Here is a 56,349-nt window from a genome sequence, read left to right on the forward strand (position 1 = left end):
GCAAACCAAGGCAAAGTAAAAGGCGATGGCGCCGGGGTGTTCGGTTTTGGTCAGGTCACGGATCTGCACCTTGGCAAAGGCGGTGATCACTGCAGTGACCAATCCCAGCATAACACCAAGCAAATAGCCGTCGCCTTGGCTGCCCTCTATCGCGGGAACGGTAATCACCAGCACGCCGACAAAGCCCAAGACAACGGCCAGGATGCGGGTTCGGTTGATCTCTTCTCCCAGCATGATGCGCCCAAGGATCAGCATCACAATGGGGGTCAGATAGCCGATCACCGTGCTGTCAGCGACCGGCAGGTATCTTAGCGAGGCAAAAGACGTCGCCATGGCCGCCAACCCCAACAAGCAGCGTAGGATATGGGACCCGGGGCGCTTGGTCAGCAATCCGGTTGGGAGATCTCCGGTCAAGTGCAAATAAATCACCAGCGGCAGCAGAGCGACAGCGCTGCGCCAAAAAATGATCTGCCCCAAGGGGACGGTTTCTGTAGTCAGCTTTACAAAAACCACCATAACGGTGAAGAAAAAGCTCGCTGCTACACGTAGGGCAAGGCCAAATTGATCCTGTGACATTCCAAATCTTTAGGTGATTGAATTGGTTTGGCTGGTCCGGGTTCTCGTTACTAAGCGTGAGAAATATACAGCTCGAGATTAAAAGCGCGGCAGAAGCTAATGTCCAGACTACACGTTCATGTTTACCGCCCCGCTTGCAGAGCAAAACATTGCACCCGATTGACGGGCCGGTGACATAAAACCATTGACTCGATTTGCTCGACACCTGTTTGATCGGGGTAAGGTTTGGAACGTTTACATTTGGCTATATCGTAAAACGGTGCGCCCCCGTTGGCGATGGTTTCAAGAGAGCGAGTTATATAATGGAAATTGATAGTCCCAGTGCATCTTTTATTGGCACGATCCCGGCAAATTATGACCGCTATCTTGGCCCGTTGATATTTGAGTTCTCGGCTGCTGACATGGCAAAACGGGTGGCAAGCGGGCTAAATGGTGCCGCTCGAATTCTGGAGGTGGCATGTGGGACAGGCATTTCGACACGTCATCTGTCTGAAAAGACCCCTGGTGGAACCGAAATCACCGCAACAGACCTGAACCAGGCCATGCTGGATTTTGCCGCTGAGAAAAATGGCGCGCTTGAGGGGGTAACATACCAACAGGCCGACGCTTTGGCCTTGCCCTTTGCGGACAATGAATTCGATGCCGTGGTTTGCCAGTTTGGGGTAATGTTCTTTCCGGACAAAGCCGCAGGTCTGGCAGAGATGTCGCGGGTTCTAAAACCCGGCGGTCAGTTGACCATCACAATCTGGGATCGCTTTGAGGTCAATCCGGCTGTCGGGATTGTCGATAGTGTCATTAAAAGTGCGTTTGACACCAACCCACCGCGCTTTCTTGAGGTGCCCTTTAATCTGCTCGATGTCAGCGCAGTGGAAAGCCTGTACCATGGCGCGGGGTTCCAGGACGTTGACGTCACCCATGTCAGTGAAGCGGTAAAAGTGCTCGACCATGAAAACGTTGCACGCGGTTTCCTCACCGGAAATCCAACAGTGTTAGAGGTAAATGACCGCGGTTCTGTAGACATTGAAACCCTCATCAAGGCGGCTAGCAAAAAGCTGGAAGACACTTTTGGACCGGTGCCGGTCGCATTGCCGTTTCGGGAAATTACATTTCAATCCAGAAAATCAAAACCGTAGATGGAACGCAGATAGGAATTTTACGCACTCTGTCCTTGCGATGGTATTGGCGGTTTTTCTGCGGTTAGCGACACTGTGTAGGTTACACCAATGGCCTTTCACAGGCCCCTTGTTAATCGGTCAAATTTTTGTCCAACCCGACCGGCGAACCCAGGCTTGCGGCGGGCTACAATTGTCACCGATCCTGACCGCGACCGGATAAATTTGCTTCCCTTGGGGTCATAAATTGCATCCGATCTTCGGTTCGATGACTTCGTAGCGAAGCACTTCGAGAAGATCAATTCACCACCAGCAGTTTGAATTGCCTTCGTCAAACTTTCCTGTGTGAAAAAAATCGTATGGGGATCATGTCGGTAATTCAAAACCAGGTGACTTATTCCGCCTTGAGGCACCTCGATCAACAAGCTCCCATTTGCCTTCAAGCAGCTAAATAGAACAGTCAGCGTTTCCACAAGTCGCTCGGCGACAAGGTGCTCCATCGAGTGTGAAGATATGATCGCATCAAACGAGCCGCGAGGTAGATCATCCAGATTTTCATATCGGGTGGCACCAATATGAGACAGGTATTTTTGGCTATCTAGATCAGGTTCGAACGCAGCAAGTGTTTTTGCCTGCGAGATCGAAAGAAAATAGCCGGGTCCACTGCCGAAATCCAATATATGCTTAAGTGGGTTTCTTAGGCTTTCGAGCACTGAAAGTTGCCGATTGGCACGAGCAAAGTAACGCGAAAGGCGTGGACTTTTGCTCCGCATTTCAGGGGAGAAATATTGCTCTGGTTCAATTTGTCTATCTCCCCGATTGGACCGAGAATATTGAACGCTGTAAAAGTTATCTAGCAATACATCGGCATCTACGAAGTACCCCAGGCCACACGCGGTGCAATACTCAATCGTACTTGATGCAAATGGTTCAACTTCAGATGGGTAGCTACTCGCGTATTCAACTGAATTATCACTACAAACGGGGCAGGTTTTTGTTTCGCTCAACGATTTGAAGGGAATATTCATTTTTTGAACAGATTAATCAAAACTCCAAAGTGTTTTTGCCAGTTGCGTTTCTTATGTGAAGTATGAACCTTAGGTATTTTGGTTCAGGAACAATATCCGAGTAACATAGATATACACTGTGTCTTGATGTTAAGCCGCGCTTTGTCTCAAAAAATATGCACGGCTCAGTTTTATGTATATCCTTTACTACGCTTAGCAGCACTATGACTTAAAAAAACCAATTGCAACCGGCCCGCCTTTGTTACAGCTTCCCACAATTGTGTTCGCTTCCGCTGATTTTCCAGTTCGGCAGCTATGCCGCAACGATAATCCGGGCATCTAAGGCGTTCAGGTGATCGTCAACCAATCGCAATTCAGCAGAACCTAAGGACTGATGGCGCGGATAACGTGGCGCAGAACGGTCGTTCAGTATGGGAGCCGTCCAGCCATCCGTACTCGCAAAAAACTCTGCCACCCCGTCTTTACCAAATACCTGAGCATAGCCCTGCACCACGACATCCAAGTAACTCAACAGAATTGGGTGCTGATCTGTAACCGCTTGCTGACATGCCTGCGGCACCGCATAGACCGAAATTTCAGGGGATTGCTGCATCTCATGCTGGACTGCGTTCTGTGTCGGCAACCGATCATACGCGAATTCGCGTTGATCCAGCGCCTGCCAGTCCGCATTCGGAACCGCAGCGATCAACCCGTCGATTTCGCTCTCTGCACAGGGAACAGCGGTCAGAAAGGCGACCTCGCGCAGGGTGGTGTGTGCCCAACTGCGACGCCAGCCTCTCAACCGTGCGGGCTGTGGGTCGTGATAGTCGTGGGTCGCCAGGTTCACCAGGCTTCCATAGCCAAAGAAATAAGGGTTGGACATCAGGGTTGGACCTCACATAGCGTCAATCTGTCTTATTGATGTATGTCAAACCGCTTTTTGAACGGCTGTGCAATATTGAATTACAATTAGTGATTGGAAGAGTGAAATGCGTATAACCAAAAGAACCAACATTGCAGTACGATTGTTGATGTATTGTGCAACCAACACTGACCGGTTGGTGACCAAATCTGAAATTGCAGAATGCTGCAATATCTCTGAAAACCATCTGGCGCAGGTGATCAATCAGCTTAGCCAACTGGGCATTCTGCACACCCAACGGGGACGCAACGGCGGCATGAGCCTGCAGAAACCCGCCACCGACATCCGCATAGGCGAGGTTTTTCGCCAGGTCGAGGGCGACCTGCCAATGGTCGAGTGTTTTGCTGATAACGACAATACCTGTCCGCTTACCAATGCCTGTCGTTTGAAACTGGCCCTTACCGACGCTGCGCACGCTTTCTATGCGTCGCTGGATGATATCACCCTTGAATCTCTGGTCTGTGACAACTTCGACCTGATGAAAATCCTGCAACCCGTCAGCTGCGGTCGTTAAACCGCAGCTGCTCTCTGGCTCTATTCCCGTGACCGCAATTGCCCTGCCGGACGCGCCGCCAGAGGTTGCCAGGCGAACACCAGCCCGGCCAACAGGGTTGCCAATACACCACCGCTGACAATGGCCAGCGCACTGGGCCAGATCACTTGATAGCTGATCTCGAACACATAGGTGTTCACCGCCCAAGCCCCGGCAATACCGGCCGACAGCGCAACGACGCCAGCCCCCGCGCCTAAGATAACGGAGCGGAGCGCGAAACTGGACAGGATGCGTGCACGCGAAGCCCCCAGCGTTTTTAACAATGCAGCTTCATAGCGACGCGCTGGCTCGCCTGCGGCAGCGGTTCCCAGCAGAACCAAAAACCCAGTCAACAGCGTTGCCGCCGCGCCGTAAGCCGTGGCAGAGGCAATCTGCCGCAGAACCTCGGACACACGCTCAATTGCGTCCCGCACCCGGATGCCTGTCACATTGGGCATGTCACGTCCCAGATCCCGCAGGATCAGTGCCTCGGCCTGTTCCTCGGCATAAACTGTGGCGATAAAGCTGTGGGGGGCCGCAGCCAGTGCCTGTTCATTCAGGACCAGAACAAAGCCCATTCCGGCGTTAGAGAAATCGACATCGCGCAGGCTGGTGATTGTCGCCGTGATGTCACGGCCCATAATGTTCATCGTCAGGGTATCCCCCAGCGTCAACCCCAGCTCCTCGGCCTCTTCTGCAGCAAAGCTGATTTGGGGTGGACCGGAATAATCCTCGGGCCACCATTCGCCAGCTGTCAGTTTGGTTTCCTCGGGCTTTTGGCCCGCATAGCTGATCCCTCGGTCGCCGCGCACCACCCAGTGATCCCCTGCCACTTCGCGCGCAGGTTGGCCATTGATCTGAGTGACAACACCGCGCAACATCGGCGCGCTTTCCATTTTGGAAACCTCCGGATCACCATTGATCCGCTCTGCAAAGGCAGGCATCTGATCCCGTTGGATATCAACAAAGAAATACGATGGCGCCCGGTCCGGCAAGTTGTCCCCGATGGCGCGGCGCATATTGCCGTCAATCTGGCCAATCGCAGCCAAGACCGTCAGGCCCAGCCCCAGTGACAACACCACCGGTGTGGCCCCATCCCGTGCGGTACCAATCGCAGACAGCGCCCAGCGCAACGCCGGGCGACCCCGTGTCAACCGGGTGCTGCGCCGCGCAGCGATGCCGAGCAAGAGTGCGGCCAACAACAACACGGCCAGTGCAGCGGCCAGCCCAGCCGCCGCCCAAAGCGTCAGTTCAGGCGATCCGCTAAACCAGGCCGCAGCCCCAACCAGCAACGCCAGCGCCAGTGCAGTGGCAAACAGGTAACGCGCTGCAGGCAGGTGATTGCGGCCACCAAAGGCATCCCGAAACAGCTCGGCCGCGCGGATGCGTTCAGCACGCGCCAAAGGCCACAGGGTAAAGATAAAGGCGGTCAGCCCGCCGTAAATTGCCGCCTCAACCAGCGCTGATGGGTAGAAAGAGAAATCAGCGGGGAATGGCAATTGTGCCGCGATCAGCGGCCCAAACAGGACTGGCCCCAAGCCACCAATGACCAGACCAATGGCTATGCCCAGCAGGGCCAGCGCGCCAATTTGCAGGAAATAGGTCATGAAGATTGTCGAGCGATCCGCCCCAAGGGTGCGCAGCGTCGCGATGGTTGCGGTTTTGGTGGCCAGATAGGCCCGCACCGCGGCCGATACCCCAACGCCACCCACAGCCAATCCGGACAGACCAACAAGGATTAGAAACGAGCCCAACCGTTCGACAAACCGGGTGATGCCGGGGGCACCGTTGCGCGCATCGCTCCAACGTAGCCCGCTGTCCGAAAACTGGCTCAATGCGGCTTGTTTGGTGGCGTCCAGATCGGTGTCATCAGGCAGCTCAAGACGATACTTGGTATCAAACAAGGTGCCGGGGGCCAGCAGTCCTGATGTCTGCAACGCCTGCGTCGCCACAATTGTACGTGGCCCAATGGAGAACCCCGACGCCGCAGCATCCGGCTCGATCACCAATTCCGCCATCAGTCGGAAATCCTGCGTGCCAAGCTGGAAAATATCACCAACCTGCAGGCCCAGACGGGCCGATAGGGCCAGCTGCATGACCGCCCCCGGTACGCCACCTTCCCCGGCCAAGGCCTGTTCCAATGGGATATCTGGCGACAGAACCACCGTTCCGGTCAGCGGATAAACATCGTCTACTGACTTAACTTGGGTCAGCACGCGGTCCTCTCCGACCACTGCCATTGAACGGAACTCGGCAATTTCGGACACGGCGCTTGCATGTTCCGCCATCCAGGCGCGGGTGGCGTCATCGGCAAACCGATAGGTGAACTCCATTTCAGCGTCACCGCCCAGCAGCACAGCACCCTGACTGGATAAACCGTGTTCAATCGAAGCCCGCACCGTGCCAATGGCTGCAATCACCGCAACGCCCAGCGCCAGACAGGCCAGAAAGATGCGAAAGCCACGTAAGCCGCCACGCAACTCACGCCGGGCAAAGCGCCAGGCCAAAGACAAGGACTTCATTCTGCGGCCTGTTGATCAGCGGATGTTTCAATCCGACCATCGCGCAGACGTACCACGCGATCACAGCGTGCGGCCAGTTCTGGCGCATGGGTGACCATGATCAGGGTTGCACCGTGGCGATCGCGCAGGTCGAACAACAGATCCATAATGGCGCTGCCATTGGCCTCGTCCAGGTTTCCTGTGGGCTCATCCGCCAGCAAAATATCGGGTCGTGGCGCCACAGCGCGGGCCAGTGCCACCCGTTGTTGTTCACCGCCAGACAGCTGCGCCGGGAAGTGCCCCGAGCGTGCACCCAGCCCCACCGCCTCCAGTTCCGCCTGTGCGCGCTCAAACGCGTCTGCATGGCCTGCCAGCTCCAGCGGTGTAGCGACATTTTCCAGTGCGGTCATTGTGGGGATCAAGTGAAAGCTCTGGAACACCACCCCCATATGATCCCGCCGGAACCGGGCCAACCCATCTTCATCCATCGCGGTCAGATCCTGACCCAGGGCGGTAATTTTCCCACCTGAGGCCTGTTCCAATCCGCCCATCAACATCAACAACGAAGACTTGCCGGACCCGGAGGGACCAACCAGACCCAGCGTTTCACCCTTGGTTACATCAAGGTCAATCTGGTGCAGGATTTCCACCACTCCGGTATTGCCATTCAACGACAAGGATGTGTCTTGTAAGGACAGAATTGGGGAAGTGGTTTGTAATGTCATGAAGCCGCGCCTAATTGGTATATCGTTGCGATATGGAGGTTCTAGCCAAATGCACAAGATGCTGACCACTGCGGTGCTGCTTTTTATTTCAACCATGGCTACCGCCGAGCCCCTGCGCATCACTGCGTTTGGCGACAGTCTGGTGCATGGATATGGGCTGCCCACGGATCAGGGATTGGTGCCGCAACTGCAGGTTTGGCTACAGGAAAATGGCGCTGATGTTGTTCTGACCAACGCTGGCGTGTCGGGCGATACGACGGCCGGTGGCGCAGCGCGCATTGACTGGACATTAAGCGATAACCCTCAGGGATTGATCATTTTGTTGGGCGGCAATGACATGCTGCGCGGGATGAATCCGGAAAATGCCAAAACCAATTTGGCTGCTATTTTGACCGCAGCACAGGCACAAAATGTCGATGTGCTGCTGATCGGGATGCAGGCGCAGGGCAATTTTGGACCCGACTATAAGGTCGCATTCGAGGCCATTTACAGTGATCTGGCAACCCAGTTTGACAGCCTGCTGTTCAAAGACGCCTTTACAGGGATCTCAAACCAAGTGTCCGGTGATCCGGTTGCCGCGCAGAAATACCTGCAAGACGACGGCATCCACCCCAATGTCGAAGGGGTGGCGCTGAATGTCGCAGCGTTAGGGCCTGTGACCTTACAGCTGGTTCAGCGGATTTCAAAGCAATAGTCGCCTTATCGCCCCTCAAGCCCACGTTCTAAAACTTCAAACACCTTTGGGTCGGACATCTGGCTTACGTTGAACCGCATAAACGATGTCATCGATTGCGACACGCTAAAGACGTTCCCGGGGGCCAGAACGATGTTTTCGACCAACGCGGCCTTGGCCAGATCTGCGGCGTTCACCTGTCCAGGTAAGCTGCACCACAGGTAAAACCCACCACGCGGCATCAACCAGGGTGTAATCCCCAAGCCGGTCAATCGAGTTGCCACCTCGCGACGGTGTTTGGTTAAACGGTTCCGCAGGGCCTCCATATGTTTGCGATAGCTGCCATTGCTGAGCACCGAATAGATCAGTTCCGTTGCGACCGGACTCGGACCACCAAAATTAGTGGCAACCTGCAGATCCGTCAGGGCCTCGATCCAGTCAGCGCGAGCAGTGATGTACCCACAGCGTACCGAGGCCGAAAGGGTTTTGGAAAAGCTGCCAATACGGATCACCCGGTCCAAGCCATCCATCGTCACCAATCGGGGCGATGGGCTGGGCTCGAATGCTGCAAAGATGTCGTCCTCGATGATGATCAGATCATGGGATGTCGCCAGATTTAGAACCCTATGGGCAACCTGTGGCGACAAGGTGCCCCCCGTTGGATTGTGAAGCGCCGAATTGGTGATGTAGAGACTGGGTTTATGCTGGATCAGCGCCTGCTCAAACAGCACAATATCCGGCCCGGATTGGGTGAGTGGCACGCAAACCAACTCGACACGGTGCGCCCTTAGCAGAGCCTGAAAATTGAAGTAACAGGGATCATCCACCAGTACGGTATCACCCGGACGTAGTAAAAACCGACAGATTAAGTCGATGGCTTGGGTCCCAGAGGGCGTCAGCAGAACCTGATCTGGCCCAACATTCAAACCTTCGTCAATGAATTGCCGTGCCAGCAACCGCCGCAAATTCAACGCACCTTGGGTGCTGCCATAGTCTGATAACAATGCGTCATCAGAGCGCCCCAAGTTACGCAGGGCCTGTCGCATTGCCGTATTGGGCATCCAATCCGCCGGCAGCCAACCGCAGCCGGGTTTGAGCGCGTCAGGCGCCGCATCCAGAGACTGTCGCGAGACCCAGAACGGATCAACCGAACGGTCCAACTGCGGCCCCACCTCGCTGACAGCAAAGGGCTGAGTGCTGCGCGCCACAAAAAATCCTGCGCCGCGTTGGGCAAATATTGTGCCCTCTGCCGCCAGATGATCATAGGCATCCACCACGGTAGACGGCGACACCTGCATAGTACTGGCAAAGCCCCGTATCGACGGCAGTTTCTCCCCCGGTTGCAGCGCCCGGCTACTGATTTTGCGAAGAATGGCGTCAACCACCAATGCGGTCCGTGAGCCTTGCTTCATTTCAAGCTCCTGCATCTGTACTGGCAGATAGAGCGGTACAGTTTGGATTTATTGTATTGATTTGTTCCTACATTAGTCTCGCGTAGTTGCCTAGGTTTGCCAAAAGTCAGGAGACCAAACACATGCAAGCCATTTCACAAACCAGTTCAATGCGAGGATGGGGCAGCGGGTTGATTGGCGTCATTATCTTTAGCGCCTCCTTGCCCGCAACTCGTATTGCCGTCACAGGATTTGAACCGGTTTTTCTAACCTCAGCACGGGCGGTTATTGCCGCCATACTCGGGGTTATCTTGCTGGCACTGCTGAAACAATCCCGTCCCAAGGCAAAGGATGTTCCGCCCTTGCTGATTGTCGCCTTTGGAGTGGTCGTTGGGTTCCCCCTGCTGACAGCCATGGCGCTGCAGTACATCACGGCAGGCCATTCCATCATTTTCATCGGCCTGCTGCCACTGACAACCGCGATATTTGGCGTTTTGCGCGGCGGTGAAACACCCAAGCCAATGTTTTGGGTTTTCTCTGGGTTTGGAGGTTTGGCAGTTGCTGCCTATGCCCTGTCGCAAGATGCCCAAATTTCGGTTCAAGGGGATCTGTTAATGGTGGGGGCAATTACTGTCTGTGGCCTGGGTTACGCCGAAGGCGCCACCCTGTCCCGGAGAATGGGGGGCTGGCAGGTGATCTCTTGGGCCTTGGTGCTGTCCCTGCCCATCATGGCCGCCATCGCAATAGTCGCATTGCCCAACAGCTGGTCCGGCATCAGTCCGGCGGCATGGATCAGCCTGGGGTATGTGTCGATCTTTTCGATGCTGGTGGGATTTGTGTTCTGGTATCGCGGCCTGGCATTGGGTGGGATCGCCGGTGTAGGCCAGCTCCAACTATTGCAACCGTTTTTTGGCCTGATGCTCGCGGCACTTTTACTGGGCGAAGCCATTGCACCGTCAATGGTCGCCGTAACTCTGTTTGTGGTCAGTTGCGTGGTTGGCGCAAAGCGCTTCGCTTAACACCACGAAATGCTAATCCAAAATACATGGACACAAAAAGACGGCCCCTTTTTGGGGCCGTCGTTGCACCGGTTTAGGCCAGTGCAATATCCACTGCGGACTCGCGACCATCACGGCCGGGCTGCAGTTCATAAGTTACTTTCTGGTTGTCAGCCAGGCCGGTCAGGCCTGCTTGCTCAACGGCAGAAATATGTACAAATACGTCACGGCCGCCATCGTCGGGTGCGATGAAGCCGAAGCCTTTGGTTGTGTTAAACCATTTGACGGTGCCATTAGCCATCGTCATGTCTCCTAATCGTCTAGTCTGCCCGCATCATGCGGCAGGTCGGCAAAGTCAGTGCAAAATCGAAGCCTGAGCCGAAAACGGGCAGTCTATAGCCGATAGCGTAACATCGCGGTTTTAATGTTGTCGGCAATGAGAGATCTGTGCAAGGAAAATTGCCCTTTTCGGTGAAAATCGGGCATTTTCAGCGGTTCACACCACTTTTCGCCCACCTGAAATATATTTCACCGACGTGAGTTTACGTTCACGTTTTAGGTTGGCTATCTCAAAACCCACCGCCTCAGCACCTACAAAACGGTAACAACAGTACCGACAGGGACACGTTGGTACAGATCGATCACATGCTCGTTGAGCATACGAATGCAGCCGTTTGACACCGATTGCCCAATGGTCTCCGGCTGGGTGGTACCGTGAATACGGAAGTAGGTGTCGACACCATTCTGAAACAAATACAATGCCCGCGCACCCAGTGGATTTGTCGGGCCACCAGGCTGAACATATTTGTTGTCTACAAAGCGCGAATACGTGCGAGGTTCCCGTTCGATCATCTCGTCAGTTGGACGCCAGGTGGGCCATTCCTTTTTGACCTCGATAATGGCAGAGCCGGTAAACTCCAACCCGGCCCGTCCGACACCAACCCCATAACGAAGTGCCTTACGCTTGTCCGTGACAAAATAGAGATAAAAAGAGCGCGGTAGGATCAATAGCTGGCCGGGTTCGAACTCTTTCTTGATCCGAACTTCCTGCGGCGTTGGGTCAAACACAGCAGGTTTTGATTTTGCAAGGGCTAGGCTGGGCAATGACAAGGCAAGACTACTTGCGGCAGCGGAGTTGATAAAATGGCGGCGACTAAAGCAATTGGTGGACATGGCACCTCTCTAGGATTTTGGGCTATTCCTTCAGAATTGCCCCTGTTTCCTGTTCGGTCAAATAAAATCCGCGTGCAGCAACCGATCCTCCGATCCCCAGCATGCAGGTGATAAGTTCTTGAGCCTGCCGCTACAAAACCTATATGGGATTTGGAATATTAATCTGGAGGACGCGTCATGGCGGCCAAGACACTGACCTGCCTATCCTGCGCCCAGCTCAATCGGGTGCCCGACGACAAGCTAGGCGCCAACCCAAAATGCGCTACCTGCGGCACTTGGTTGTTGCCCGCCAAGCCCATGGACGTGGACCCAGCCATTTTGCAAAAAGCGGCACAAAACGATGATCTGCCATTGGTGGTCGATTTCTGGGCCCCTTGGTGCGGTCCTTGCAAAATGAAGGGTCCTGAGTTCAGCAAAGCGGCAAAAAAACTGAGTGGCAAGGCACGACTGGTGAAAATGAATACGCAAGACCATCAGTCCACCGGAGCCCGATACCGGATCAAGGGCATTCCCACCATGGTCGCATTTGAACGCGGCAAGGAGAAAAAGCGCAAATCAGGCGCGATGCGTGAAGGTCAGATTGTCGGCTGGGTTAAGGGCTAAAAGTCTATCACGGTAATCAGCTTAACCTCTCTTTGAACCGGAGTGCTGGGCGCCATACCCGCCGCTGCGGAGGTACTGAGAGCGGGCCTTAGCTCCACCAACGCACGTGGGGCGAACAGAGCGCTTTCAACTTCCCGCCGCAGCTCCTCGCTGACCCGATCTTCGTCACAGGCACCGCGAATAGTCCATCTCTGGTATGACGCCGGCCCGGCCACGGTGCCGGAAACAACCCGGGATGCGACATCATTTTCGCTAACTTTCTGCGAATGGATCAGGGTTTTGATCATTTCTGCCGTCAGATCAGCACTGTCCTGAAAAGTCATATCCTTGGTCGTTTCCTCGCGAGCTGTCGGCTTGCCGTCAGTCAGACAATGACGCGCCACATAGATCCAGTCATGCACCATATAGGCGGGGGCATACCCCCACGGAGAGAACCCCTTGAACAGTTGCGCTTGCTTTGGAATCGAGCCGCCATCGGTGTACATGATTTCTGGCTCGATCACCTTGACCCCAGCCGGATCACCCCCTCGGGTGAACCGAAGCGGATTGTTTTGGTCCGGCACATAGACAAACCTACCGCTACCGGTGTCGTCCCCTTCACCGATCCACATCACAAACAGCGATCCGGTGAACTCACCGACAGGGGCCGCATCATAGTCGACAGAACCGCAACCTGTCAGGGTCGCGCAAATCGTCAATGGTGTAAAAAAACGCTGGGCGAGTGCAACAAAGGTCCTGAAAGGCAAACAACTAATCCCGTAAATGAACGTCTCTCGAAATGATGACAGATTAAGATCTGAAACCAGAAAGTCCATTCATACTCAGAACGCCCGATGTTGCCTATTTCGCTATAAGCGCCTCGCCATCTTTTGGTTTGGGAACTTTACCCCGGCTCTGCTGTAAGACATGCGCCAATTCATGCACCAGTGTTTCGGGTTTCTTGGCATCTCCGGGACGCATAAAGTACACGTTGTGCCCCTGAGTAAACGCTTTGGCCTTTAGCTCTTTGCAGAGTTCCTTGGTGTTGCCGCCGGTGTGCACCCGCACCTTGGCCAGTTTCGCACCAAAGTGTTTCTCCAGACCGTCACGGACATCTTTTGGCAGCTTCAGTTCCTTGGTACCTTCGGGCGCTTTTTTTAGCGCCTTGCGCTTGGCTTTCTTGCCTCCTGTGGCCTCGACCATGGTGGCGATTTCTTTTGGGGATTTGGCCATTGGAGACTCCACTTTCTGTAGAAACACGCATTGGGCTTGTGACCAGAATAGATTGCCTGGGATTTCTGTCAAATCTCATCCACACAACAACACGCGAGCGATTAATCACTGCACGCCAATAACCCGGTCGGCCTGTGGCGTCCGGTTATGCAGTCAGGCTGCGCTTTGAAATTGCTTACCCAGGTATAAGGATGGCGGCACCGCCAAAGCGGATGCGGACGGGGTTCAAACCCCGCGTGCTAAACGTTGTCTCTGCGCGCCCCTATCGTGATGGGACCCTGTTCCATGTGCCGGGGGTGATAGGCCCAGCGGTAATCGCGATTGGGGAGTGTTTTGCCAGATCGGGGTAAAAGTCGTCCTAGCTGGGCGCGCGATCAAGATCACAACCGGCAACGGATCCATGAGCCTGTGTCGCTCACATTGTTCCACTCTTTAGTTGCCAAGGACAGCACCCGACCGGGCGGGTGCTACCCGACCTGACGGCCGGGCAGCACATTTATTTTGACCGGAGCCTTAGCCGCGGGCGCGGACAACCTGCATCAACGACAGAAGCGCGCTCATGTCTGGGCCGCGTTCCATGCCGGTCACCGCGTGACGCAGTGGCATGAATAACTTTTTGCCTTTGCGACCAGTGGCTTCCTTCACCGCTGTGGTCCAAGTTTTCCAAGTGTCCGCATCATAAGGACCTTCGGGCAGCAGCGCCATTGCCTCGGCGATGAACTCTTTGTCCTCATCCGCGATCAATGGCTCGGCACCGTCGCGGCACAGGGTCCACCAGGTTTCGAGATCAGCCAAGGTGGTAATGTTTTCCTTAGCGACATCCCAGAACGTTGCCTGCTTGTCAGCAGGGACACCCAGTGCATCAAGGTCGGACTGCACCTTTTCCAGTGGCAGCGACTGCAGGTAGCGGCCGGTTAACGGGAACAGGTCCTGCACGTCGAACTTGGTTGGCGCAGAGCCAAAGCGGTTGATGTCAAAGCCTTCGATCAGCTCGGCCATTTCATTGCGCAGCTCAATCGGGTCGCTTGAGCCAAGACGGGCCATCTGTGACAGCAGTGCCATCGGCTGCACACCCTGCTCGCGCAGGTCGCGCAGGGCCAAGGTACCCAAGCGTTTCGACAATGCTTCGCCCTGAGGGCCGGTTAGCAGCGAGTGGTGGGCGAATTCAGGTGGAGTGCCACCCAGCGCCTTGATGATCTGGATCTGGGTTGCGGTATTGGTGACGTGGTCAGATCCACGTACAACGTTGGTCACACCCATTTCGGTGTCATCCACAACAGACGCGATAGTATAAAGCACTTGACCGTCACCACGGATCAACACCGGATCAGAGACTGAGGCCGCGTCAATCGAGATGTCACCCAGCACGCCGTCGGTCCACTCGATACGCTCGTGGTCCAGCTTGAAACGCCAGACACCATCGCCACGCTCGGAGCGCAGGGCGTCTTTGTCGGCATCCGACAGGTCCAGCGCGGCGCGGTCATAGACCGGTGGCTTGCCCATGTTGAGCTGCTTCTTGCGCTTCAGGTCCAGCTCGGTCGGCGTTTCAAACGCTTCGTAAAAACGGCCAATGTCGCGCAGCGTGTCTGCCGCTTCGGCGTACTGGTCAAGACGATCAGACTGGCGTTCGATGCGATCCCAGGTCAGGCCAAGCCATTCCATGTCTTGCTTGATGGCATCGACATATTTTTCTTCTGACCGGTTTGGGTCGGTGTCGTCGATACGCAGAATAAAGGTGCCGCCGGCCTTGCGGGCGATCAGGTAGTTCATCAGCGCAGTGCGCAGGTTGCCTACGTGGATATATCCGGTGGGCGATGGGGCAAAACGGGTGGTGGTCATCACATGTCTCCTGTTGTCTTGCCCATCTCACATAGGCAGAGTTTTGTCCAGTTGATGAGAAGGATCCACGCCAACGGCGCGGGCCTGCGGCGCGAGTATTTTTGCAAAAAGAAGCGAAAGCCGGTGGCTAGTCTAAACGCCGTTGTCTATCCGCACCCGGCTGCCGTCGGTGTAACGAGACAAGCGGAAGGCGTGAGGGTCCACAATGGGTGTCGCACCGGTGACCATATCCGCCATCAAGCGCCCTGCCCCAGGTCCAAGACCAAAGCCATGGCCAGAGAATCCGGTAGAAATAAACAGGCCCGGCAGGTCGTCCACCCCTGAGATAACCGGGATGGCATCAGGCAACACATCGATCATCCCAGCCCAGCTTTGCACTACGTCAGCCTGTTGCAGGAACGGGAAGGCCTGTTGGGCGGCGGTCCAGCCAGATTTCAGCGCCGATTGTGAGGGTTCTGGGTCGAGGATACGGCATTGTTCAAATGCGGTCTCTTGATCGGGTGTCCAGCGGCGCGCCTGGGCGGCCTCTTCCTGCCAGCGGCCTGACAAGCGAAACCGCAGAGAGCGCCATTCGCTTAGGAAAGCAGGTAGATATTTCAAACTCAGGCGAAAGCTGTCGGGCACGATGTCAACCGTGCTCTCGCCGCTGTTGGCCACGGTATAGCCGCCATCCGCGCGTTTGGTGAGGCCGTATCCATCACCCCAAAGTGCAACGTCGGGCCCCCCGGTCACCGCTGAACAGCGCAGCACCGAGTTCAGGACCTTAAGCTGTGGCAGGGATATCCCGGCATTGCCAAGAAACAGTCGCGACCAAGCCCCGCCTGCGACCACCACCGAGCTACAGGCCACCCGGCCCCGTTCGGTGATCACCCCGGCGATCTGGCCAGCCTGCACATCCACAGATCGAACCGCACAATTCGAGAGGACAACGGCGCCGGCATCACGGGCGCCCATGGCTATCGCGTGGGTTGCCAGCTGTGGTTCAGCACGGCCATCCATTGGGGTCGACAGGGCAGACTGGATCTGGCCCTCATGCCCCGGCAACATCATCTGCAGGGTATCGCCACTGACCATTTCACTGGCGGCATCAAAGTCTTGCAGGTTCTGCGCCCAGCGCTGTAAGTGATCGCGACGTTTGTCGGTATTGGCCACAAACAGGCTGCCGCAGCGATGATATCCGGTCTGGTACCCTGTGCGCTCCTCTAGCCCTTGCCAGATTGACATGGATTCGATCATCAGTGGGATTTCACGCGGATCGCGCTGAGACAGGCGCACCCAGCCCCAATTGCGCGAGCTTTGCTCGCCGCCAATACGGCCCTTTTCACAGAGCAGTACAGATACGCCACGCGTCGCAAGCTCCAGCGCAGTTGAGGCACCTACGATACCGCCGCCAATGACAACTGTATCGACGGATTTTGGGAGACGTTTGTCCTCGGGAAAGGACGGTAACTCGGGACCGGGCAAAAAACGCCTCCGATTAAATGCAACTCTTAAAGGTGCACTATGCGAAGTCCGGCGTCTTGTGCAAAGCAAAATTAGCCCATTGGGGACGAGTTTTGCGTTAGGTCACTTGGCTGTGGCCAGATCACTATCCTGACGCTGGGCCAAAAGCCGGTCAAATGGTTCGATCAAATCAAGTTCTTCATCTGGTTCGCTTGTAAACGTTGGCAAATACAACCCCTGTGTCCAACGGCTCGGCAAGTGGCTGGAGAGGCCCTGCACCCGGTCACTAAACCGATTGGCCCAACTCACCATCCGGTCAGCCTGTACAGGCAAAAAGCGGTGGTAAAGACCAAAGCAAGCCCGTCCTGCGCCAGCCAGACGGCTTGGGCCAACACTCCATACCAAGGCCAAAACCGCCACCAGCGACAAGATCACGACGGCAGCAACCCCAACGGGACTGAAGATTATCGCGGCCAATGACAGGATCAGCAGGTTGTGGCTCCACCGCGGTTGGTACTGTTTTACCTTAGTCAAGGCGCCTGCCAACACGCTTGCTTTTGGTGCGGTCGCTTGCGGGCGTGGCTTTGCATCGCGTGATTGGGTCTCAACAACGTCTGGATGTTCGACCTTCTCTGCCAACATGACTTTGCGAATTTCGTTCATGATCTCTGCTTCGCTGGTCTCAACATTCGGAGCTTGGATCAACGCGTCACATTCTGGCTGATAATATTGGACCATTTGGCAACTCCTAGTCTTCGAAAATTGAGCAACGGAGTGGTCATTGGGGCCACTCTTCAAACCACAAATACAATTTAGCCCATATGGCCTCAGTTTTGTTGGTTTTGCCTCAAATTAGACGAAAATGCCGAATGAACGGCGCGACTGCGTCAACAATGAAGCTTTGACATGACACTGTCCCTAAACGGATGACAATTAACCAGAATCACATTGGCGGTTCACGCCTTGGGGACAACGTTGCGAGCAAAAGACCCGGAAAATTTGCGACAGTTTCGCTTGCCTTCATTTAGCCCCTTGCAGAATCGCTACCTTGGTACCAAGGTAGCTACATGAAAAAGATAGAGCGCACTCAAACCGGTCTGAGGATCGAAAAACGCATGTTGAAGGTGATGAAGGGACTGGCAGAGCATCTGGAATGTTCTCTGGCAGAAGTCATCGAAGGTATGATCTTGCATAATTTCGAAGGCAAAAGCCCCTTCTCAGAAAACACCCTGAAGAAGATCGCGCAGTTGAAGGAGGTCTATGATCTGGATCTGACGGCTGCGGATGCGCATGGGTTGAGCGATGAAGGAGAGGCAAAATGAGCCGTTATGAGGAACAGCTGGATCAATTGATTGATGGCACCTTGGACAACAGTACATTCAAACATGTGAACCACATTGGTGTGGCTTTTGAAGCCCTGCAGCGCGAGCGTTTCTTTGACGCAATGGCAACGGTTGCCAATGGCATTACGGCGGCGGCCCAACGCGCTGGCGCGCCTAAGAAATTCAACGCAACCATCACCATGGCCTATATGAGTGAAATCGCTGAGAGGATGGAGGCCAAAGACTATGCGGATGCTGACAGCTTCATTGCAGCCAATCCGGATTTATCATCGGGTTCAGTCTTGAGCAGGTATTCAAATGGTCGCGCGGTGTCGGCGAAGGCTCGGCGTATTGCGCTATTGCCGGATCTAGCGCCAGCTGCTTAGAGGACTTAGATAATCTGAGATCTGCGCCGCTAGTCCTGCTTGAAATCAGCAACGAGCTTCTCAAATTTCTGCACATATCGTGCCAGCTTGTCCGCATCCGTCTTACTGTTGAGAAAGGGCTTACGCCTTCCCGTCACCTTGACATCTTTTCCGGACCCGCAATTGCCAATAGATACAAATGGAACACTTAGATCACACCTGAGGTGAGGCATTTTTGCTGCCAAGTAGGCATAGTCTTCGGTGTCAAATTGGTGGGATACTCTCAAGTCGCGCAATGATACGCTTCTTGCCAGGGGTCTTAGACCATCCTCAATAACTTTAAGATTCACTAGTGTAAGCTCTTGCAGGGAAGGCATATCCCCTAGGCCGTCGAGAGAATGGATGACTTGAGGCTTTGAATGCCCGCCGAACAGCTCCAACGCGGGCAGATCGCGCAGTTCGCAGATCGGGGTGATGTCCGTGATCTTAGGAAACTGGACAAGACTCAATAAGCGCAGGTGTTTGGCATTCTCCAGGCCGGTAAATGTTTCGAGCTTTGGCGCCCAATTTATGAACAACGCCCGCAGTCTTGGAAACTTAACCAGGGCTAGCAAGCCAGAGGACTGTAACTTCTTGATACTCAAGCATTCAACGTCCAGAAACGTTGCTAGGCGCTCAAAATCACTATGACTGACACCGGCCGCAGATGCTGCTTTGGCAGTCACTGGATGATCCAGATCTGCGATCTTCATGCACCCACCGTTCATGCAAACAATGCCGCCAGAATAGTCGAATAGCTCGGGCCCAACCTCACCCGCAGCATCCAGTGCCTTGTTGAAATCAGCGAAGAGAGGGTGCGGCATCTTAGCTCGGGTCACGCCAACGGTTGGCAATGGGATAGCGGCGATCCAGCCAGAAGGCGCGCGGGGTTAGGCGGGCACCGGGTGCCGATTGAAAGCGTTTGTATTCGCTGATGTAGATCAGGTGCTCGACCCGTTTGGATACGTCGCGATCAAATCCAGCAGCCACGCAATCAGCAATAGAGCCGTCCTGGTCTACCAGAATATCAAGGATCGCATCCAGCTCGGGGTAGTCCGGCAGGCTGTCGCTGTCTTTTTGGTCTTCGCGCAGCTCGGCTGTTGGGGGCTTGTCGATCACGTTGGGACGGATCACCTCACCTTCTGGCCCCATCATCCATGGACGGTGGTTGGCGTTGCGCCAGCGGCAAGTTTCAAACACGCGGGTTTTATACATGTCCTTGATCGGATTATAGCCGCCCGCCATATCGCCATAGATGGTGGCATAGCCTACCGCGACTTCAGATTTGTTACCGGTGGTCAGCAACATCTCGCCAAATTTGTTGGACATCGCCATCAGCAGCAATCCACGCAGGCGAGATTGGATGTTTTCCTCAGCCAGACCCTCCTCCAACCCGGCAAACAGCGGCGCCAGCGTGTTGGTAATGGCGCTGCGACCTTCGGATATTGGTACGTAGTCGTAATGACAGCCCAGTGCCTTGGCTACGGCCTCGGCATCATCCAGAGATTCTTGCGAGGTGAATTCAGACGGCAACATCACACAACGCACATTTTCCGCGCCCAGTGCATCCACCGCAATGGCTGCAACAATGGCAGAATCCACGCCGCCAGACAGGCCCAACAGGACTTTGGAGAACCCGGTTTTACGCATGTAGTCGCGCAAGGATTCGACCATCACGCGATAGTCTTGCTCCCATTCATCCGGCAGGTGGGACTTTTCGCCCTCGACCGCGCGCCAGCCATCCGGGGTGCGTTCCAGATCCAAATGGGTGACACATTCGTCGAATACCGGCATTTGCAGGGCCAGCGCGCCACCCGGGTTAAGCACAAAGGTGCCGCCATCAAACATCTGATCATCCTGGCCGCCGACCATATTCAAATAGATCACCGGCAATCCGGTTTCGACCGACCGGGCGACCATGTGGTTCAGCCGGACGTCCATTTTATTGCGGTAATAGGGAGATCCATTAGGGATCAGCAGGAATTCGGCACCGGTTTCTTCGAGCATTTCAGCGACATCTTCATGCCAGCCATCTTCGCAGATCGGACTACCAATCCGGGTATCACCAATGGCATAGGGTCCCCCCAGCGGTCCCGGTGCAAAAATTCGCACCTCGTCGAACACCGTCTCGTTGGGCAGGTGATGTTTCAGGCAACGGCTGGCAATCTTGCCATCTCTCAAGATCAAATAGGCATTATACAGTTTGCCGCCTTCAACCCAAGGGCCACCGATCGCCAGAGTCGGACCATCAGCACAGGCCACAGCCAGAGCTTCCACCTCGGCCATTGCCGCTTGATGGAACACGGGCTTCATCACCAGATCCTGAGTATTATACCCGGTAATGAACATTTCCGGCAGCGCCACCAGATCAACCCCGGCCTCGCGCCCTTGCTCCCAAGCGCTCCGAGCCAATGCAGCATTTCCTGCCAGATCACCCACCACCGGGTTCAATTGCGCCAAAGTCACGCGGAAACGATCAGCCATCCTGCTCTAGTCCCTTTGAAAATCCACCCCAGCCATTTAGCAGATTTAACATCAAGGGAAAGAGAGCAGAGGCAAAAGACATTGCGGGAATTCCCTCGCTCGCCTAGTTTCTAAATAGACCGCGGCGCAGCTGCGACATTTTATTTTGATCAGCAGAGGTTCCCATGGTCCGACTTGGCATCGCATTCGCACTTTCCATAACCCTGACGCTCGGCTCTGCTGTTCTGGCACAGGATGGCCAGGTTATCTCTACTCAGGACGAAATTGGCGGCGTCTATGAGGGCACGTTTCGGGGCGGTTTGCAGCATGGCACTGGCACCTATCGACTGCCAAATGGGTACGAATACTCCGGGGATTGGGTGGATGGAGAGATCATTGGCCAGGGCGTTGCCCGCTTCCCTAACGGATCCGTCTATGAGGGCAGTTTTGCCAGCGGCAAACCCGAAGGACAGGGAAAAATCACATTTTCTGACGGTGGCACCTATGAAGGCGATTGGGTCAACGGGGTCATCAGCGGCCAAGGCGTTGTCATCTACGCCAATGGTGTGCGCTACGAAGGCAGTTTTGTTGATGCCCAGCATAATGGCCGCGGCGTCATGCAGAACCCCGGTGGCTATGAATACAATGGGGACTGGGTCAACGGAAAGAAACAGGGCAAGGCCACGATCACCTATTCCAACGGGGCGGTATATGAAGGTGACGTTCAGGACGGTAAACTACATGGGCAAGGCAAGCTGACCCTTCCCGATGGGCTGGTATATGACGGCCAATGGGCGGACGACCAAATGCATGGTACCGGCCTGCTGACCCAACCCAATGGTGATATCTACGACGGGCCGCTGGATACCGGCCGACGCCAGGGTCAGGGGCGCCTAACCTATGCCAACGGAGACACCTATCAGGGTGATTTCAATAATGACCAGCGCGAGGGACAGGGCACCTTCACCGGCACGGACGGATACATTTACACCGGCGCTTGGCTGGGCGGGCAGATCGAGGGTGATGGTCATGTCACCTATCCCGACGGATCCATCTATGTGGGCCAGTTTCGCGCTGACCTGGCGGATGGTCAGGGCAAAATCACATATAAGGACGGATCTACCTACGAAGGCAGCTGGATTGCAGGCGTCATCGAAGGTGCTGGAACAGCCACCTATCCCAACGGGGTGATCTATACCGGCGACTTCAAAAATGCCCGCAACCATGGACAGGGCATCATGACCTATACAGACGGGTATCGCTATGATGGCGGCTGGAAGAATAGACTGCGTCATGGAGAGGCAAAGGTCACCTATGCAGATGGCTCTATCTACACGGGCGCATTTTCCGAAGGCCAGCGTCACGGTACCGGAAAAATAGAAATGCCGGATGGGTTCGTCTACGAGGGAGATTGGGATCAAGGCAAAATCAGTGGTCAGGGCGTTGCGACCTATGCCAATGGAGATGTCTACGAGGGGCATTTCCTGAACAGCAAACGCCAAGGCGCCGGAACCATGCGTTATTCCAGTGGTCAGGAGATCAGCGGGAGCTGGGACAATGGCGCCCCCCCTGCTGAAGAAACCACCAATGATGGCGCAGCGGCAACTGACGGCGGCTGACCCAGACCAAAAGGTGCGCGCAAGCACGCACCCTACAGCCTCTCAACATGCCGCCCCTGATCGTCAGCCGATCCGAATTCGGCTCAGATGATCGGGCATGTTAACCCCCGAAAGATTCGCGGGATCCGCTTCGGGGTGTTGCAACTGCAATGACATCGGCACAACGCCTGCCCAAATCGGCAGCGCGTAATCTTCGTCGTCATCTTTGGGGGCGCCGTCGCGGATTTTAGCCGAGGCTTCCTCGATTGGGATGCGTAAAACCGCTGTTGCCTTGATCTCTTGCTCTGTGATCGGGCGCAGAGTTTCCCAACGGCCCGGAAACAAGCCATCCGTCATGGCCTTTAACCGTGCTTCTTTGGCAGCTGGGTCAACGATTTTCTCAGCCCGCCCAAAGACCATTGCGGATCGGAAATTCACTGAATGGTGAAAAGCTGAGCGCGCCAATACATAGCCATCCATTAGGGTCACGGTTATGCAAACGTCTGCACCCTCCATCGCCCGAATGGCCCGGCTGGCTGAGGACCCATGCCAGTACAGATGATCCCCCTCGCGCCACTGCAGGGTTGGCAGAACTGACGGCCGGCCATCAAGCTGGTATCCAATATGGGCCAGGGGCATCGCGTCCAGCACTGAATAGAGGGTGTCGCGATCATAGCTACCGCGTTCATGGCTGCGTCGAAGACGGCTGCGTTCAGTTTTCAATTCGGCATCTTGTGGATTCTGGGTCATGTACCTGGTCTCATTCAAAGTGTCTTTCGGCTTGACAGGTATCGCCCCTGCGGACTTAAAATAAGCTCCACTTATCGACAAAAAGACCAGTCCAATATGGCAGATCTTGCCCATCTTTTATCCCAAGCCAATCCAAGCCCACGATACGTACAGATTGGCGACGGGTTGAGAAACCAAATTTCCGAAGGTCATCTGGTTGCGGGCTCACGGCTGCCTGCCTCTCGTGCGCTGGCACAGGACCTTGGGGTGGCGCGATCAACTGTCGTCACCGCTTATGATCAGCTGATCGCAGAAGGATACCTGGAAGCCCGCCAAGGTGCGGGGATTTTTGTCTGTGACGTGGCCCCAATTGCGCCTACCCGAGTACTGCCACCACAAAGTCCAAAACGGCCCCCGCAAGAGAAGCAGTTGTTGTTGCCCGGTGCCCCTGATCCTGACATTTTCCCAATCCAACCCTGGGCACGTTGTGTGGCGCGCGTCGCCCGGAGCACTCCGCAGGCACTGGTCCATCAAGACGACCCGTTTGGCGACCCGGTCTTACGCCGCGAAATCGCAGCCTATGCTGGGCGTTGGCGCGGCATTGTTGCCACGGCGGATCAGGTCATCGTCACCAGCGGTGCGAGTGAAGCGCTGAGACTGGCGATGGAGCTGCTTGTCAGCGACAACCACATTGCACTTGAATCCCCCGGATACGTGCCCACCCAAAAGTTTGCTTCGGCGCGGGGCTGGACTATTAACTGGATGTCTGTTGGTGCGCAGGGTGCAGCACTGCCGAAACAGGCCGCAGAGGTCACAGTGCTGACCCCATCGCATCAATTTCCGCTGGGAGGCAGCCTACCCATCCCCGTACGGCAAGCATTTTTACAAGCAGCGGCCGAGCGGAATGGCTGGATCATAGAAGACGATTTCGACAGCGAGTTCCGCTATGCCGGGCAGCCGGTTCCAGCTATGGCGGCGCTGGATCACCATGGTTGTTGCGTTTATGCAGGTACGTTTTCCAAAACGTTTTCGCATTCATTGCGCTTGGGATATCTGATCCTCCCCTCTAGCTTGATCAGTCATTTTCGAGACACCCTGAACCAGACGGTTGGCGGAGCCCCGATCACAGCACAACGGCCGCTGGCCGAATTCATGGCCTCGGGACAATATGATCGCCATATTCGCCGGGCCCGACGCCTATATGCGCAGCGCTACGCAGTGGCGGCGGCGGCTATCGCAGACTGGCCCGATCATCTTGGTCATTTCCACCCCCATCAGGCCGGTATGCAAATCGCTTTTCATTTGGCATCTCCTCACAATGAGCAAGAGATGGTCAAAGCTGCACAAGCCGCTGGATTTTCAATCAGTTCACTGTCTCGCTATGATCCCAGCGGGCAGACACGAGGACTATTGATCGGATTTTGCCAGTCGGAACCCGAACAATTGAAGGACCAGATTGAGCGATTGGGACGTGCGATCCAAATCTAAAATAAAACTACCGATTGAGGCTTTTCATTTACCAAAGGGGATGTATAAATCGCTGCCATGATCAACCGCGCACATATCCTATCCACCGACGCTGCCATTTGCAGCGCGTCGTTGCGTGGCCTACTGATCCTAACTCGCCTCTGAGCGTGCCATCCGGCGCGTCCGCTCAGAGGGGATCGCCAGCGCGCCACATGGCTTAGGACAGACACGAAAGATACCCAACATGACAAATACATCCGATAAAGACCGCGTAGTGATCTTTGACACCACCCTGCGTGATGGCGAGCAAAGCCCCGGCGCGACCATGACCCACAATGAGAAGCTGGAAATTGCTGGGCTGCTCGACGATATGGGCGTCGATATTATCGAGGCAGGTTTTCCAATTGCCTCGGAAGGCGACTTCAACGCCGTCTCAGAAATCGCCAAGAACTCCAGAAACAGCCGTATCTGTGGCCTGGCGCGTGCTAAAACCGGCGATATCGACCGCTGCTGGGACGCGATCAAACACGCCGAGAAGAACCGGATCCACACCTTTATCGGCACCTCGCCGCTGCACCGCGCGATCCCAAACCTGTCGATGGATGAAATGGCGGATGTGATCCACCAGACCGTCACCCATGCCCGCAACCTGTGTGACAATGTTCAGTGGTCGCCGATGGATGCCACCCGGACCGAGTGGGACTACCTGTGCCGGGTGATCGAGATTGCGATCAAGGCTGGCGCCAGCACCATCAACATCCCTGACACCGTGGGCTACACCGCCCCGATGGAAAGCGCCGATCTGATCAAGCGTCTGATCGAAACTGTACCGGGCGCTGATGATGTGATCTTTGCCACCCATTGCCACAACGACCTTGGCATGGCGACAGCGAACTCGCTGGCGGCGGTGGCTGGTGGTGCGCGTCAGATCGAATGCACCATCAACGGCTTGGGCGAACGGGCGGGTAACACTGCGCTGGAAGAGGTGGTGATGGCGCTGAAAGTGCGCAATGACATCATGCCTTGGAACACCGGCATCGACACCAAGAAAATCATGCATATCTCGCGGCGTGTTGCTGCGGTGTCCGGCTTTGCGGTGCAGTTCAACAAGGCCATCGTCGGCAAGAACGCCTTTGCACACGAGTCCGGTATCCACCAGGATGGCATGCTGAAGAACGCTGAAACATTTGAGATCATGCGCCCTGCCGATGTGGGCCTGTCGGGCACGTCGCTGCCATTGGGCAAACACTCGGGCCGCGCAGCGCTGCGCGACAAGCTGGAGCAGTTTGGCTTTGAGGTGGGTGATAACCAACTCAAGGACGTCTTTGTCCGTTTCAAAGAGCTGGCTGATCGCAAAAAAGAGGTGTTTGACGACGATATCATCGCGCTGATGCGGTCTGGCGAGGATGCTGAAAACGATCATCTGCAAATTGTCTCAATGAAAGTGGTTTGTGGGACTGGTGGTCCGGCTGAATCCACAATCGAGATGGAAATCGACGGCAAAGACGTGAGCGCCACTGAAACCGGTGACGGCCCAGTGGATGCGACGTTCAAAGCGATCCGTGAGATCTATCCCAACACAGCCACCCTGCAACTGTACCAAGTGCAGGCTGTGACCGAAGGTACGGATGCGCAGGCAACGGTTTCAGTCCGGTTGGAAGAAGACGGCATGATTGCCACCGGTGAAAGCGCCAATACAGACACTGTTGTGGCCTCGGCCAAGGCCTATGTAAACGCGCTGAACCGGTTGATCGTGCGTCGCGGTAAAGTTGGTGAAGGTGTTGATGCGCGCGAGATCTCTTACAAAGATCTCACCTAAATTTGTGAATCTGGCCTCCTCACCTCGGCTGTCGGTGGGGAGGTCAATGGCATAACCATGTCCCAGCACGGGGCACAACTTTCTAAAATTATTTTTAACGATCTCTCAATTTGACGATGTTATCATTCTTGTCGAACAAGATGCTCACATCCTCCGGAGGGCCCGTTTTGCCCCAGGCAAGTTTTAGAATCGCGGACGACCCGACCAACCAGTCGCAATTGGATCACGCTACCGCCCTGATGCAGGTCGGCCAGCACCGCCAGGCATTTGTTCAGCTGCAACCATTGGTCAAAGCGGACCCGATGAACCCCTCGCTCCTTGAGGCTGTCTCTGACTGTTACTGGCTAATGGGGACAACAGGCCAATCGATGGTGGTACTCAACACCATCGCAGATATCTGGCCAGATAACGTTGCTATTTGGGGCAAGTTAGGTGCTCGCAACTTGGCGCTCGGTGACAAGTCGGCGGCGGAAACTGCATTTGAACGCATGTTAGCCCTGACGCCGGACTCTGCTTTGGCCCTTGCGGCGCTTAACCTGATCAAGACATTTGCCCCAGACAGCCCGCGTGCGCAAAAACTGCGCCTGTTGGCTGCTGATACGTCGTTGAGCATTGAAGAAACCACAGGTGTTATCAACGCCCTTGGCCAGATTGAGTCCTCAGCGGGAAACACCAAAGAGGCCTTCTGCTACTTCCAACAAGCCAAAGATGCCACGCCCGGGGAGTATGCGCCAAACGAAATTGACGCCAAGGTTGCTGACCAGTGTCAGGCGTTTGATCCTAAAACAACGCCCGAAGCGGCAAGTGAATGCGCTGAGCCAAGATTTGCATTTGTTGTTGGCCTGCCGCGCTCTGGCACGACCCTATTGACGGCAATGCTGAGCAGACATGCTCGTGTGTCATCCAATGGTGAAAGCCCCAGCTTGATTGACACCAAACTGGCACTCAAACAGATTGTGCAGCAGGATTTCCCCAGCACTGGGCATTGGCAGTGGTGCCAACACGCCAGCCCTAGCCTGCTGGCTGCTGCGCGGCAGACTTTTCGAAAGAAGAACCTGCCTGAAAGCGTCGAACATCTATCGGTGGTCGTTGAAAAACTTCCGCAGAATGCCTTTGAAATGGGTTTTGCCCGCATGATGCTACCGGACGCAAAGTTCATTTTTATGGCGCGTCACCCATTGGATGTTGGGCTTTCGCTGTTCACCAATGGCTTTGCAACGGGTCACGCCTACACCAAACAGCTGGAATGGATCGGCCATATGATCCATGCGTCTTATGCGTCGTTGGAAGATTACCAGCTGAAGCTTGGCAGTCGGCTGCGCATACAATCCTATCGCGCCCTGGTTCAATCTCCGGAACCGCAAATGAAAGAGATAACCGACCACCTTGGGCTGGACTGGGATCAGTCGTGCCTGTCCCCCCAACACAGCGAGGATGCGTTAAAGACAGCTTCGGTGCTGCAGGTCCGAGAGGGCATCAATCAAAAGGGTATTGGCAAGTGGAAGCGCTTTGAGACCGAACTGGCCCCACTGATAGAGGCATTGGGCGGCTGGCACTGGATCCGCGCCTGGGAAGAAGAGGACGCGGCCTAGGATCTAAAGCGGCTTAGCCAAAGGACCCATTGTCGACGATTGTGATCCAAGGCAGAAGGTGTACTCCCGCGCCCTAAGCTGGCCCGGCTATGCCGAACCAGATTAGGGACTTGGGCTGGGCACCGCTGTGCGGTGGAGGTTTTGTTGGGGAGGCGTTTCAATCGGCGTCGCTGAGAGACAACAAAACCGCTTGCGCTACCTCGGGAACGTTACTGTCCAAAATCATTTTGACTTGGGGCCGATACCAACTGGACAAGGTCAGCTTGCAGTTCTGATCGAGTTCTGAACGAGCAACTTTTCACCACAAGGTCAATCGCCCAACATTTCCACATACCATCGTCTGAGGTTAAAATCTCTCTGATGTAAGGGACAATTTCGGGTCCTGCTTTAGCCAGCAATAGAGCTGTCGGTTCTGCAACTGGCCAGTTGGCATCTTGGACCCATTCGAGCAAATCGGGAAGAAGTGGGATAATTGCGGGATACCCAACATCAGCAGCATTCTCTATCGCCGCTAAGTCAAATTTATCTTTTGGAATACAGCGCCTTAAAACCATAGCCCAATCTTCCCGAAAAGAGACAGCAAATCAACCAGAGACCTTTCAGGCGACATAGCCCCCTGCGCCGCGCAGCGGGGCCAGGCCCAAGGCTTTGCCTCTCATCTATGATGAGAGAACAAAGGCACGGGAGCCTTCCGGTTACTACGATGACCGGAACCGGTCACCGTAGTATTTCCAATTGCGGGCTTAGCCAGCGGTCAATTTCGCCTCGACATCGCTGGTGGTCCACAACGCGTTGGCGATATAGCGGAAATTGGTTAGGGCCGCGAGATAACCATCACCTTCGGGCAGTTTTGCCGCTGCAGTTGCGTCGCGTACCACCGCCACTTCAAACCCCTGCTCGATCAGCTCGCGCATGTGGCTTTCGGTGCAGAGGTTGGCGGACATGCCAGCCAAGATCACCTGATCAATGCCGCGCTTGCGCAGTTGCAGGCTCAGGTCGTTGCTGTCATTGCCGTATACCTTATGCGGCGAGGTAACGATGGTTTTGCCGTCTTCAATGTACTTTTTATACTGTGGCATCCAGTCAGCGCCAGAGCCTTCGAACCCTTCGGTTGTCAACGGGCCTTTGCGGTCAAACATACCGATTTTGTGCATCAGCTTTTCCAGCGCCCCCTCAAACTTCCAGCCATGGTCAGTGGGGTAGTAGTAATGCGGTGACACCGCCACGGTGATGTCGGCAGCCTTGGCCGCCTGGAACAGGCGTTCGATGTTCTCAACAGTGCCCTGTTCCTGCACGGATTCACCAACCACGCCCCAGGTTACGCCCTCGGGATGCAGGAAATCCACCTGTGGGTCGGTGACCACCAGCGCAGTACGGCTGAGGTCCAGTTTCATAGTGCTGGGCGGCAGCGCTGGAGTTGCCGGGTCGGCATAGGGGCTTTCTTGCGCCTGCGCGGCGGATCCGGCGGTGACGGTTGCAGCGGCCGCGCCCGTGGCCAAGGCCCCACTAAGGGCCTGACGGCGGGTTAGGTGTGTATGGTCATGATCGTTGCACATGGGGTGTCTCCTCATCGTTTGATGAGCAAGAGATAGAATGGTCAATGTATCAATTGGTCCGGAATGAGTATCAGATCGAAGAAAATCGTATCCTTTCATCCAACAACTCTATTGGGTCATTACATGGAACACGACTTTATTCTGGATCAGATGCAGATCGAGGCAACGCCTTTTGCCCTGTGCGAACTCAACGGCAAAGGCGATCTGGGGCTTGGGCAGGACAGCACCGCAACGCTGCATTACATCCTGTCGGGTCGGGGGGAAATCCGTATTCCCGGCCAACTCAATCTACCCGTTTCGCGGGGGACATTGGTGCTGGTTCCGGCCTTACGTTCGCATGTGTTGCACAGCTATGGGGAAGACATTGACCCCTTGCCGCAATGCCGTCCTGCTGGGTTGAACCTTGTCCATCTGGTGCACAAGCAGGATGGCCGAGACCTTCATGGCGGATTGGTCGCAATCTGTGCGCATATCAACTTGTCCCTCAAAAACCTGAACAACATCATTGATCTGGTCCGCGACCCAATCATTGATACCGTGGCCGACAATCCGGGGCTGGCGGTGCCAGTGACACAGATCTTACAGGAAATCGCCTGCCCTGCACTCGGCAGCAAGGCGATGCTGCGGGCATTGATCCAGCAGGCGATGATCGCCTTAATGCGACATAAGCTGCAACGTGATGATAGCGATCTGGCCTGGATGCAGGCGCTGCGTGACCCGAGGCTATGGCCCGTCCTGACCCACATGATGCAGTCTCCCGGGGGCGATCACTCGCTGGAAACACTGGCTGAGCAGGCCGGAATGAGCCGCAGCACCCTGGCGCAACGGTTTTCCGATGCTTATGGCAGTGGTCCGATGGAACTGTTGCGCGAACTGCGGATGCAAAAGGCCGCTGACCTACTGGCGCAGAGTGATATGCCCGTCAAGCGCATCAGTGCCGAAGTGGGCTTCAAAAGCCGCACCGCCTTTAGCCGTGCGTTTGAAGCTACCACAGGCCAATCTCCGCGCAGTTATCGGCGTGGGAAAAAGGCCCGCAGCTAAAACATCACCCACGCAGGATGCGGGCAGACAATTCCGGCAGTAAACGATGAATAATGCGCAACAGGCGGGTTTTGCCGATCCAGATCTCATCCGCCCCATGTTTGATCCCTTGCAACAGGTCTCGTGCCGCTCTGTCGGGGCTGATTTTACCGCGGCCCCTCCCTTTGGTCATAGCCGTCTCGACAAGGGGCATGATGCACTCAGAAATCTGCAGATTTGGAGCGAGCTGACCAGTTTGGTAGCGCAGTCCTGTTGTAAAATTTCGCAAGCCCGCCTTGGTGGAGCAATAGACTGGCGCATCTTGTTTTGGGGACAGCGCAAGGGCCGACGTTACATTGATGATGACCCCCTCAGGTCGTTTTGCCAGACAGGGCACCAGCGCAGCGCACAAATGCAGAGGCGCGACTAGATTTACGTTCACCTCCATGCTGATGTCCTTGGCCAGATCCACATGAGTCCCCATCAGATAATCAGCCTCAACCTGCATCCCTGCATTGTTGATTAGCCCGTCCAAGGGAGGCTGGGCTCCCATCATTTCACTTATCAACTGCTCTCGTTCAGCCGCATTCTGCAGGTCACAGGTATAGGTCTGTAACTGTGGTCCTAGCTCCCACTTCAAAGCGGTTAGTGCCTCGTCATCGCGTGCCACTGCCAGAACTGTTGCGCCTGCGGCGACCAATTGTTTGGCCAGTTCCCGTCCGATACCCCGCGTAGCCCCAGTTAGCAGGATGTGTTTTCCCTCAAGCCACATGAGCGGCCTCATAGGCACGAAACCCGTCTTCATAGCTGGGAATGATCTCAAGCAGTTCAAAGTAGCCTTCCGCGAGGAGCGCTGAATCACGCAGAGCTTCGATTGCAAAGTAGTAAGCCTTCGGATCTTCAGCTTCGATCATTGCGATATCACTGATCCGCGCATGGAACGCCTCGGCATCGAAATACCGTAGCTTCATGCCCGGCCCCGAGCACGTTGCACCCAGGCTTTCCTCGGAGATCTTCGCCCGTTGTTTCCGTGTGAGTTGCAACCATGATGGGTTCGCCCGGAGAAAGAGAAAGATGGTGAGCGTCATCAATACGTCCTGTGTCTATTGCTTCTGGTTCATGAATGTGAACTATTGCTCACATTTCTCAACTCGCGTTTATCCGCAGGACGGTCACCCATGCATAAGCCCAGAAAACAAGCCCGGCAGGAGCGCTCCAAGGCGACCCAAGCGGCCATTGTCGAGGCCGCTGCTCGCCTTTTGGAATCACAGGGGCGCGGCGGGCTGACCACCAATGCCATTGCAGATCGAGCGGGCGTGAGCGTTGGATCGCTGTATCAATATTTTCCAAACAAGGAGGCCATTCTGGCGACCTTGATCCGGGATAAGCGCAGGACGCTGTTGATGCAGATGCAACAAGCGGTACAGGAAACATCTGCAGCCGAGCCATCAGCTGCGCTGGATGCGTTGCTGCGGGCTGGCATGATGCATCAATTCATACGTCCCGCCCTGGCTTTCGAGCTGGAATATGTAGAACAGCGACTGGAATTGGCGACCGAGTCAGCAGCCTTAGCCGAGGATATGGCACAGCTGGTGCTGGAGACCATACAGCGGTTACAACCGGACGCTGGCCTGCAAAATGCCAGAGATGTCGTGGCGATTACCAAAGGGCTTATCAATGCCGCAGCAATGGCAGGTGAAGCTGGCAGTGATGCATTGTTTGACCGTGCACGCCGAGCTGTGATCGGATACTTGTCACAAACCGCCCTAGATGTGACCAAGTAGGCCTGAAAGCAGGCGAAAAGGCGCTAGTTGTACCCAATACGCCCTTTCACGATGCAGCTGTGCTGCCTATAAGATCAAAAGCCCGGAACTTGTGCGGAGTCGCGGGCCATTTTTGCAGTACTTACAGGATCCTTAATATATGTCGATCTTTGGATTTTTGTCCGGCCTTTTCACTTCGGACATGGCTATTGACCTTGGCACAGCAAATACGCTGGTCTACGTCAAAGGCCGCGGTGTGATCCTGTCCGAGCCTTCGGTGGTGGCCTATCACGTCAAGGATGGTGTCAAAAAAGTTCTGGCGGTTGGCGAAGACGCCAAACTGATGCTGGGCCGAACCCCGGGTTCGATTGAAGCAATCCGCCCTATGCGTGAAGGTGTGATCGCGGACTTTGACACCGCCGAAGAGATGATCAAGCACTTCATTCGCAAAGTGCACAAGCGATCAACCTTTTCAAAACCTAAAATTATCGTCTGCGTCCCACACGGCGCGACCCCGGTTGAAAAACGCGCTATTCGCCAGTCGGTTCTGTCAGCGGGTGCCCGTCGCGCTGGCCTGATTGCCGAACCTATTGCTGCGGCCATTGGGGCTGGCATGCCGATCACCGATCCAACCGGCAACATGGTTGTTGATATCGGTGGTGGTACAACCGAGGTTGCGGTTCTGTCGCTAGGCGACATCGTTTATGCGCGTTCGGTTCGCATTGGTGGCGACCGCATGGACGAGGCGATCATCTCGTATCTGCGTCGTCAGCAGAACCTATTAGTGGGTGAAGCTACTGCGGAACGGATCAAAACCTCTATCGGGACCGCCCGGATGCCGGATGATGGCCGTGGCCAGTCCATGCAGATCCGCGGCCGTGACCTGTTGAATGGCGTGCCCAAAGAAATCGAAATCAGTCAGGCGCAGATTGCCGAAGCACTGGCCGAACCCGTGCAGCAGATTTGCGAAGCGGTGATGACTGCGCTGGAAGCAACACCACCGGATCTGGCCGCTGATATCGTGGATCGCGGTGTGATGCTGACTGGTGGCGGTGCGCTGTTGGGAGATCTGGATCTGGCCCTGCGTGAACAGACCGGGCTGGCGGTGTCGATTGCCGATGAAAGCCTGAACTGTGTGGCTTTGGGCACCGGCAAGGCACTGGAGTTTGAAAAGCAGCTGCGCCACGCAATTGATTACGACAGCTAAGACTCCTACCCTTCGCTGTAGATGGGGCGCCGTTTAGATCCCCGGAAGGAAACCCTTGGCCAGAGATCGATCCCAGCGCGAAGACTATACGACCCCGCTGAAGCGATTGCTGATCGGGGTGGTCTGTCTGTGCTTGGCGGTTATTTTTATTGTCTGGCGTATCGACAGTCCAAGGGTCGAAAGGTTTCGCGCCCAAGTCATCGACAGAGTTGTGCCCAACATGGAATGGGCGATGGTGCCAGTCACCGGAGCAATCAATCTGTTCCGCGACTTTCAATCCTACCAACGACTATCTGAGCAAAACCGCGAACTGCGGTCAGAGCTGCGCCAGATGCAGGCCTGGAAAGAGGCCGCATTGCAGCTAGAACAGGAGAATGCCCGGTTGCTGGATCTCAACCATGTGCGGCTGGACCCCCGTTTAACTTACATCACCGGCGTGGTGATGGCTGACAGCGGTTCCCCGTTCCGTCAATCAGTCTTGCTGAATGTGGGTGCCCGTGACGGGGTGCGAGATGGCTGGGCCACGATGGATGGGATTGGCCTTGTGGGGCGGATTTCAGGAACCGGCCGTAACACGGCCCGCGTAATCCTGTTGACCGATGCTGCCAGCTCGGTGCCCGCTCTGATCCAGCCCTCAGGGCAAAGCGCCCTGATTGCAGGGGATAATAGTGCGGCACCGGTGATCGATTTTTTGGAAAACCCTGGAAAACTGCGCCCGGGTGATCGGGTCGTTACATCCGGGGACGGCGATGTATTTCCCGCCGGCCTGTTGATTGGCCAAGTGGCCAGTGACCCCTCTGGTCGTTTGCGCGTGCGACTGTCTGCCGATTATGAACGGCTGGAGTTTCTACGCGTTCTGCGCCACCATGGCACTGAATTCATTCAAAACCCCGGCGACCTGGTGGTGCCGCTTCCTGGTGCGCCACATCCACGCCCGCGCCCTGAAAGCCTGGGAGCGGACAATGGCTAGCACCTCTCCAGCGCATATTTGGGCCATGCGGATCACGTTCCCGGCGCTGGCCTTGCTCATCATCTTTTTCCATCTGCTGCCTCTGGATACTGTACCACGCCGTTGGGCTCCGCCTGATGTATTGGTGGCATTGGCGCTGGCCTGGTCATTGCGTCGGCCGGACTACGTACCAACAGTGATACTGGCGCTCACCTTATTGTTGGCTGATCTGATGTTTCAACGGCCCCCAGGCTTGTTAGCGCTGTTGATCTTACTGGGCTGTGAATATCTGAAGCCGCGGGCGCTAACCCACCGCGACACAGGGTTTGCGGCTGAATGGTTCTCGGTGATTGTGGTTCTAACTTGCATCACTATTGTGAACCAACTGATCCTTGCGCTGCTTGGGGTCGAGCAAGCTCCGCTTGGATTAATCCTAATTCAAATGCTGCTGACCATTGCCGCCTACCCGTTGGTGGTGCTGGTCAGCCAGTCCGTGTTTGGGGTCCGCAGGCCGACCCCATCAGAGGCCGAGACGCTTGGAGCCAGGCTATGAGACGCAACCCAAAAGAGCTGGACTCGACCCATCGCACATTGAGCCGTCGCGCCCTGCTCTTAGGAGGACTCCAGCTTGCTTTTGCTGGTGGATTGGCGATGCGGATGCGTTATCTGCAGGTGGACCAGGCAGACCAATTCCTGTTGCTGGCCGAGGAAAATCGGATAAACATCCGCCTGCTGCCCCCTGCCCGTGGTCAGATCTTCGACCGCAATGGCATTGCACTGGCCCAGAACTCTCCCTCGTACCGGATCACTATCGTACCTGAAGATGCAGGAGATGTGGACAAGGTGATCGCGGATCTGTCACGGTTGATCGATATCGCCCCTGAGGACCTGGAGCGCGCCATTGCAGAGATGCGTCGCTCGCCGCCATTTTTGCCGGTGACCCTGGCAGATCAAATTGACTGGCAAGATATCTCAAAGGTCGCAGTGAACGCACCTGCCCTACCGGGCATTACCCCCGAAGTCGGGCTTGCACGGATTTATCCACGCCAAAGCGACTTTGCCCATGTGGTAGGCTATGTCGGCCCGGTTTCCGATTATGACCTGAGCCAGATCGACGACCCGGAACCAATTTTGCGTATTCCAAGGTTTCAAATCGGCAAAGTTGGATTTGAGGCGAAACAGGAGGCCGAGCTACGCGGCAAGGCCGGAGCAAAACGGGTTGAGGTGAATGCCACTGGCCGGGTAATGCGTGAACTCGATCGTCGCGATGGGGCTGCCGGTGCGGATATGCAGCTGACTGTTGATGCAGACCTGCAAGGCTACGTGCAGGCACGACTGGGCAACGAAAGCGCCAGCGCAGTGATCATTGATTGTGAAAGCGGCGATCTGCGCGCCATTTCCTCGGCTCCCAGTTTTGATCCCAATTTGTTTGTCCGCGGAATTTCTGTCGCAGATTATCGCGAGCTGACAGAAAACACCTATCGCCCACTCGCCAACAAAACGGTGCAGGGAACCTATCCACCTGGGTCAACCTTTAAGATGGTCGTTGCACTGGCTGCCCTAGAAGAAGGTATCATAGGGACAGAGGAAACCGTTTGGTGCCCAGGTTACCTGGAAGTGGCTGGCCGCAAATTCCACTGCTGGAAACGCGGCGGGCACGGGAATGTGGATCTGAACACATCGCTGAAGCAATCCTGTGATGTATATTATTATGACCTGGCCCTCAAAGTTGGCATCGACAAAATCTCTGCCATGGCCCAGCGCCTTGGCCTGGGTGTTCGACACAATCTGCCCATGTCCGCAGTGGCGTCTGGTCTGACCCCCACAAAAGAGTGGAAAGCACGTAATCGCGGTGAAGACTGGCTGATTGGTGACACAGCCAACGCTTCAATTGGTCAGGGCTTTATGCTGGCGTCACCGCTACAGTTGGCGGTGATGACAGCCCGTTTGGCTACTGGGCGTAGCGTCGCCCCAAGGTTGGTTAAATCGATCGACAGTATCGAACAACCAGATGGTGCAGGAGTTCCACTTGGCGTGAATGAAAACAACCTGCGCACTCTGCGTCGTGGCATGTTCTCGGTTTCCAATGAGCGGCGCGGCACCGGATATGGGTCGCGCATTATCGAAGAAACGATGCGCATGGCCGGTAAATCGGGGACCAGCCAGGTGCGCAACATCACCGCAGCCGAACGTGCTGCAGGCGTAATCCGCAACAGTGATCTTCCGTGGGAACGGCGAGATCATGCGCTCTTTGTATGTTTTGCGCCCTTTGAGAAGCCAAAGTATGCGGTCGCTGTTGTGGTAGAGCACGGCGGCGGTGGCTCCAAAGCGGCGGCTCCAATAGCCCGTGATGTGATGCTGCAAGCCTTATATGGCGGCACGCCGCCGCTGGAGGCCTATCCCAAGAAGGACCGCAGCCGCATCAGATCGCAACAGGAGCGATTGGAACGTGAACGTCCCGTTCGGCAGCTTGATGGGAGCGACCGGGCATGAGTTATCTTGAGTATAATGCAAAAACGACCCCATCTGGGCTACGCAAAATACTGTTCCTAAATTGGCCGCTGATCGTTCTGCTGATTTCGGTCGCCAGCATCGGTTTTCTGATGCTCTATTCAGTGGCTGGCGGTTCATTCAGCCCCTGGGTCGAACCACAGGTAAAGCGCTTTTTCATGGGCTTGGTCGCTATGGTCGCCATTGCCATGGTTCCGATCTGGTTTTGGCGAAATATGGCGGTTGTCGCGTATCTTAGCTCAATCGCCTTACTGCTGGCGGTGGAATTTTTTGGCAGCGTAGGCATGGGCGCGCAGCGCTGGATTGACCTTGGCTTTATGCGACTGCAGCCTTCCGAACTCACAAAAATCACCCTTGTTATGCTGCTGGCGGCCTATTACGACTGGCTACCGCGTGAACGGACCTCGCGGCCCATATGGGTACTGGCCCCGATAATCATGATTCTTGTGCCAACGTTTATGGTCTTGAAACAGCCTGATCTGGGCACATCGATCTTATTGCTGGCCGCAGGGGGCGGTGTGATGTTCCTTGCCGGTGTACACTGGGCCTATTTTGCAGCGGTCATTGGCGCAGGCGTTGGATTGGTTACTGCGGTGTTTCAAGGACGCGGGACCTCATGGCAGTTGCTGAAGGACTATCAGTACAGGCGTATCGACACCTTTCTGGATCCCTCGACCGACCCATTGGGGGCGGGCTATCATATCACTCAATCCAAAATCGCATTGGGATCAGGTGGTTGGTCTGGGCGCGGGTTCATGCAGGGCACCCAATCGCGGTTGAACTTCCTGCCTGAAAAACACACCGATTTCATTTTCACCACCCTGGCCGAAGAATTTGGATTTATTGGCGGCGTGTCACTTTTAGCGATCTACATGCTGATTGTGGTGTTCTGTATTGCCGCGGCATTGGCGACCCGTGATCGGTTCTCTTCACTGGTCATCATGGGCATATCGCTAACCTTTTTCCTGTTCTTCGCGGTCAACATGTCAATGGTGATGGGGTTGGCGCCAGTGGTTGGGGTGCCGCTGCCAATGGTGTCCTACGGCGGTTCGGTTATGTTGGTGCTGCTTGGTGCATTTGGCCTGGTTCAAAGCGCCCACGTACACCGACCACGATAGAATAAGGGGCATAGGGGGCCAGCCCCCTCTTGGCCTGAAGGCCAATTCACCCCCGGGATATTTTTGGCTAAATGAAGAATAGACGGATCAAGTCTTTTGCAGGGTTGTCATGAGCAGCTGCAACACTGGTCGGTCCTTGTCTCTCGTACGGGTCAACAAGCCGACGTCGCGCGCTGGCGCATCTAGGGCCGCGGTTATCACATTTGGCATCCGGTGAGCCCCGCCTGACCAATCCGGCAGGACCGCTTGACCCAAACCATCCTGAACCATTTGTGCAATTGTTTCGACCGCATCCATCTCAGCCAGGATTTTAGGCATCGGCTCCAAATTGGTCAGAGCGGTCCAACACGCCGCACCACCCCAAGCATCCCGGCTATAGACAATAAACGGCAAGTCGGAAACATCCTGCACGCCAGCTGGCTGTATCAGTAGGATTTTTTGATGTTCGATTGGAGTAAAAACCAGAGTTTTCGGCCAATCAAACGGAGGTCGCACAAGGAGTGCAGCGTCGAGCTGGTCCGCCTCAAATGCAGCATATAGCTCACGTGAGGTTCCCGGTACCAGCTTCAACTCAACCTCTGACGCCTGCAACCGTATCACCCGGACAAGGTCAGGAGCATAGTCCGCAAGTGCAGTTGAAATCGCGCCCAGTCGCAATGGGCCGGTCATGTTTCGTTGCCGCAGTTTAACCCGTACATCCGTTCGCAGAGCCAGTATTTGGCGCAACAGGGGAAGGACCGTGCGGCATTGTGGCGTTGGTTGCATCACACGCCCTGCCCGCAGCAGCAAACTGACCTGCAGTTCTGCTTCCAGCGCAGCCACCCGCTGTGTCACTGCCGAAGCCGTGATCCCTTCGGCACGGGCGGCGGCGGCAAGAGAGCCGAGATCAACCACTGCAATCAAGCTAGAGACAAACTTTAAATCCATAGTTTTCCTTATGTCTGAAGACAGAAAAATAAGCTAGGGTGCTGCCGCTAGGTCCTTTAGACGGGTGGCAACAAAAGGAACCTATCAAATGAGTATTTTCCACCTTGCCTATCACGTCGATGATTTGACCCGCGCTCGCGCATTCTATGGCGAGCTGCTGGGCTGCGCCGAAGGCCGATGCACGGACACTTGGGTCGACTATAATTTCTTCGGACACCAAATTTCACTTCACCTTGGGCCGGTGTTTGTGACTGCTAACACCGGAAAAGTGGGTGATCACATGGTCCCAATGCCCCATCTTGGGGTCATCCTGCCCCAAGAGGACTGGCTGAAACTGGCTGATCATTTAGTCAGCAAGGGTGTAGATTTTACCATTGCCCCCACCACGCGGTTTGCGGGACAACCGGGAGAACAGAGCACAATGTTCTTTCATGATCCAGCGGGGAACCCGATCGAGATCAAGGGGTTTGCAGATATGACAGGAGTTTTTGCCACATGATCAAGGTCCAGTTCGCCGCCACTCCAGAGCGCTGGGAGACCTACGCAGAGCCGATGAGAGCGGGCTTTTCTAATGCTGGGCTAGAGGTGGACCTACGTGTCGATCACGCACCTGACGCGGTTGATTACGTGATCTATGCCCCCAATGGCCCGCTGAAAGACTTTTCGCCCTACACATCCTGCAAAGCCGTCTTGAGCCTTTGGGCAGGCGTTGAAAAGGTCGTTGGAAATACAAGCCTAACCATGCCGCTTTGTCGGATGGTGGACCCGGGACTAACGGCGGGAATGGTGGAATGGGTCGCGGGACATGTGCTGCGGTACCATCTGGATATTGATCGCTCCATAGCCACACAGGACCAATGGCAACCCAGAGTGCCGCCGCGGGCGATGGAACGACCAGTGACCGTTCTTGGGCTGGGTGCATTGGGTCGTGCCTGCGCAGAAACACTTGCACAGCTTGGGTTTCCGGTGACCGGTTGGTCGCGTTCGCCGAAGGTCATTGATGGTATCACCTGCCAACACGGAGATGACGGTCTGACCCGGGCTTTGGCAGGTGCGGAAATTGTCGTACTGCTGCTACCGGACACCCCAGCCACCGAGAACATGTTGAATGCCGAAACACTGGCCCAGCTGCCACGCGGTGCCCGCATCATCAATCCGGGCCGGGGGCCGTTGATCGACGACAACGCGCTGCTTACGGCATTGGACAGTGGTCAGATTGCCCACGCGACACTGGATGTGTTTCGCATCGAACCCCTGCCAGCAGAGCACCGCTATTGGGCCCACCCCAATGTCACCGTCACCCCGCATATCGCTGCTGAAACCCGTGTTGTGACGTCAGCGCAGGTGATTGCGGAAAATATCCGACGTGGCGAGGCCGGCGAGCCGTTTCTGCATGTGGTGGATCGCGAATTAGGGTACTAGTCACTGACCGTCGCGCCCGTCTTTGCGAAAGACTGGGCGCGACATAGTTTTACATATCGACCTACCAGATAGGTCTATTCCGCAGCTAAACCACGACCTTTGAGCAGAGCCTCGACCCCTGGCAACCGGCCACGAAACGCCACATAGAGCTCGCCCGCATCCTGGGACCCACCCGTAGACAGAATGTTATCCTCCAGCGCTTTGGCGCGTTCTGAATCAAACGCCCCGCCTGCCTCCTCGAAGGCGGCAAAAGCATCAGCGTCCATCACTTCGGACCACATGTAGCTGTAATAGCCCGAGCTGTAGCCGTCACCGGAAAAGACATGGGCAAAATGCGGGCTGGCATGGCGCATTGAGATGGCTTGCGGCATGCCGATCTCGGACAGCACTGCCTCTTGCTTTGCCATAACGTCCGCTGGCGCCGCGCCCTCGTGAAAGGCCAGATCAACCAGTGCAGAGGCGACATACTCCACCGTCTGGAACCCCATATCGAAGTTTGCCGCCCCCAGAACTTTATCCAACATCTCTTGCGGCATGGCTGCCCCAGTATCGGCATGTGTGGCAAACTCTGCCAGCACCTCGGGCACCTCTAACCAGTGTTCATATAGCTGACTGGGCAGTTCGACAAAATCGCGCGCAACCGAGGTACCGGAAATGCTTTCATAGGATACATTTGACAGCATTTGATGCAGCGCATGACCAAATTCATGGAACAGTGTGCGCGCATCATCCCAGGACAGTAACGCCGGCTCACCCTTGGCAAAGTTACAGACGTTGATCACCACAGGTGCCTGTATCTCCGGAAACTTTGCCTGACTGCGCATCGCTGAACACCATGCGCCAGACCGCTTAGACCCACGGGCGAAATAGTCCCCTATGAACACCGCCACATGTTTGCCGTTGCGGGTTACCTCCCAGGCGCGGCAATCGGGATGATACAGTGCCACGTTCAACGGTTTGAACTTCAGGTCAAACAGGCGGGTGGCACAGGTGAACGAGGCCTCGATCATCCGATCCAGTTGCAGATATGGCTTTAGCTCGGCCTCGTCCAAATCATGTTCGACCTTGCGGCGTTTATCCGCATAATAGCGCCAGTCCCATGGCTGCAGGTCGCCATTGATGCCATCCGCCACCATCATTTTGGTGAGCACTTCTGCATCTGCCTCGGCCTGAGTTTTGGCTGGCCCCCAAACGTCCATCAACAGGCCGCGAACCGCATCCGGCGTTTTGGCCATTTCGGTTTCCAGCCTGTAGTCGGCAAAGCTGTCATAGCCTAACAGTCCAGCTCGCTCTTGTCTTAGCTGCAATATTTCCGCGGCAATGTCCCGGTTGTCCGTTTCGCCACCATTGGCACCACGCGCAGCCCAGGCATTAAATGCCGCCTCACGAAGATCGCGCCGGGGGGAAAATTGCAAAAACGGTGTGATGATCGAACGAGACAGTGTCACCACCGGCCCGTCCTCACCTTTTTCAGCACCGGCGGCCCGTGCGGCGTCGATGAGGAAATCAGGCAGACCTTCGAGATCGTTTTCTGACAGCGGCATGAACCAGTCACGCTCATCTGCTAGCAGGTTCTGGGTGAAATCAGTGCCCAGAGTCGCCAGACGGCCTTTTATTTCCTGCATCCGTGCGTCTGCTTCGCCAGTCAGCGCGGCACCGCCCCTGACAAAGCCACGATGGGTCAACATCAATACCCGCTGTTGTTCATCGCTCAAATCCAGATTTTCACGCGCGTCCCAAACGGCCGCCACCCGGGCAAACAGGGCCTTATTTGCCGTAATCGCAGAAAAATGAGCCGCCAATTTGGGAGAGAAGTCCCGTTGCAAAGCTTCGCGCGCGGGATTGCTATCAGCCCCAGCGACGGTGAAGAACACTGAAAGCACTTGATCCAGCTCACGACACGGAGTTTCCAGCGCCTCGATCACATTGGCAAATGTCGGAGCCTGCGCGTTTTCGGCAATAGCCTTGATCTGAGCGTTGTGGGTAGCCAGCGCCTGTTCCAGCGCTGGGGCGAAATCATCATCTGAAATGGCATCAAACGGCGCAATTTGAAATGGCGTGTCCCAGCGGGGCAAAAGTGGGTTGGTCATGGCAATATCTCCTTTGCCGCTACGCTAGAGTATCGACCATATGCCCCGCAACGGCACATCTCAGGAAACAGAGGTATCGCCTGCCCAAAGAAGGGCAACGCGATACACAATCTGGTCAGTTAATTGTTTCTATTTTGCAGTCTCACGCTCACGCAGGTGACGTTCAAACCGGCGCAGCGCCAAAGACAGCCCGATGGTCATGGTAAGGTAGATCAATGCCACCACGTTGTAGGTTTCAAAGTAGCGAAAATTGCCCGCCGCAGTCACCTTGCCCAGCTGCGTAACGTCGAGCACGCCAAGAACAGACACCAATGAGCTATCCTTGACCAAGGCGACAAAATCATTGCCCAGTGGCGGCATTATGGTGCGGATGGCTTGCGGGAAGATCACCAACCGGAACCGTTGCCAGCCATTCAGACCCAGCGCTTTGGCGGCTTCGATCTGCCCCTCTTCTACCGATTGCAAACCAGCGCGGAACACTTCAGATATGAAGGCCGAATAGGCTACCATCAGGGCAATGATCGCGCGCCAGATCAGTGGAAAATTGCGAGTTCGAATGGGGTCTAGACCGACGAGATCCCCCAGCCAGTTGCGCAGTTCAACCAGCGCAGGAGCCATGGCGAAGGCCACGTAAAGCAGCAGCACAATAATCGGCACACCGCGCACGACCTCAACATAAAACCGGGTGACCTGTCGAACCACCAGCCATTTTGATCCTGCCCCAAGCGCCAGTAACAACCCAAGAAACGAGGCCAGAAAGAAGCTAACCAGTGTGACAAAAACCGTCGTTTTCACACCTTTTGTAAGCGTGGTCAGGATTTGCAGATACAGGTCATCCGCAACCACCTGCCAGCCGAGGTAAACCCCAATCAGCACAACCGCAGCCAGCCACCAGGGAAAATCTTCTTTGTCTTTTTTGGGAGCCGCCATAGTCGTCTTTCAAGAAAAACCCCGGCCCAAGGGACCGGGGAGTATTAAGGTCAAATGTGACGCGCCTTACTGGCCCATTTTATATTCGAGGAACCACTTGGTGTTCAGTGCTTCCAGTGTTCCGTCAGCTTCCATTGATGCAATTGCTGCATTGATCGGCGCAACCAGTTCACTGCCTTTGGGGAAGATAAAACCAAAATCTTCGGTGCCCAATGGCTCGCCTACGATTTTCAGCTTACCTGCTGACGCAGTTACATACCCATTGGCGGCGGTGCTGTCAGAGAGGGCCAGATCCACATCACCAACCCGCAGGGCCTGAATTGCAGCACCAAATGTTTCAAACAGTTTGATACGGTTGTTGGCCTCGTCACCGTCCAGGATATCATAAACCGTTACGTAGAATGGTGTGGTGCCGGGTTGTGCAGCAGCCAGAAAATCATCGTTGGCAGCAAAGCTGGCAGCATCGTCAAAACGGGTTTCGTCACTGGCCACAATCATGCGCATTTGCGAGGTCAGGTATTTGTCGGAAAAATCGACCTTTTCTTTGCGGTCGTCTCGAATAGTGATCCCGGTCATACCCAGATCATACTGTGCTTCGCTGACTGCAGGGATCATCGCGTCCCAGCTGGTGTTTTCATAAACCACGGTAATGTTGATGCGCTTGGCAATTTCGGCCATGGCATCATATTCCCAGCCAATGGCCTCACCCGATTTCGGGTCAACAAACTGCAATGGTGGATATGCGTTTTCGGTCGCAACAACCACTTCGGCACCGCCAAGATCTGGCAGATCTGCTGCCAGAGCACCGCTTGCCAGTCCAAACACCGCTGCTGCGGTCAGTGAAAAAATCGTTTTCATGTTATCCCCTCTCTTGAATTTTGTTTGCAACAGATGTGCCGTGCGCAGAGTTATTGCGCAAGCCGTCAGTCGCTCTTAGACGCACAAACCGGGCAATCTGGAGTTGATTTCAGCTGAATACGTCGCGTCTCACTGTAAAGACCGTCGTAAATCAACATCGCGCCGCGCAAGACTTCGCCTGCGCCGGTGATCTGTTTGATGGCTTCCAGTGCCATCATCGCCCCAACTACGCCAGGCAAAGGTCCAACAACCCCTGCCTCGGAACATGATGGCGCCAAACCCGATGCTGGTTCTTCTGGGAAAATACACTGGTAACATGGTCCCCCTTTGCTGGGGTGAAACAAGCTTAGCTGGCCTTCCCATTGTGACAGCGCGCCAGAAATCAGCGGCTTGCCCAATGCGACAGCTGTGCGATTGACCAGATAGCGGGTGGCAAAATTGTCGGTTCCATCCAGTATCAGATCAAAATCAGCAAACAACGCCTCGGCATTTTCAGAGCTGAGACGCCGGTGATACGGCAACACGGTCACGTATGGGTTCTGTGCTTCCATCGCTTTTTTCGCTGAGAAAACTTTAGCCAAGCCAATGTCTTCGTCCCGATGAATCACTTGACGTTGCAGGTTCGCGTTTTCCACCTCATCGTCGTCGATCACCCCAATGGTGCCGACGCCAGCTGCTGCAAGGTATTGCAGAGCAGGTGCGCCCAGCCCGCCAGCGCCAATCACCAGAATCCGGGCGTTCTTCAGCTTTTTCTGTCCAGGTCCACCCAATTCGCGAAGGACGATGTGGCGGGCATACCGGTCTAACTCAGTCTCCGAAAACGTACCGGTTTTTTGCGACATTGTAGTCTCCTTGGGTTGGGCGCGCGCTTTTAGAACAGCAATAAGCCGACCATAGCCTGCCGCCAAGAGCCCAAAGCCCCCCAAGATCAGCCAGAGCGCCACAGAGCCGCCAGTGGCCTCACGCAACCTATGGCCGTCAGGCAGGGTCAGCTGAATGAGCAAAACAACCAAAAACAGCAACACCAGTAGCGCGGCACGCAGTTGGCGCGGCAGCCCAAGAAACCGACCACCCCACCAGACCATGGCGGCGAGAAATAAAATTCTTAGCATCAGTTCTGCCCAGTCGACCCAAACCCACCACTGCCCCGTGTGGTGTCACTCAACCTGTCGGCCACATCAAAACGGGCTTGCAGGACAGGGGCCACCACCATCTGTGCAATGCGGTCACCATGGGTGATTTTGAATGTCCCCTGCCCGGCATTCATCACAATCACCCCTAAAGGCCCGCGGTAATCGCTATCGATCGTACCAGGCGCATTTGGCAGGGTTATGCCATGCTTGAGCGCCAACCCAGAGCGGGGCCGGATCTGTACCTCATACCCCTGCGGAATTTCGAGACGCAGCCCGGTCGGCACAAGTACGCGTTCACCCGGTTGCAGCACAACGGTGCCTCGGTCCGGTAGATTGGCGCGTAAATCCGCACCCGCCGCCTCTGGCGTCTCGTATGTAGGCAGGGACACTGTTTGGTCTGCCCCCACGTCATAAGTCACCCGGATTGAGATCATACCGGCCGTCCCTTCATCATGTTCAGAATTACGCACGTCGCAGACCGTACCGTTATGAGGTCAGAGCCTGCGCTATTCGTTGAGCCAATTGCTGTGCAACCTGATCCTTACCCATCCGCGGCCATTCTTCAGCGCCGTTTTCACCAATCAGAACCACTGCGTTCTCACTGCCACCCATAATCCCGGTAGCAGGTGATACGTCATTGGCAACAATCCAGTCGCAGCCCTTACGGAGACGTTTTGCTGTGGCGTATTCGATCACATCATTGGTTTCAGCAGCAAAGCCAACCACCAGGCAGGGTCGCCCTTTTTCCATATGTGACACCCGTTTCAGGATGTCAGGGTTTTCCGCAAATTCCATAACGGGCAGCCCGTCTTTTGATTTCTTCAACTTTTGGTCCGATGCATTAACCACCCGCCAGTCGGACACCGCAGCGGCAAACACCCCGGCATCCACCGGCAAAGCGGCATCCACCGCTTCGGACATTTGCTCTGCGGTTTCAACAGCCACCACAGTCACCCCCTCAGGTGGGCACACCGATGCAGGGCCCGTGATAAACACCACTTCAGCCCCCAGATCGCGCAGAGCACGGGCCATTGCGGCCCCTTGCGCCCCTGACGACCGGTTCGCGATGTATCGGACGGGGTCGATGGGCTCATGTGTTGGCCCTGACGTCACCAGAATACGTTTTCCCTGCAGAGGCCCATCTGACAGCTTAGCAGTGATCGCTGTAACGATTTCGTCCACCTCAGCCAAACGGCCCGGTCCGAATTCGCCGCAGGCCATGCTGCCCTCGTTTGGACCACAGAAACTGACGCCATCAGCTTTCAGCGTCTCAATATTGCGTTGAGTAGCAGCATGTTCCCACATGCGCACATTCATCGCAGGGACAACCATTACAGGTGTGTCTGTAGCCAGCAGGAGGGTTGAGGCCAGGTCATTTGCCAGCCCCTGCGCCATCTTAGCCATCAAATCTGCGGTTGCCGGGGCCACTACAACCAGATCCGCACTGCGAGAGAGTTGGATATGCCCCATCTCAGCCTCAGTGGTCAGATCAAACAGATCACGGTGAACGGCGGCACCGGCCAAAGCTGATACAGACAAAGGTGTCACAAACTGTTCGCCTGCACGGGTTAAAACTGGAGTCACCAGAGCACCCTGATCCTGCAATCGCCGAATGAGCTCAAGCGATTTATAGGCAGCGATACCACCACCAATAATCAGAAGAATACGTTTGTCAGCCAGCATTTACCCGTCCTTACGCAGCACCTTCGGAGACAGTACTGCCTTGCTACGCAAGTGTGAAACGATTTTCCAGCAATCCCGCGTGAGAACCACCGCCCTACTGAAACGCCAAACAGGGGTCAGGTCGCTCCACCGGATCAGAATCCAGAACCAGATCAAATGCGCCTGCCACCTGTCCATTCTCGGATTGTCCAACCGTAACAACACTCAGATCTGGACGCGCCTGCGTAAGGTAAACCGGTATTCCGCGATCTTTACGCGCATGGCCATTGCCGGTGATCACTACAACAGGCCCCCCGGTTGCCTTCAGCGCATGCAATGTTGCCTTTGCCAGTGCCGCATCCCGCAACCTTTGGAATTCAACCATCCTAGGCAACATCTCTGCGGGTAAAGCGTTACAATGATTGCTCAGCTGGTCAGCTTCGCGGGCCTGTTGCTCTGCTTCCGATAATCGCTGATCCAACCCAAACAAAGCTGCGTCATCACCAAAGAAGCTTGCTGCGCCGCGTTCCATCACCTCGCCTGCCTGAGCCCGCGGCACCAGACCGCCAAACTGCTGGGCCCCAGTTGCGGCCGCAAAAACCGGCGCATAAAGTTCAAATTCGGGCCAGCCAGAGTTGCCCCAATCCAGCTGCGCGGAAACACGCGTTGCGTCTTTTAAGTCGATCCCCGAAAGCGCGGCGGCCTGGGTTTGTGTGATCATCTCCCAAACCACAGCCTTAGGGGATAGCGCGTTCAAGATGTCAGCCTGTATTTGGTGATGAGCAGCATTGTCATGCACCTCGCCCAAAATCACCACGTCAGCGGCAGCCAGCAGATGGATTTCACCAGCCGTTGGTTCAGCCAAAGCATGGCCAGAACCAGCAATGATAAAGGCGCCCCCCAAGAGAGAGGCGCCTTTTCTTACAAAATCAATAAGGTTTTTCATGCAAGCAGGCTATGCACCTCTCGCGATTGGGTTTCAAGGTTTTTCCGCATCTTCAAAAAGGCTGCGGCCTCCAATTGGCGTACACGTTCCTTAGATAATCCCAATTCGGTACCAAGGCTTTCCAAGGTGCGCGGGCGATCTCGCAATTTGCGTTCTTTCACTATGAAGCGTTCGCGGCCGTTCAATGCCTGCATTGCCGTCACGAGCCAGACGCGTAATTGCCGACGATCATGACGTTTCTGCACCAGTTCCTGGGCCTGATCACAGTCGTCTTCAAGCGCATCAATCCATTCACGGCCATCTTCATCCGCTGACTGTACCGCGTTCAGCGAGAAATCTGATCCGGACAGCCGTCCCTCCATCATTTCGACGTCACGGATTGGAACACCGATTTCACTGGCAATTTTTTGGTGTAATTGATGGCGGTCCAACTTGTTGCCCCGCGCCGTCGCTGCACGCTCTAACTGAGCCTGAACTCGACGCATATTGAAAAACAGTGATTTTTGCGACGAGGTCGAACCGGTTCGTACCATCGACCAATTCCGCATCACATAGTCTTGGATAGAGGCTTTGATCCACCACACGGCATAGGTCGAAAACCGCACCCCACGGTCAGGATCGAATTTATCTGCAGCTTTCATCAACCCAAGTCCGGCTTCTTGAATCAGGTCATTCATGGGCGCACCGTAGCGCTTAAACTTGGCTGCCATTGATATTGCCAGTCTGAGATAGGCATTTATCAAGCGGTGCAGCGCTGCCTCATCCCTGTCATCGCGCCAAGCATAGGCCAGTCGCAATTCGGTTTCTGCATCCAGTAGTTCAGCTTTCATCGCCTTTTTGGGCAATGGATTGTTAAATTGTCCTTCACGTGCCATGTACTTTCCCCCGAAAACAGCTTTGCCGTCTACGTTCTAGAGCAACGTCAAATTCAGTAAGGACCCGATATTATAGTACGCAGTTCAATTGGCTTGGTGGCTTAGTACCACACGGCAACAAGTTCTGTAATGGATGGGCGCAAATGCCCCGTCCTGTTGCAAATCTCCCCGTTCAGGAATAGCGACACGGGGACTGCGTTTTCTCAGCTTGTTTTAAGCGGGCCCTGTGGTTACCCACCGGTACGGCTTCTGTAATGAAAAGGGTAATAAAATTGTCGGCCCAAGTCACATTTATTCTGGGCGGAGCGGCCTCTGGAAAGAGTTCATATGCCGAACATATCTGCTTAACTAGTGGAAAAGACCGGGTATATTTGGCCACATCACAAATACTTGATCATGAAATGCGCGTTAAAGTAGACAAACATGTCGTGCAAAGAGGTAATGACTGGACAACCTATGAGGAAGGTTTTGACCTTTCTCCAATATTAAACTCATTAAATACTTCTCAAATTTGCTTACTCGATTGCGCCACAATGTGGCTAACAAATCATCTGTTGGCAGAAAATAACTTAGATACAGAACAACGAAATTTGCTAGCTTCAATTGCCAGCTGCAAAGCAGACCTAGTGGTTGTGTCCAATGAGGTCGGGTTGGGAATAGTCCCTGATAATGCCCTTTCGCGGAAATTCCGTGAGGCTCAGGGGCGATTCAATATCGCACTCGCGGCGCAGGCAAATTGTGTTGTACAGGTTATTGCCGGATTGCCGTTGGTCCTTAAAGGGCAATTGCCATGAGCAACCAAACAACTTGGCACTGGGTGCGCCACGGCCCAACCCATGAAAAAGCCTTTGTTGGATGGCGCGATGTGCCTGCCGATTTGTCAGATACAGCGCAAATTGAGCGTCTGACGAGCCACCTTCCAAATGATGCATTGCTGATTTCGTCAGATTTGATCCGGGCGCGTGCGACGGCTGATGCCATTGCCGGTTCGCGGACCCGGCTACCCGACCACCCTGATTTACGTGAATTCAACTTTGGAGATTGGGACGGAAAGCACTTTTCAGACGTTGCTAAAACCCATCCTGAATTAAGCCGGGCCTATTGGGAAACTCCGGGAGACATCGCGCCGCCCAATGGGGAGAGCTGGAATGCAGCTGCTTTAAGGGTTTCACGCGTTGTCGACACCATCACCGCAGCCCATCCTGGACGCCATGTGATTGCCGTAGCCCATATCGGGGTCATACTCACCCAAGTTCAACGTGGACTTTCCTCGACACCAGAGCAAGCTCTTGGCCACAAGATTGATAACCTGTCGGTCAGCGAGATTGTACATGGGCCTACAGGATGGAAAATCCGTCAGGTAAATCAAATTCCGTGATGAACAGCGCAACAAATATTCGATTTTGGAATGAGTATTTGTTGTTAGTATGATGCCATGACTTATGATCTTTATATTGGCGACCGGATGTATTCCAGCTGGTCCTTACGTGGCTGGCTTATGCTTGAAAAATTCGCGCTGCCGCATCGCACCCATATGATTGGGCTTTATTCCGGCACAATGGCCCAGGACATGGCGCACCTCGCCCCTGCCCGGCTGGTTCCAAGCCTGCGCACCCCTGAAGGCACAGTTGTCGGAGAAAGCCTGGCAATGGCTGAAACTCTAGCGGAGCGACACCCGGAGGCCGGATTGTGGCCTGCCGATCCAGCACTGCGCGCAACCGCACGTTGGCTTTGTGCTGAAATGGCCAGTGGTTTTGGCGGGTTGCGCGGCGAATGCGCCATGCAATTCAGCCATATTTGGCAGGGGTTCTCCGTTTCTGATGCGGTCAAAGCTGACCTAGAACGGATTGAAACCCTCTGGGCCCACGCTCGCAGTCTGTCAGGCAGCAAGTCTGGCGGGTTGTTCGGGCAGTACTCACTGGCAGATGTGTTTTACACGCCAGTTGCCGCACGCATTGTTGGCTATGATCTACCCGTATCGGAAGCATCATTGGCCTATTGTACGGCATTGCTGTCGGACCCGGCAGTTCTGCGTTGGCAGGAATTGGCACAGGATGTCAAATATGACCCTGAACCCTATGCTCTTGATTTGCCCAGACGGGCGTGGGCTCTGCCCGGATAAGACTACGGACGGGCTATTTCATCCTGAATTGACGGGCGCATTAACCAATTGGAAACCATGATTTCCAATCATCTCTTCCTGAACCTATAGGAGCAGGGAGAGATGGTCGCGCGTGCCTATACGGTTGCCTTTCAAGGGGTTGAGGCCCGCCCAGTGGAAGTTCAATGCGCTGTAGCCCCCGGCTTACCTGCGTTTTCGGTGGTCGGGCTACCTGATAAGGCGGTGTCCGAAGCGCGTGATCGGGTGCGCTCGGCCCTTTCAACGATGGCAATCGCCCTGCCATCCAAACGTATCACCATCAACCTGTCACCTGCGGATCTGCCAAAGGAAGGTAGTCATTTTGACCTTCCGATTGCGCTGGCATTGCTGGCGGCAATCGAAATCATACCGGCCGACACCGTGGCCGAAACCATCGCATTGGGCGAGTTATCGCTTGATGGCACTCTTGTGCCCGTTGTCGGTGCCCTGCCAGCGGCAATGACGGCCGCCGCCGAACAACGCACGCTGCTTTGCCCGCAAGCCTCAGGCGCAGAAGCTGCATGGGTGGAGGCGGCAACAGTGATAGGGGCCGCAAGCCTGGCCGATGTTGTGCGCCATTACACCGGGCAAGTGCCCATCCCCCCGGCCCAGCCGGGCGAGATCACCAGCCCGGTGCACGTCAAAGACCTACGCGATGTCAAAGGACAGGAGCGTGCCAAGCGCGCTTTGGAAATTGCCGCGGCAGGTCGCCACCACATCCTAATGGTCGGCACACCCGGCTCTGGAAAATCCATGCTCGCCGCGCGGCTCCCCGGTATATTGCCTCCACTGACACCAGATGAAGCCCTGCAAACGTCGATGATCCAGTCGTTGTGCGGGCTGATCGAAGAAGGAGGCATCAACCGCACCCGCCCCTTTCGCGAGCCGCATCACACCGCATCAATGGCGGCGATTGTGGGTGGTGGGCGACGGGCTAAGCCGGGTGAAATTAGTTTGGCCCACAACGGCGTTCTATTTCTGGATGAATTCCCAGAGTTCAACCGGATGGTCCTGGAAACCCTGCGCCAGCCAATCGAGAGCGGCGAGGTGATGATTGCTCGTGCCAATGCTCATGTAAAATATCCCAGCCGGTTCATGTTGGTGGCCGCGGCCAATCCCTGCAAATGCGGCTATCTCACAGACCCAGCACGCGCCTGTTCCCGCGCGCCCATTTGCGGCGAGGACTACATTGGGCGAATATCCGGGCCGCTGATGGACCGGTTTGATCTTCGCGTTGAGGTGCCTCCAGTTGCCTTCAGCGATTTGGACCTGCCTGCAAATGGCGAAGGCACGACCGACATTGGAACGCGTGTTGCTGATGCGCGCGCACTGCAAAAGGATCGGTATGCAGACTATCCCACTTTACTTCAGAACGCCGATACAGAAGGCGAGATCTTGGAACAGGTTGCACGCCCCGACAGCGACAGCCGGGAGTTGCTGATGCGCGCAGCAGAAAGATTTGGCCTGACCGCGCGTGGATATCACCGGGTACTGCGCGTGGCCCGCACCATTGCTGATCTGGACGCGGCCCCTGACATTCGCCGTAGCGATGTGGCCGAGGCTCTGAGTTTCAGATTGGCGGGAGCGGCATGAACAAAATTCTGCCCGGCGTTTTCAGCCGGGCAAAAGAAACTGATTGGACGACTAGCCTTTACAACTTGGCTTCAATAGCCTGCCAGATCTTCTCGGCGATGTTTACCCCATCGAACCGTTCCAGCTCTTGAATACCTGTTGGAGAGGTCACGTTGATTTCGGTCAGGTAATCGCCAATCACGTCGATACCAACAAAAACCTGCCCCCTCTCCTTGAGCAGCGGGCCAATAGCAGCGCAGATTTCAAGATCACGATCGGTTAGACCAACTTTCTCGGGACGACCACCCACATGCATGTTGGAGCGGGTTTCACCAGCAGCTGGCACCCGATTGATTGCGCCGACAGGCTCACCATCCACAAGGATCACACGCTTATCACCGTTGCTCACATCAGGCAGGAATTTCTGCACGATCAATGGCTCTCGGCTAAATCCAGTGAACAGCTCATGCAGTGATGTCAGGTTGCGGTCATTGACATCCAGACGGAACACCCCGGCCCCACCATTACCATACAATGGTTTTAGAATTACGTCGCCGTGCTTGGCTTTGAACGCCTTAATGGTGTCCAGATCACGGGCAATAGTGGTCGGTGGCGTCAACTGAGGGAAATCCAGCACCAGCAGTTTTTCAGGGTAGTTGCGCACCCAGAACGGGTCATTAACCACCAAGGCCTGCCCCTTAAGACGGTCCAGCAGATGGGTCGCAGTGATGTAATGCATGTCGAACGGCGGATCTTGGCGCAACCAGATCACATCAAAGTCGGCCAGATCCACCTCGCGCAGCGGCCCCAGAACCGCGGGATCACCCGCAACCCGCTGCACGGTCATGTCCTGACCGCGGGCCGTTATACGACCTTCTTGATAGGCAAGCTGGTCAGGACCGTAGAAAAATAGCGAGTGACCGCGTTTCTGCGCCTCTTCGGCCAGCCGGAAGCTGCTGTCGGCGTTGATGTCCACGTCCCCGATCGGGTCCATTTGAAAGGCGATTTTCATGCGCTTATCCCTTATCTGTCGGCCAAATACATGGCGCAGCCGCGGACTATGTTCAATGGGTCAACCCTGACCAAAAGCATTTTCAATGATTTCGATCTCACCCGACCCACCAACCAAAGCCACATCAAAGCGCGCTTCGGTCAGCTGGCCTGCTGGTTCATGTTCTAAAAATTGGCCCGCGCTGGCATAAATCCGGTTGATCTGTGCCTGACTGATCCGCAGGGCAGCGCGGGCTTTGATTTTACTGTGCTTCACTTCAACAAACACCAGAGCTGCACCCTGACGTAGAATAAGATCAATCTCTCCGCCAGCGCCACGCCAGCGCCGTTCGGCCAGTTGATAGCCGCGTTGTTCATAATGACGAAGCACCAAGTCTTCGGCAGCGGCTCCTGCCAGATAGGCCCGCTGACCGCGATCATGTGGATCCTTTGGCCCCGCCATTGCTTATTCAGCATCCTTGGGCAGCTTAAGAGCCATCTGATAAACCTTGCGACGCGGCAGGTCGTGGAGCTTCGACACGATATCGGCTGCATCTTTGACGGAGTTTTCCCTTAGGGCCGCACGCAAATCGCTTTCCAGATCCTCTGGGTTCACATCTTTGGTGTGAGAACGATCAACCAGAACAACAATTTCGCCCTTCACCCCATTTTCGGCCAGTTGTGCAGCCAGTTCGCTGAGCGAAGCGCGACGGACTTCTTCAAATTTCTTGGTTATCTCCCGACACAGCGCCGCTGGGCGGTCGCCAAGAACCTCAGCCATATCCGCCAGCGAGGCGGCTACCCGTTTGGGGGATTCGTAAAAGATCAAAGTGCCGGGGATTCGACTGACTTCTTCTAATCGTTTTCGGCGAGCACCGCTGGCATTTGGGAGAAAGCCGGCAAAAAAGAAGGCATCGGTGGGCAGCCCGGCCAGCGTCAGTGCTGCAAGCCCCGCCGACGCACCCGGCGCCACCGTGACCGCGTGGCCCGCTTCGGCAGCGGCGCGGCTAAGATCATACCCGGGATCCGCGATAAGCGGCATACCTGCTTCGGAGGCATAGGCGACTGACTTGCCTTCAGCCAATGACGCAAGCAGCCCTGCACGGGCGCCCGTACCGCTGTGATCGTGGTAGGCAATGACCCGACGCCCCTCCAAAGGCACGCCGTGGATTTCCATCAATCGTCGCAGGGAACGGGTGTCTTCTGCTGCAATAACCTCAGCCGAGGCGAGCACATCCAGCGCCCGAAGCGTGATGTCGCGTGCAGTCCCAATTGGAGTGGCAACAAAGTGCAGCCCTGGAGACAATCTGACTTTCTGGTGATTCAACGCTGGACCCGCCTATATCGTCGTTTATTATTCCCCCCAACACCAACACGGCGTATCACCGCCGGATCAGGGAGTTTTAAGTCTATTATGTTTGCTGTTTTCAAGCCCGCCCGCAAGGCCGCACTCGCGGCTATCTTCGCCGTCTCCTCAATTGCTCTGAGCGCCTGTGACCCGATTGGGACCGGCGGCGGCCCAACCATCAACACATCAAAGCCCGTTCCAGTGGCGCTATTGGTCCCGCGGGGGTCTGCGCAACAGGGTGATGCGGTTCTGGCGCAAAGTTTGGAAAATGCTGCGAGACTGGCAATCGCCGATTTGCAGGGTATTCAAATCGACCTGAAAGTCTATGACACTGCAGGCAATCCAGCGACAGCTGCAGCCGCTGCGACGCAAGCGATCAGTGACGGCGCGCGCATCATTTTGGGGCCAGTCTATGCAGAGGCCGCAAATGCTGCTGGAGTGGCGGCAGCCAAACGTAATGTAAACGTGCTGGCTTTTTCCAACAATTCCGCCATTGCCGGTGGCAATGTCTTCATCTTGGGCGCAACATTTGATAATACCGCCCGTCGCCTGACCAGCTATGCCGCCCGCCAGGGCAAAGGAAATATGTTGGTGGTCAGTGGTGACGATGCTGCCGGCCAAGCCGGGCGTGCGTCAATCCAAAATGCTGCCGCAGCGACCGGTGCGAATGTTGTTGGTAACGTCAGCTATGAATTGTCTCAACAGAGCGTAATCAACTCGGTTCAAACAATTCGCGACTCTGCGGCAAGCAAAGGCGCGACATCAATCTTTATGACGGCCACCACCGCCGGGGCGCTCCCATTGCTCACTCAGTTGCTGCCAGAAGCTGGCCTCGATCCTGCGACCACTCAGTACATTGGCCTGACACGCTGGGACATCCCGGCACAGACATTGGCGTTACCCGGGGTCCAAGGTGGCTGGTTTGCGTTGCCAGACCCAACAAAATCCACACAGTTTCGCGACCGCTATAGTGCCACCTACGGCGGCGCCCCCCACTCTATTGGCGGGCTGGCTTATGACGGTATTGCTGCCATCGGCGCGCTGGTTAGTGCAGGCAAATCGGACGCTCTGACCGGAGCCGCCCTTACACAGGGATCTGGTTTCCAAGGAGTCAGCGGCATCTTCCGCCTGCGTCCTGACGGCACTAACGACCGTGGCCTTGCCATCGCAACAATCCAAGAACAGAAGGTCGTTGTCATTGACCCAGCCCCAAGCAGCTTTACCGGCGCCG

The 56,349-nt window shown here is 55.4% G+C and carries 58 protein-coding genes (3 of these 58 only partly in view); 26 read left to right on the forward strand and 32 right to left on the reverse strand.

The window, feature by feature from the left end:
• A protein-coding gene (locus FEE96_RS16965) for a DMT family transporter (RefSeq protein ID WP_138164312.1) crosses the window boundary here: on the reverse strand, positions 1–576 show its 5' portion. It extends 312 nt beyond the left edge of the window; only the first 576 of its 888 coding nucleotides appear in the window; it begins with the start codon at positions 574–576; the stop codon falls past the left edge of the window.
• A gap of 302 nt (positions 577–878) precedes the next feature.
• On the opposite strand from FEE96_RS16965, the gene FEE96_RS16970 reads away from it, so the two are divergent.
• A complete protein-coding gene (locus tag FEE96_RS16970; RefSeq protein ID WP_138164313.1) occupies positions 879–1,709 on the forward strand; it encodes a class I SAM-dependent methyltransferase in 831 nt (276 codons plus the stop codon).
• Positions 1,710–1,807: 98 nt separating this feature from the next.
• Here FEE96_RS16970 and FEE96_RS16975 read toward each other — a convergent pair whose 3' ends face one another.
• Positions 1,808–2,716, reverse strand: a complete 909-nt coding sequence (locus FEE96_RS16975) for a class I SAM-dependent methyltransferase (RefSeq protein ID WP_138164314.1) — start codon at positions 2,714–2,716, stop codon at positions 1,808–1,810.
• A 292-nt stretch (positions 2,717–3,008) separates the two neighbouring features.
• Positions 3,009–3,578: a gamma-glutamylcyclotransferase family protein gene (locus FEE96_RS16980; RefSeq protein ID WP_138164315.1), complete on the reverse strand. Its 570-nt coding sequence runs from the start codon at positions 3,576–3,578 to the stop codon at positions 3,009–3,011.
• A 106-nt stretch (positions 3,579–3,684) separates the two neighbouring features.
• On the opposite strand from FEE96_RS16980, the gene FEE96_RS16985 reads away from it, so the two are divergent.
• The gene (locus FEE96_RS16985; RefSeq protein ID WP_138164316.1) at positions 3,685–4,131 is read left to right on the forward strand and encodes an RrF2 family transcriptional regulator; all 447 of its coding nucleotides are present in this window, start codon (positions 3,685–3,687) and stop codon (positions 4,129–4,131) included.
• Positions 4,132–4,151: 20 nt separating this feature from the next.
• Here the strand turns inward: FEE96_RS16985 and FEE96_RS16990 are convergent, their stop codons facing one another.
• Both FEE96_RS16990 and FEE96_RS16995 read right to left on the reverse strand, forming a co-directional pair.
• Positions 4,152–6,671: an ABC transporter permease gene (locus tag FEE96_RS16990; RefSeq protein ID WP_138164317.1), complete on the reverse strand. Its 2,520-nt coding sequence runs from the start codon at positions 6,669–6,671 to the stop codon at positions 4,152–4,154.
• A complete protein-coding gene (locus FEE96_RS16995) occupies positions 6,668–7,375 on the reverse strand; it encodes an ABC transporter ATP-binding protein (RefSeq protein ID WP_138164318.1) in 708 nt (235 codons plus the stop codon). The genes FEE96_RS16990 and FEE96_RS16995 overlap by 4 nt, the downstream gene beginning before the upstream one ends.
• A 49-nt stretch (positions 7,376–7,424) precedes the next feature.
• On the opposite strand from FEE96_RS16995, the gene FEE96_RS17000 reads away from it, so the two are divergent.
• Positions 7,425–8,069 (forward strand): arylesterase, encoded by a 645-nt coding sequence (locus FEE96_RS17000; protein ID WP_138164319.1) that lies wholly within the window; start codon positions 7,425–7,427, stop codon positions 8,067–8,069.
• 5 nt (positions 8,070–8,074) lie between these two features.
• Here the strand turns inward: FEE96_RS17000 and FEE96_RS17005 are convergent, their stop codons facing one another.
• Positions 8,075–9,460 (reverse strand): aminotransferase-like domain-containing protein, encoded by a 1,386-nt coding sequence (locus tag FEE96_RS17005; protein ID WP_138164320.1) that lies wholly within the window; start codon positions 9,458–9,460, stop codon positions 8,075–8,077.
• A gap of 122 nt (positions 9,461–9,582) precedes the next feature.
• Here FEE96_RS17005 and FEE96_RS17010 point away from each other — a divergent pair, with 122 nt between their 5' ends.
• Complete coding sequence (locus tag FEE96_RS17010) at positions 9,583–10,458, forward strand: DMT family transporter (RefSeq protein ID WP_212744793.1); 876 nt, start codon at positions 9,583–9,585, stop codon at positions 10,456–10,458.
• Between the two features lie 73 nt (positions 10,459–10,531).
• Here FEE96_RS17010 and FEE96_RS17015 read toward each other — a convergent pair whose 3' ends face one another.
• Both FEE96_RS17015 and FEE96_RS17020 read right to left on the reverse strand, forming a co-directional pair.
• Positions 10,532–10,738, reverse strand: coding sequence for a cold-shock protein (locus FEE96_RS17015; protein WP_138164321.1), 207 nt, complete (start codon positions 10,736–10,738; stop codon positions 10,532–10,534).
• Positions 10,739–11,028: 290 nt separating this feature from the next.
• The gene (locus FEE96_RS17020; RefSeq protein ID WP_138164322.1) at positions 11,029–11,610 is read right to left on the reverse strand and encodes a L,D-transpeptidase; all 582 of its coding nucleotides are present in this window, start codon (positions 11,608–11,610) and stop codon (positions 11,029–11,031) included.
• 177 nt (positions 11,611–11,787) lie between these two features.
• Here FEE96_RS17020 and trxA point away from each other — a divergent pair, with 177 nt between their 5' ends.
• Positions 11,788–12,213, forward strand: coding sequence for a thioredoxin (gene trxA / locus FEE96_RS17025; RefSeq protein WP_138164323.1), 426 nt, complete (start codon positions 11,788–11,790; stop codon positions 12,211–12,213).
• On the opposite strand, the gene FEE96_RS17030 is transcribed toward trxA, so the two are convergent.
• From FEE96_RS17030 to FEE96_RS17050, 5 genes are all read right to left on the reverse strand, one after another.
• On the reverse strand, positions 12,210–12,959 hold the full coding sequence (locus tag FEE96_RS17030; protein ID WP_138164324.1) for a hypothetical protein: 750 nt from the start codon (positions 12,957–12,959) through the stop codon (positions 12,210–12,212). The genes trxA and FEE96_RS17030 overlap by 4 nt on opposite strands.
• Positions 12,960–13,053: 94 nt before the next feature.
• Entirely contained in the window at positions 13,054–13,425 is a 372-nt protein-coding gene (locus FEE96_RS17035; protein WP_138164325.1) for an eCIS core domain-containing protein, read from the reverse strand.
• Positions 13,426–13,938: 513 nt separating this feature from the next.
• Entirely contained in the window at positions 13,939–15,264 is a 1,326-nt protein-coding gene (gene gltX / locus FEE96_RS17040; protein WP_138164326.1) for a glutamate--tRNA ligase, read from the reverse strand.
• Between the two features lie 132 nt (positions 15,265–15,396).
• A complete protein-coding gene (locus tag FEE96_RS17045; RefSeq protein ID WP_138164327.1) occupies positions 15,397–16,728 on the reverse strand; it encodes an NAD(P)/FAD-dependent oxidoreductase in 1,332 nt (443 codons plus the stop codon).
• A 102-nt stretch (positions 16,729–16,830) separates the two neighbouring features.
• Entirely contained in the window at positions 16,831–17,445 is a 615-nt protein-coding gene (locus tag FEE96_RS17050) for a hypothetical protein (RefSeq protein WP_138164328.1), read from the reverse strand.
• Between the two features lie 329 nt (positions 17,446–17,774).
• Between FEE96_RS17050 and FEE96_RS17055 the strand changes: the two genes are divergently transcribed.
• A complete protein-coding gene (locus FEE96_RS17055) occupies positions 17,775–18,029 on the forward strand; it encodes a hypothetical protein (protein ID WP_138164329.1) in 255 nt (84 codons plus the stop codon).
• Entirely contained in the window at positions 18,026–18,415 is a 390-nt protein-coding gene (locus FEE96_RS17060) for a hypothetical protein (RefSeq protein ID WP_138164330.1), read from the forward strand. Before FEE96_RS17055 ends, FEE96_RS17060 begins: the two co-directional genes overlap by 4 nt.
• 29 nt (positions 18,416–18,444) lie before the next feature.
• Here the strand turns inward: FEE96_RS17060 and FEE96_RS17065 are convergent, their stop codons facing one another.
• Both FEE96_RS17065 and FEE96_RS17070 read right to left on the reverse strand, forming a co-directional pair.
• Positions 18,445–19,146 (reverse strand): ubiquitin family protein, encoded by a 702-nt coding sequence (locus tag FEE96_RS17065; protein ID WP_138164331.1) that lies wholly within the window; start codon positions 19,144–19,146, stop codon positions 18,445–18,447.
• A 112-nt stretch (positions 19,147–19,258) separates the two neighbouring features.
• Positions 19,259–20,917, reverse strand: a complete 1,659-nt coding sequence (locus FEE96_RS17070) for an NAD+ synthase (protein ID WP_138164332.1) — start codon at positions 20,915–20,917, stop codon at positions 19,259–19,261.
• Positions 20,918–21,081: 164 nt separating this feature from the next.
• On the opposite strand from FEE96_RS17070, the gene FEE96_RS17075 reads away from it, so the two are divergent.
• A complete protein-coding gene (locus FEE96_RS17075; protein WP_138164333.1) occupies positions 21,082–22,515 on the forward strand; it encodes an MORN repeat-containing protein in 1,434 nt (477 codons plus the stop codon).
• 63 nt (positions 22,516–22,578) lie between these two features.
• Here FEE96_RS17075 and FEE96_RS17080 read toward each other — a convergent pair whose 3' ends face one another.
• On the reverse strand, positions 22,579–23,244 hold the full coding sequence (locus FEE96_RS17080; RefSeq protein WP_138164334.1) for a pyridoxamine 5'-phosphate oxidase family protein: 666 nt from the start codon (positions 23,242–23,244) through the stop codon (positions 22,579–22,581).
• Between the two features lie 96 nt (positions 23,245–23,340).
• Here FEE96_RS17080 and pdxR point away from each other — a divergent pair, with 96 nt between their 5' ends.
• The 3 genes from pdxR (at position 23,341) to FEE96_RS17095 (ending at position 28,101) form a co-directional block, all read left to right on the forward strand.
• Positions 23,341–24,711: a MocR-like pyridoxine biosynthesis transcription factor PdxR gene (gene pdxR, locus FEE96_RS17085; RefSeq protein WP_138164335.1), complete on the forward strand. Its 1,371-nt coding sequence runs from the start codon at positions 23,341–23,343 to the stop codon at positions 24,709–24,711.
• A 223-nt stretch (positions 24,712–24,934) separates the two neighbouring features.
• A complete protein-coding gene (locus FEE96_RS17090) occupies positions 24,935–26,509 on the forward strand; it encodes a 2-isopropylmalate synthase (protein WP_138164336.1) in 1,575 nt (524 codons plus the stop codon).
• A gap of 167 nt (positions 26,510–26,676) precedes the next feature.
• Positions 26,677–28,101, forward strand: a complete 1,425-nt coding sequence (locus FEE96_RS17095; protein ID WP_171021745.1) for a tetratricopeptide repeat-containing sulfotransferase family protein — start codon at positions 26,677–26,679, stop codon at positions 28,099–28,101.
• A 209-nt stretch (positions 28,102–28,310) separates the two neighbouring features.
• Here the strand turns inward: FEE96_RS17095 and FEE96_RS17100 are convergent, their stop codons facing one another.
• Positions 28,311–28,655: a DUF5071 domain-containing protein gene (locus FEE96_RS17100; protein WP_138164338.1), complete on the reverse strand. Its 345-nt coding sequence runs from the start codon at positions 28,653–28,655 to the stop codon at positions 28,311–28,313.
• Between the two features lie 189 nt (positions 28,656–28,844).
• The gene (locus FEE96_RS17105; protein ID WP_138164339.1) at positions 28,845–29,657 is read right to left on the reverse strand and encodes a cysteine hydrolase family protein; all 813 of its coding nucleotides are present in this window, start codon (positions 29,655–29,657) and stop codon (positions 28,845–28,847) included.
• 123 nt (positions 29,658–29,780) lie between these two features.
• Here FEE96_RS17105 and FEE96_RS17110 point away from each other — a divergent pair, with 123 nt between their 5' ends.
• Positions 29,781–30,698: a helix-turn-helix domain-containing protein gene (locus tag FEE96_RS17110; protein ID WP_138164340.1), complete on the forward strand. Its 918-nt coding sequence runs from the start codon at positions 29,781–29,783 to the stop codon at positions 30,696–30,698.
• A 4-nt stretch (positions 30,699–30,702) separates the two neighbouring features.
• Here FEE96_RS17110 and FEE96_RS17115 read toward each other — a convergent pair whose 3' ends face one another.
• Positions 30,703–31,449: an SDR family oxidoreductase gene (locus FEE96_RS17115; RefSeq protein ID WP_171021746.1), complete on the reverse strand. Its 747-nt coding sequence runs from the start codon at positions 31,447–31,449 to the stop codon at positions 30,703–30,705.
• Positions 31,439–31,765, reverse strand: a complete 327-nt coding sequence (locus FEE96_RS17120; protein WP_138164342.1) for a darcynin family protein — start codon at positions 31,763–31,765, stop codon at positions 31,439–31,441. The genes FEE96_RS17115 and FEE96_RS17120 overlap by 11 nt, the downstream gene beginning before the upstream one ends.
• A 90-nt stretch (positions 31,766–31,855) precedes the next feature.
• On the opposite strand from FEE96_RS17120, the gene FEE96_RS17125 reads away from it, so the two are divergent.
• The 6 genes from FEE96_RS17125 (at position 31,856) to rodA (ending at position 38,225) form a co-directional block, all read left to right on the forward strand.
• Positions 31,856–32,461 (forward strand): TetR/AcrR family transcriptional regulator, encoded by a 606-nt coding sequence (locus FEE96_RS17125; RefSeq protein WP_138164343.1) that lies wholly within the window; start codon positions 31,856–31,858, stop codon positions 32,459–32,461.
• Between the two features lie 139 nt (positions 32,462–32,600).
• Positions 32,601–33,647 (forward strand): rod shape-determining protein, encoded by a 1,047-nt coding sequence (locus tag FEE96_RS17130; protein ID WP_138164344.1) that lies wholly within the window; start codon positions 32,601–32,603, stop codon positions 33,645–33,647.
• A gap of 55 nt (positions 33,648–33,702) precedes the next feature.
• Positions 33,703–34,617 (forward strand): rod shape-determining protein MreC, encoded by a 915-nt coding sequence (gene mreC, locus FEE96_RS17135; RefSeq protein ID WP_138164345.1) that lies wholly within the window; start codon positions 33,703–33,705, stop codon positions 34,615–34,617.
• Positions 34,610–35,149: a rod shape-determining protein MreD gene (locus tag FEE96_RS17140; protein WP_138164346.1), complete on the forward strand. Its 540-nt coding sequence runs from the start codon at positions 34,610–34,612 to the stop codon at positions 35,147–35,149. Before mreC ends, FEE96_RS17140 begins: the two co-directional genes overlap by 8 nt.
• The gene (gene mrdA, locus FEE96_RS17145; protein WP_138164347.1) at positions 35,146–37,089 is read left to right on the forward strand and encodes a penicillin-binding protein 2; all 1,944 of its coding nucleotides are present in this window, start codon (positions 35,146–35,148) and stop codon (positions 37,087–37,089) included. Before FEE96_RS17140 ends, mrdA begins: the two co-directional genes overlap by 4 nt.
• Positions 37,086–38,225, forward strand: coding sequence for a rod shape-determining protein RodA (gene rodA / locus FEE96_RS17150; RefSeq protein WP_138164348.1), 1,140 nt, complete (start codon positions 37,086–37,088; stop codon positions 38,223–38,225). Before mrdA ends, rodA begins: the two co-directional genes overlap by 4 nt.
• 87 nt (positions 38,226–38,312) lie before the next feature.
• On the opposite strand, the gene FEE96_RS17155 is transcribed toward rodA, so the two are convergent.
• Positions 38,313–39,152, reverse strand: coding sequence for a LysR family transcriptional regulator (locus FEE96_RS17155; RefSeq protein ID WP_138164349.1), 840 nt, complete (start codon positions 39,150–39,152; stop codon positions 38,313–38,315).
• Positions 39,153–39,240: 88 nt separating this feature from the next.
• On the opposite strand from FEE96_RS17155, the gene FEE96_RS17160 reads away from it, so the two are divergent.
• Together FEE96_RS17160 and FEE96_RS17165 are read left to right on the forward strand one after the other, a co-directional pair.
• Positions 39,241–39,651, forward strand: coding sequence for a VOC family protein (locus FEE96_RS17160; protein ID WP_138164350.1), 411 nt, complete (start codon positions 39,241–39,243; stop codon positions 39,649–39,651).
• Positions 39,648–40,574: a 2-hydroxyacid dehydrogenase gene (locus tag FEE96_RS17165; protein WP_138164351.1), complete on the forward strand. Its 927-nt coding sequence runs from the start codon at positions 39,648–39,650 to the stop codon at positions 40,572–40,574. The genes FEE96_RS17160 and FEE96_RS17165 overlap by 4 nt, the downstream gene beginning before the upstream one ends.
• A gap of 74 nt (positions 40,575–40,648) precedes the next feature.
• On the opposite strand, the gene FEE96_RS17170 is transcribed toward FEE96_RS17165, so the two are convergent.
• The 8 genes from FEE96_RS17170 to FEE96_RS17205 all read right to left on the reverse strand — a co-directional run bounded on the left by FEE96_RS17170 (position 40,649) and on the right by FEE96_RS17205 (position 49,068).
• Positions 40,649–42,664, reverse strand: a complete 2,016-nt coding sequence (locus tag FEE96_RS17170) for a M3 family metallopeptidase (RefSeq protein WP_138164352.1) — start codon at positions 42,662–42,664, stop codon at positions 40,649–40,651.
• Between the two features lie 129 nt (positions 42,665–42,793).
• Positions 42,794–43,594: an amino acid ABC transporter permease gene (locus tag FEE96_RS17175; RefSeq protein ID WP_138164353.1), complete on the reverse strand. Its 801-nt coding sequence runs from the start codon at positions 43,592–43,594 to the stop codon at positions 42,794–42,796.
• Positions 43,595–43,660: 66 nt separating this feature from the next.
• A complete protein-coding gene (locus FEE96_RS17180) occupies positions 43,661–44,452 on the reverse strand; it encodes a transporter substrate-binding domain-containing protein (RefSeq protein ID WP_138164354.1) in 792 nt (263 codons plus the stop codon).
• Between the two features lie 65 nt (positions 44,453–44,517).
• Entirely contained in the window at positions 44,518–45,564 is a 1,047-nt protein-coding gene (locus FEE96_RS17185; RefSeq protein WP_138164355.1) for a HesA/MoeB/ThiF family protein, read from the reverse strand.
• Complete coding sequence (gene dut, locus FEE96_RS17190; protein ID WP_138164356.1) at positions 45,564–46,019, reverse strand: dUTP diphosphatase; 456 nt, start codon at positions 46,017–46,019, stop codon at positions 45,564–45,566. The genes FEE96_RS17185 and dut overlap by 1 nt, the downstream gene beginning before the upstream one ends.
• A gap of 52 nt (positions 46,020–46,071) precedes the next feature.
• On the reverse strand, positions 46,072–47,268 hold the full coding sequence (gene coaBC / locus FEE96_RS17195; protein WP_138164357.1) for a bifunctional phosphopantothenoylcysteine decarboxylase/phosphopantothenate--cysteine ligase CoaBC: 1,197 nt from the start codon (positions 47,266–47,268) through the stop codon (positions 46,072–46,074).
• 94 nt (positions 47,269–47,362) lie between these two features.
• A complete protein-coding gene (locus FEE96_RS17200) occupies positions 47,363–48,193 on the reverse strand; it encodes a ChaN family lipoprotein (RefSeq protein ID WP_138164358.1) in 831 nt (276 codons plus the stop codon).
• On the reverse strand, positions 48,190–49,068 hold the full coding sequence (locus tag FEE96_RS17205) for an RNA polymerase factor sigma-32 (protein ID WP_138164359.1): 879 nt from the start codon (positions 49,066–49,068) through the stop codon (positions 48,190–48,192). Before FEE96_RS17205 ends, FEE96_RS17200 begins: the two co-directional genes overlap by 4 nt.
• A 272-nt stretch (positions 49,069–49,340) precedes the next feature.
• Here FEE96_RS17205 and cobU point away from each other — a divergent pair, with 272 nt between their 5' ends.
• The 4 genes from cobU (at position 49,341) to FEE96_RS17225 (ending at position 52,801) form a co-directional block, all read left to right on the forward strand.
• Complete coding sequence (cobU, locus tag FEE96_RS17210) at positions 49,341–49,862, forward strand: bifunctional adenosylcobinamide kinase/adenosylcobinamide-phosphate guanylyltransferase (RefSeq protein ID WP_138164360.1); 522 nt, start codon at positions 49,341–49,343, stop codon at positions 49,860–49,862.
• Positions 49,859–50,446, forward strand: a complete 588-nt coding sequence (locus tag FEE96_RS17215; RefSeq protein WP_138164361.1) for a histidine phosphatase family protein — start codon at positions 49,859–49,861, stop codon at positions 50,444–50,446. Before cobU ends, FEE96_RS17215 begins: the two co-directional genes overlap by 4 nt.
• 57 nt (positions 50,447–50,503) lie before the next feature.
• A complete protein-coding gene (locus FEE96_RS17220) occupies positions 50,504–51,190 on the forward strand; it encodes a glutathione S-transferase (RefSeq protein WP_138164362.1) in 687 nt (228 codons plus the stop codon).
• Positions 51,191–51,292: 102 nt separating this feature from the next.
• Entirely contained in the window at positions 51,293–52,801 is a 1,509-nt protein-coding gene (locus FEE96_RS17225; RefSeq protein ID WP_138164363.1) for a YifB family Mg chelatase-like AAA ATPase, read from the forward strand.
• A 58-nt stretch (positions 52,802–52,859) separates the two neighbouring features.
• Here FEE96_RS17225 and gshB read toward each other — a convergent pair whose 3' ends face one another.
• The 3 genes from gshB to rsmI are packed head-to-tail and all read right to left on the reverse strand — an operon-like array spanning position 52,860 to position 55,097.
• Positions 52,860–53,792 carry a glutathione synthase gene (gshB, locus tag FEE96_RS17230; RefSeq protein ID WP_138164364.1) on the reverse strand — a complete coding sequence of 311 codons (933 nt, stop codon included), beginning with the start codon at positions 53,790–53,792 and terminating at the stop codon, positions 52,860–52,862.
• A 60-nt stretch (positions 53,793–53,852) separates the two neighbouring features.
• A complete protein-coding gene (locus FEE96_RS17235; protein WP_138164365.1) occupies positions 53,853–54,233 on the reverse strand; it encodes a YraN family protein in 381 nt (126 codons plus the stop codon).
• 3 nt (positions 54,234–54,236) lie between these two features.
• On the reverse strand, positions 54,237–55,097 hold the full coding sequence (gene rsmI / locus FEE96_RS17240) for a 16S rRNA (cytidine(1402)-2'-O)-methyltransferase (protein WP_138164366.1): 861 nt from the start codon (positions 55,095–55,097) through the stop codon (positions 54,237–54,239).
• Between the two features lie 87 nt (positions 55,098–55,184).
• Here rsmI and FEE96_RS17245 point away from each other — a divergent pair, with 87 nt between their 5' ends.
• On the forward strand, positions 55,185–56,349 hold the 5' portion of the coding sequence (locus FEE96_RS17245; protein ID WP_138164367.1) for a penicillin-binding protein activator. It continues 8 nt past the right edge of the window; the window shows 1,165 of its 1,173 coding nt (coding positions 1–1,165); the start codon lies at positions 55,185–55,187; the stop codon falls past the right edge of the window.
• On the forward strand, positions 56,317–56,349 hold the 5' end (the start) of the coding sequence (locus FEE96_RS17250; RefSeq protein WP_171021747.1) for a [protein-PII] uridylyltransferase. 2,796 nt of this gene lie beyond the right edge of the window; only the first 33 of its 2,829 coding nucleotides appear in the window; the start codon lies at positions 56,317–56,319; its stop codon lies off the right edge, out of view. Before FEE96_RS17245 ends, FEE96_RS17250 begins: the two co-directional genes overlap by 41 nt.

Source organism: Parasedimentitalea maritima (assembly GCF_005771405.1).
In the GTDB taxonomy this organism is placed as follows: domain Bacteria; phylum Pseudomonadota; class Alphaproteobacteria; order Rhodobacterales; family Rhodobacteraceae; genus Parasedimentitalea; species Parasedimentitalea maritima.

Coding starts and splice junctions, on each gene's coding strand:
- FEE96_RS16970 (WP_138164313.1), top strand. CDS start 879: ATGGAAATTGATAGTCCCAGTGCATCTTTTATTGGCACGATCCCGGCA.
- FEE96_RS16975 (WP_138164314.1), bottom strand. CDS start 2,716: ATGAATATTCCCTTCAAATCGTTGAGCGAAACAAAAACCTGCCCCGTT.
- FEE96_RS16980 (WP_138164315.1), bottom strand. CDS start 3,578: ATGTCCAACCCTTATTTCTTTGGCTATGGAAGCCTGGTGAACCTGGCG.
- FEE96_RS16985 (WP_138164316.1), top strand. CDS start 3,685: ATGCGTATAACCAAAAGAACCAACATTGCAGTACGATTGTTGATGTAT.
- FEE96_RS16990 (WP_138164317.1), bottom strand. CDS start 6,671: ATGAAGTCCTTGTCTTTGGCCTGGCGCTTTGCCCGGCGTGAGTTGCGT.
- FEE96_RS16995 (WP_138164318.1), bottom strand. CDS start 7,375: ATGACATTACAAACCACTTCCCCAATTCTGTCCTTACAAGACACATCC.
- FEE96_RS17000 (WP_138164319.1), top strand. CDS start 7,425: ATGCACAAGATGCTGACCACTGCGGTGCTGCTTTTTATTTCAACCATG.
- FEE96_RS17005 (WP_138164320.1), bottom strand. CDS start 9,460: ATGAAGCAAGGCTCACGGACCGCATTGGTGGTTGACGCCATTCTTCGC.
- FEE96_RS17010 (WP_212744793.1), top strand. CDS start 9,583: ATGCAAGCCATTTCACAAACCAGTTCAATGCGAGGATGGGGCAGCGGG.
- FEE96_RS17015 (WP_138164321.1), bottom strand. CDS start 10,738: ATGGCTAATGGCACCGTCAAATGGTTTAACACAACCAAAGGCTTCGGC.
- FEE96_RS17020 (WP_138164322.1), bottom strand. CDS start 11,610: ATGTCCACCAATTGCTTTAGTCGCCGCCATTTTATCAACTCCGCTGCC.
- trxA (WP_138164323.1), top strand. CDS start 11,788: ATGGCGGCCAAGACACTGACCTGCCTATCCTGCGCCCAGCTCAATCGG.
- FEE96_RS17035 (WP_138164325.1), bottom strand. CDS start 13,425: ATGGCCAAATCCCCAAAAGAAATCGCCACCATGGTCGAGGCCACAGGA.
- gltX (WP_138164326.1), bottom strand. CDS start 15,264: ATGACCACCACCCGTTTTGCCCCATCGCCCACCGGATATATCCACGTA.
- FEE96_RS17050 (WP_138164328.1), bottom strand. CDS start 17,445: ATGGTCCAATATTATCAGCCAGAATGTGACGCGTTGATCCAAGCTCCG.
- FEE96_RS17055 (WP_138164329.1), top strand. CDS start 17,775: ATGAAAAAGATAGAGCGCACTCAAACCGGTCTGAGGATCGAAAAACGC.
- FEE96_RS17060 (WP_138164330.1), top strand. CDS start 18,026: ATGAGCCGTTATGAGGAACAGCTGGATCAATTGATTGATGGCACCTTG.
- FEE96_RS17065 (WP_138164331.1), bottom strand. CDS start 19,146: ATGAAGATCGCAGATCTGGATCATCCAGTGACTGCCAAAGCAGCATCT.
- FEE96_RS17070 (WP_138164332.1), bottom strand. CDS start 20,917: ATGGCTGATCGTTTCCGCGTGACTTTGGCGCAATTGAACCCGGTGGTG.
- FEE96_RS17075 (WP_138164333.1), top strand. CDS start 21,082: ATGGTCCGACTTGGCATCGCATTCGCACTTTCCATAACCCTGACGCTC.
- FEE96_RS17080 (WP_138164334.1), bottom strand. CDS start 23,244: ATGACCCAGAATCCACAAGATGCCGAATTGAAAACTGAACGCAGCCGT.
- pdxR (WP_138164335.1), top strand. CDS start 23,341: ATGGCAGATCTTGCCCATCTTTTATCCCAAGCCAATCCAAGCCCACGA.
- FEE96_RS17090 (WP_138164336.1), top strand. CDS start 24,935: ATGACAAATACATCCGATAAAGACCGCGTAGTGATCTTTGACACCACC.
- FEE96_RS17100 (WP_138164338.1), bottom strand. CDS start 28,655: ATGGTTTTAAGGCGCTGTATTCCAAAAGATAAATTTGACTTAGCGGCG.
- FEE96_RS17105 (WP_138164339.1), bottom strand. CDS start 29,657: ATGTGCAACGATCATGACCATACACACCTAACCCGCCGTCAGGCCCTT.
- FEE96_RS17110 (WP_138164340.1), top strand. CDS start 29,781: ATGGAACACGACTTTATTCTGGATCAGATGCAGATCGAGGCAACGCCT.
- FEE96_RS17115 (WP_171021746.1), bottom strand. CDS start 31,449: ATGTGGCTTGAGGGAAAACACATCCTGCTAACTGGGGCTACGCGGGGT.
- FEE96_RS17120 (WP_138164342.1), bottom strand. CDS start 31,765: ATGACGCTCACCATCTTTCTCTTTCTCCGGGCGAACCCATCATGGTTG.
- FEE96_RS17125 (WP_138164343.1), top strand. CDS start 31,856: ATGCATAAGCCCAGAAAACAAGCCCGGCAGGAGCGCTCCAAGGCGACC.
- FEE96_RS17130 (WP_138164344.1), top strand. CDS start 32,601: ATGTCGATCTTTGGATTTTTGTCCGGCCTTTTCACTTCGGACATGGCT.
- FEE96_RS17140 (WP_138164346.1), top strand. CDS start 34,610: ATGGCTAGCACCTCTCCAGCGCATATTTGGGCCATGCGGATCACGTTC.
- mrdA (WP_138164347.1), top strand. CDS start 35,146: ATGAGACGCAACCCAAAAGAGCTGGACTCGACCCATCGCACATTGAGC.
- rodA (WP_138164348.1), top strand. CDS start 37,086: ATGAGTTATCTTGAGTATAATGCAAAAACGACCCCATCTGGGCTACGC.
- FEE96_RS17155 (WP_138164349.1), bottom strand. CDS start 39,152: ATGGATTTAAAGTTTGTCTCTAGCTTGATTGCAGTGGTTGATCTCGGC.
- FEE96_RS17160 (WP_138164350.1), top strand. CDS start 39,241: ATGAGTATTTTCCACCTTGCCTATCACGTCGATGATTTGACCCGCGCT.
- FEE96_RS17165 (WP_138164351.1), top strand. CDS start 39,648: ATGATCAAGGTCCAGTTCGCCGCCACTCCAGAGCGCTGGGAGACCTAC.
- FEE96_RS17170 (WP_138164352.1), bottom strand. CDS start 42,664: ATGACCAACCCACTTTTGCCCCGCTGGGACACGCCATTTCAAATTGCG.
- FEE96_RS17175 (WP_138164353.1), bottom strand. CDS start 43,594: ATGGCGGCTCCCAAAAAAGACAAAGAAGATTTTCCCTGGTGGCTGGCT.
- FEE96_RS17180 (WP_138164354.1), bottom strand. CDS start 44,452: ATGAAAACGATTTTTTCACTGACCGCAGCAGCGGTGTTTGGACTGGCA.
- FEE96_RS17185 (WP_138164355.1), bottom strand. CDS start 45,564: ATGCTAAGAATTTTATTTCTCGCCGCCATGGTCTGGTGGGGTGGTCGG.
- dut (WP_138164356.1), bottom strand. CDS start 46,019: ATGATCTCAATCCGGGTGACTTATGACGTGGGGGCAGACCAAACAGTG.
- coaBC (WP_138164357.1), bottom strand. CDS start 47,268: ATGCTGGCTGACAAACGTATTCTTCTGATTATTGGTGGTGGTATCGCT.
- FEE96_RS17200 (WP_138164358.1), bottom strand. CDS start 48,193: ATGAAAAACCTTATTGATTTTGTAAGAAAAGGCGCCTCTCTCTTGGGG.
- FEE96_RS17205 (WP_138164359.1), bottom strand. CDS start 49,068: ATGGCACGTGAAGGACAATTTAACAATCCATTGCCCAAAAAGGCGATG.
- FEE96_RS17215 (WP_138164361.1), top strand. CDS start 49,859: ATGAGCAACCAAACAACTTGGCACTGGGTGCGCCACGGCCCAACCCAT.
- FEE96_RS17220 (WP_138164362.1), top strand. CDS start 50,504: ATGACTTATGATCTTTATATTGGCGACCGGATGTATTCCAGCTGGTCC.
- FEE96_RS17225 (WP_138164363.1), top strand. CDS start 51,293: ATGGTCGCGCGTGCCTATACGGTTGCCTTTCAAGGGGTTGAGGCCCGC.
- gshB (WP_138164364.1), bottom strand. CDS start 53,792: ATGAAAATCGCCTTTCAAATGGACCCGATCGGGGACGTGGACATCAAC.
- FEE96_RS17235 (WP_138164365.1), bottom strand. CDS start 54,233: ATGGCGGGGCCAAAGGATCCACATGATCGCGGTCAGCGGGCCTATCTG.